Origin of the sequence: Amycolatopsis acididurans (assembly GCF_012328925.1) — a bacterium.
In the GTDB taxonomy this organism is placed as follows: domain Bacteria; phylum Actinomycetota; class Actinomycetes; order Mycobacteriales; family Pseudonocardiaceae; genus Amycolatopsis_E; species Amycolatopsis_E acididurans.
The window spans coordinates 1-46429 of record NZ_JAAXLS010000052.1; the positions used below are offsets into that span (position 1 = coordinate 1).

The window sequence follows — 46429 nt, forward strand, 5'->3', positions numbered from 1 at the left end:
TTCGGAGTGTTTCGGTGGTTATGGCGGTGGGGAAACGCCCGGTCCCATTCCGAACCCGGAAGCTAAGCCTGCCAGCGCCGATGGTACTGCACCCGCCAGGGTGTGGGAGAGTAGGACACCGCCGAACATAACTTAAAAGCCCCGGGGCTTCGGTCGAGAATCTTGAATTCTCCCGAAGCCCCGGGGTTTTTCTATTTCGAAATGTCGACGCGGCAGGTGCGTCCAACCGCCCGCTTCCTATTGCCGCTTGTTCGCCAGCAGCGCCTCGACGTCCGAGCGCAACGCTTCGAGCCGGTCCCGCGCCGCCGACCGGGACTCGGCCAGAGCCTCGGACGGCGGCTGCCTCACCTGGAGATACGTCTTCAGCTTCGGCTCGGTGCCGGACGGACGGATCACGACGCGTACACCGTCACCGGTGATCCGCAGCGCGTCCGTCCGCGGCAACAGGTCCTCTGTGGACACATCGCTGTCCGCCAGGCGGGCCGGGGGAGCGGCGCGCAGCGCGGACATCAGCTCCGCGCGCACGCTCAGATCCGTGACACGCAACGACAACTGGTCGGTCACGTGCACGCCGAACCGCACCGACAGCTCGTCCAGCACATCCAGCGGCGACCGGCCGGCCTCCTTCAGCGACGCCACGAAATCACACGCCAGCACGGCCGCGGCGATCCCGTCCTTGTCCCGCACGAAATCCGGATTCACGCACAGGCCCAGTGCTTCCTCGTACACGTAGACCAAACCCTCGCCGGCCCGCATGAGCCACTTGAAGCCCGTCAACGTCTCGGCATACCGCGCACCCCGCGCGGCCGCGACCTCACCGAGCATCGACGACGACACGATCGTCGTCGCGACCAGCGGGTCCGGCTGATCGGTCGTGGTCAGGACGTAGTCGCCGAGCAACACCCCCGTCTCGTCGCCACGCAGCATCCGCCACGAACCGTCCCGCTCTCGTATGCCCAGCGCGCAGCGGTCGGCGTCAGGATCGAGTGCGATCGCGACATCGGCGTCCACCCGAGACGCGAGCGCCAGGAGCAGATCCGTCGCCCCGGGCTCCTCCGGATTCGGAAACGACACGGTTGGGAAGTCCGGGTCCGGCTCGGACTGCTCCGTCACCAGGTGCACGTCGGTGAACCCGGCGCGCGCCAACGCCTTCACGAGCACGCCGGCGCCGACCCCATGCAATGCCGTCGCGGCGACGCGCAGCGAACGAGCCGTGCCCCTGGGCACGGAGCCGACCCGCTCCAGGTATGCGTCGACGATCTCGTCACCCAGCACGGGAACGCCGAGTGTGCGCGAGATCTGCACCGCGCCGGGCGCCTCCGCGATCGCCGCCTCGATCTCGCCGTCGGCGGGCGGCACGATCTGGGCGCCGCTGTCGTCGTAGAGCTTGTAGCCGTTGTCGGCGGGCGGGTTGTGCGAGGCCGTGATCTGGATTCCCGCGCTCGCGTTGAGATGTCCGACCGCGAACGCCAGTACCGGGGTCGGCAGCGGGCGTGGCAGCAGCCGCGCGTCGAACCCGGCGGCGAACAGCACTTCGGCGGCGGCGTGGGCGAAACGCTCGGAACCGTGCCGGGCGTCGCGGCCGACCACCACGATTCGCGAGGTGGCGCCATGCTGGTTGAGCCACGCCGCGACCCCGGCGGTGGTCCTGACCACGACGGCAACGTTCATCCCGTTCGGGCCGGCGCGGACCGGCCCTCGCAGCCCGGCCGTGCCGAACTCCAGTGTGCCGGTCATCCGGTCCGCGAGGTCGGCGACCGCACCCGGCTCGCCCACCATCGCCGCCGCGAGCACCGACTGCAACTCCTCGCGCGTGTCGGAGTCCACGTCGTCGGCGACCCACCGGAAAGCGCGGTCCCGCAAGGCGGGGGTCAACCGATCCTCGTCACTCACTCGCACAGCCTACGGGGTCAGGCGCGCGCGACCAGCTCCCGCAGCAGCGTGCCCATCCGCGTCGCGGAAGCACGCCCGGCCTCGAGAACCTCCTCGTGGCTCAGCGGCTCGCCGGTCATCCCGGCGGCGAGGTTCGTCACGAGCGAAAGCCCGAACACCTCGACCCCGGCGGCACGCGCGGCGATCGCCTCCAGCACCGTCGACATACCGACCAGGTCCGCGCCGAGCGTACGAAGCATCCGGATTTCCGCGGGAGTTTCGAAGTGCGGGCCCGGCAGACCCGCGTACACGCCATCTTCGAGGCCCGGATCGATTTCGCGAGCCAGATCGCGAAGCCGGTGTGAGTACAGGTCGACGAGGTCGACGAAATTGGCGCCGGTGATCGGGGAGGTGGCGGTCATGTTCAGGTGATCGCTGACCAGCACCGGCTGACCGACCTGGAAACCTTCGCGCAGCCCGCCCGCGGCGTTGGTGAGAAGCACCGACTTCACGCCCGCTGCCGCCGCGGTGCGCACGTTGTGGACGACCCGCGCGACGCCCTTGCCCTCGTACAGATGCGTCCGGCCGAGCAGCACGAGCGTGCGCTTGCCGTCGACGTCGACCGACCGCGCCGTGCCGCCGTGCCCGACGGCGGTGGGCTGCTCGAAACCGGGGAGTTCGCCGAGCGGGATCTCCGCGTCGGCCGTGCCGAACACGTCGGCGGCGGGTCGCCAGCCGGAGCCGAGCACGACCGCGATGTCGTGTTTGGCGAATCCGGTGCGCTCGGCGATGGTGGCCGCCGCCGCGCCGGCCAGGTCTTGTTCACTCATGCGGTGAGACTAGCTTCCGGCCTGCGCACGCTCGCGGAACGCACGGCGAGGAACGCGACGATCCCGAACGGCGACAAGAAGATCGTCAGCACCAGGATCGGGCTCATGATGAGCGGCCGGATGCCACGGGCCTGGCCGTCGAAATACATCCACCGCCCGAGGAAGAGATCGAACGCGATCAGGTGTGCCCAGATCGTCGCCGCGCCGTAGGGCTGTGCGAGAAAAGCCTGCAGCTCCGCGAGATCCGGCGTGGACACCACGCGCCACAACTCGCCGAAATGCGCCAGCGCGATCGGGAAGTACACGAGCAGGGGCAGCAGCGGGACCCACGGCGAGGCCAGCACGCGACGCGTCCAGCGCCACGCAGGCAGGAAGATCATCAGCGCCCAGAACGGCGCCGCGATGAGAAAAGTCCAGTTGAACGCGACGGTCATGGCAACCCTCCCCAGATGGATAGTATTTCTATCCGCTACGGGAAGCTAGGCTATCCATGTTGAGAGATTCACAGGAATCCGTCAGCCGGTGACGCTGAAGGTCGGCGCGATCCGCTCGTAGAGCTCGGTCTTCGCCTTGTTCTCCTGCTCGGTCGGTACGGTCACGCTGATCGCCCACAGGCTGTTGTTGACGCGGAAGATCTGGGCGAACGTGGAGCGGCTGATCTGGTTCGCGCCGTTGTTGCCGCCGCGATCGAACGTGCGGTAGACCATCGCGACGCCGTCGCGCCCGTTGGTCAGTTTCGCCGTGCTGACCGGGGTGTACGCCCCTGCGCCCCGGTTGTTCGCCATCGCCTTGGTGTACTGGTCGATCGAGTACGCGGGGAAGTAGCCGGAAATGTGGTCGACGGCGAACATCTGCGACCCGTCCGGCGAGACCCATTGGACCAAAGTGGACGGTGGAAGGTTGTCGCCGGTCCCGGAGCCGGTGAAGCGCGTCCAGTCCGCGGGCACCTCGACGGAGAACGTCGACCCCGGGACGCCCTTGACGTTGGACGCGTCGCCGGTGCGGCGCTCGAACTTCGTCGGCGCCGGTTCGGTGGGCGCGCCCGAGCCGATCTGCTTCGGCGGCGTGATCGGTTCCGCGCCGATCACCCTGGCCGCGACGAAACCGCCGGTGGCCGCGACCACGAACAACAGCACCGCCACGCCGATGAGTACCGCCGTCGCGGTGGTGCTCCGCCGCTTCGGGGCGGCAGTCGCGGGTGTCGCGGCCGGCGGCGGCGACTGCCCGACGTCGAACGGGAGCGGGCCGGGATCGGACGCGAGCTGCTGGCTCGTCTCGCCGGGCTGCTCGGCAGGCACCGGCGGCGTCGCCGGTGCGATCTCCCGTGTGTCGGTCGCGTCCAGGCGCCGACCGCTGGCCTGCTGGAACATCTCCGGCCCGAACAGCACGCGCGGGGCCTTCGTCAGCAGCGGGTACAGCCGCTGCCGGACCTCGTGCAGCGACATCCGGTCGCGCGGCTCCTTCGCCATCAGCCCGCTGATGACCGACGCGAGCGGACCGGAAGTCGGCTGCGGCACCTCGCCCTTGACCACCTTGCCGATGGTCTCCAGCGGATCGCCGTCCGCGTCGTAGGGCGGGTGCCCCTCGGTCGCCGTGAACAGGGTCGCGCCCAGGCCCCACAGGTCCGCGCCCGGCGTGACCGCCTTGCCGGACGCGATCTCCGGCGCGATGTAGGCGGGTGAGCCCAGCGTCATCCCGGTGCGGGTCATCGTCGCTTCGGAGACGTTGCGCGCGATGCCGAAGTCGGTCAGCTTGATCCGGCCGTCCTCCGCGACGAGCACGTTGCCGGGCTTGACGTCACGGTGCGTGATACCCGCGGTGTGCGCGGCCTCCAACGCGGCGGCGACGGCGTCACCCACCGCGGCGGCCTGCTCTACCGTGAGTGGTCCGTGCTCGCGGATCAGTTCGGCGAGGCTGTGCGAGGGCAGCAGTTCCATCACGACGAACGGTTCGCCGTCCTGACGGGCGACGTCGTGCAGCACGATCACGTTCGGGTGAGACAGCACCGCGATGGCCCTGGCCTCGCGTAACGTGCGTTCCCGCAGCTCATCGGCCTGTCCGGCGGTCACACCGGGAGGCAGGCGGATTTCCTTGACGGCTACCGGGCGTTGCAGGAACTCGTCGTAAGCCGACCAGACGGTACCCATCGAACCGGAGCCCAGCACGGAGCGCAGCCGATAGCGTCCGGCTACGACTCGGGATTGCTCGCTGGCGGTCGACACCCCGACATTGTGGCGGATGCCGGTGGAGTGAACCGCGAGCAGGCTCACACCTTCCGGTGTTGCCCGCCGCCTACCATCGTGAGGTATGACTCAGGCTGGGACAACGGCGCCCGAGGAGCTCGTACTCGCTGCCGAGTTCGAAGCACCGCGGCGCGCCGACTGGCAGAAGCTCGTGGCAGGCGTCCTGCAGAAGAGCGGCAAGCTGCCGGAGGACTTCTCCGGCGCGCCGGAGAGCCTGCTGGCGACGAGGACCTACGACGGCATCGAGATCCAGCCGCTCTACACCGCCGACGACGACACGGTGCCCGCCGGCTTCCCCGGGCTCGCGCCGTTCGTGCGCGGCACCCGGCCGGAGGGGGCGGTCGGCACCGGCTGGGACGTGCGCGTGCAGCACGCCCATTCCGACCCGGCGGTCACCAACAAGGCCGTCCTCGCCGATCTGGAGAACGGCGCGTCGTCGCTGTGGCTTCGCGTCGGCGGTGCCGCGCTTCCGCTCGCCTCGCTCGCCGACGCGCTCAACGAGGTCTACCTCGATCTCGCCCCGGTCGTGCTCGACCCGGGCGCCGACTACGAGGCCGCCACGAGCGCGCTGCTCGACGTGCTCGGCGAGAAGAACATCCCGGACAGCGAAGTCACCGGCAATCTCGGCGCCGACCCGGTCACCCTGCGGGCGCGTACCGGCACCGCACACGACATCGCCCCGGCCGCGGCGCTGGCCGCCCGGCTCGCCGCGAAGCACCCGAAGCTGCGTGCGATCGTCGCCGACGGTCTGCCGTATCACGAGGCCGGCGGCTCGGACGCCCAGGAACTGGGTGCCGCGATCGCCGCCGGGGTCGCCTACCTGCGCGCGCTGACCGACGCCGGGCTGAGTGTCGAGGAAGCCGCGGCCCGGCTGGAGTTCCGGTTCGCCGCCACCGCCGACCAATTCCTCACCATCGCGAAGCTGCGTGCCGCGCGGCGGCTGTGGGCCCGCGTGACCGAGGTGTCCGGCGCCGCCCCGCAGGGCATGAAACAGCACGCCGTCACCTCTTCGGCGATGCTCACCCAGCGCGACCCGTGGGTGAACATGCTGCGCACCACCGTCGCCTGCTTCGCCGCCGGTGTCGGTGGCGCCGACGCGGTCACCGTGCTGCCGTTCGACGCGGCGATCGGGATCCCGGACGCGTTCGCGCGCCGCATCGCCCGTAACACGCAGGCGATCCTGCTCGAAGAGACCAAGCTTTCCGGCGTGATCGACCCGGCGGGCGGCTCCTGGTACGTCGAGAACCTCACCGACGCGCTGGCCAACGCCGCGTGGCGGGAGTTCACCGAGATCGAGCGGCAGGGCGGGATCGAGGCCGCGCTCGACTCCGGGTTCATCCGCGACCGTCTCGCCGAGACGTGGGAGAAGCGCTCGAAGCGGCTGGCCACCCGCAAGGACCCGATCACCGGCGTCAGCGAGTTCCCGAACCTGGCGGAGAAGCGCGTCGAACGCGAGCCCGCGCCTTCCATTGTGGACGGAGGCGGGCTGCCTCGGGTGCGCTACGCCCAGCCGTTCGAGGAACTGCGCGACCGCTCCGACGCGCACCTTGCCGCGCACGGCGAACGGCCGACGATCTTCCTCGCCACCCTCGGCCCGCTCGCCTCGCACACCGCGCGCGCGATGTTCGCGTCGAACCTGTTCCAGGCCGGTGGCATCGAACCGGTCAATCCCGGTGAAGTGAGCGATCCCGTCGCGGCGTTCCGGGAGAGCGGGGCGAGCGTCGCCTGCCTCTGCGGCAGCGACTCCGTCTACGCCGAGCAGGCCGACGACGTCGCCGCGGGGCTGCGCGAGGCCGGCGCCAAGGCGGTGCTGCTGGCGGGCAAGCCCGCGGACTCATACCGTGGCATCAGCGGTTTCGCCTTCACCGGCTGCGACGCGCTCGCCGTGCTGACCGACGTACTGGAAACGCTGGGAGTGAAGTGATGGCCATCCCCGACTTCTCCGACGTCGAACTCGGCATTCCCGATCCCGGCAGCCAGGCGGACTGGGCCGAGGCGCTGCACGCGAGCACCGGCAAGGGTGCGGACGCGCTGGCCTGGGAGACACCCGAGGGCATCGACGTCAAACCGGTGTACGCCGCCGAGGATCTGTCCGATGTGGACTTCCTGAACACCTACCCCGGTATCGCCCCGTTCCTGCGCGGGCCGTATCCCACGATGTACGTGAACCAGCCGTGGACGGTCCGCCAGTACGCCGGGTTCTCCACCGCCGAGGAGTCCAACGCCTTCTACCGGCGCAACCTCGCCGCCGGGCAGAAGGGCCTGTCCGTCGCGTTCGACCTCGCCACCCACCGCGGCTACGACTCCGACCACCCGCGCGTGGCCGGTGACGTCGGCATGGCGGGTGTGGCGATCGACTCGATCTACGACATGCGGCAGCTCTTCGACGGCATCCCGCTCGACAAGATGAGCGTGTCGATGACCATGAACGGCGCGGTGCTGCCGGTGATGGCGCTCTACATCGTCGCCGCGGAAGAGCAGGGCGTGGCGCCCGAGAAGCTCGCCGGGACCATCCAGAACGACATCCTCAAGGAGTTCATGGTCCGCAACACCTACATCTATCCGCCGCAGCCGTCGATGCGGATCATCTCCGACATCTTCGCCTACACCTCGCAGAAGATGCCGAGGTTCAACTCGATCTCGATCTCCGGCTATCACATGCAGGAGGCGGGTGCGACCGCCGACCTGGAGCTGGCGTACACCCTCGCGGACGGTGTCGAGTACATCCGCGCCGGTCGCGACGCGGGCCTGGACATCGACAAGTTCGCACCGCGACTGTCGTTCTTCTGGGCGATCGGCATGAACTTCTTCATGGAGGTCGCGAAGATGCGCGCGGCCCGGCTGCTGTGGGCCAAGCTCGTCAAGCAGTTCGAGCCGAAGTCGGCCAAGTCGCTGAGCCTGCGCACGCACTGCCAGACCTCCGGCTGGTCGCTGACCGCGCAGGACGTCTACAACAACGTCGTCCGCACCTGCGTCGAGGCGATGGCCGCGACCCAGGGGCACACCCAGTCCCTGCACACCAACGCCCTGGACGAGGCGCTCGCGCTGCCCACCGACTTCTCCGCGCGCATCGCCCGCAACACCCAGCTGCTGCTGCAGCAGGAGTCGGGTACGACGCGCGTCATCGACCCGTGGGGCGGCAGCGCGTTCGTCGAAAAGCTGACCTACGACCTCGCGCGCAAGGCGTGGGGCCACATCAGTGAGGTCGAGTCCGCGGGCGGCATGGCGCGAGCGATCGACGCCGGCATCCCGAAGCTGCGCATCGAGGAAGCGGCCGCGCGCACCCAGGCGCGCATCGACTCCGGCCGCCAGCCGGTGATCGGCGTGAACAAGTACCAGGTCACCGATGAAGAGCAGATCGACGTGCTCAAGGTCGACAACGCGGGCGTGCGCACGCAGCAGCTGGAGAAGCTGCGGCGGCTGCGCGAGGAGCGCGACAGCACCGCCGTCGAGGACGCGCTGCGCAGGCTCACCGCGGGCGCGGAGGGCGAGGGCAACCTGCTCGAACTCGCGGTCGACGCGGCACGCGCGAAGGCCACCGTCGGGGAGATCTCCGACGCGCTGGAGAAGATCTGGGGGCGGCATGCCGGCCAGATTCGTACGATCTCCGGCGTGTACCGGGACGAGGTCGGGAAATCCCAGAACGTGGACAAGGCACGCGAGCGGGTCGAGAAGTTCGCCGAGGAGGAGGGGCGCCGTCCCCGGATCCTGGTCGCCAAAATGGGGCAGGACGGGCACGACCGCGGCCAGAAGGTGATCGCGACCGCGTTCGCCGACCTCGGCTTCGACGTCGACGTCGGCCCGCTGTTCTCCACGCCCGCCGAGGTCGCGCGCCAGGCGATCGAGGCCGACGTGCACGTCGTCGGGGTTTCCTCGCTGGCCGCGGGGCACCTGTCGCTGGTCCCCGCGCTGCGCGAGGAACTGGAGAAGCTCGACCGGTCCGACATCAAGATCGTGGTCGGCGGCGTCATCCCGCCACAGGACTACGACGAGCTGCGGGCCTCCGGTGCCGCGGCGATCTTCGGGCCCGGCACGGTGATCGCGGACGCGGCGCTGGGGCTGCTCGACCAGCTGGAGCAGGCCTGAGTGGCTCGCGCGATTGACGTCAAGGCCTACGCGAAGGGCGTGCTCGCCGGCGATCGCGGCACGCTGTCACGCGCGATCACGCTGGTCGAGTCCAACCGGGCCGATCACCGCAGGCAGGCGCAGGAACTGCTGGTCGAGCTGCTGCCGCACTCCGGCGGCGCACGGCGGGTCGGTATCACCGGCGTGCCGGGCGTGGGCAAGTCGACGTTCATCGACCAGCTCGGCACCGACCTGACCGAGTCCGGGCACCGGGTCGCGGTGCTGGCCGTCGACCCGTCGTCCACCCGCACCGGCGGCAGCATCCTCGGCGACAAGACCCGGATGGCGCGGCTGTCGGTCGATCCGGCCGCGTTCATCCGCCCGTCGCCGACCTCCGGCACGCTCGGCGGCGTCGCGCGGGCCACCCGCGAGACGATCGTGCTGATGGAGGCGGCCGGGTACGACGTGGTGCTGGTCGAGACCGTCGGCGTCGGGCAGTCCGAGGTGACCGTCGCGAACATGGTCGACTGTTTCCTCTTCCTGACCCTGGCCCGCACCGGCGACCAGCTGCAGGGCATCAAGAAGGGCGTGCTGGAGCTGGCCGACGTCATCGCGGTGAACAAGGCCGACGGCGAGCACGAGCGCGACGCCAAACGGGCCGCGCGCGAGCTGGCCGGGGCGCTGCGGATGATCTACGGGCCGGACGCGTCGTGGACCCCGCCGGTGCTGACCTGCAGCGGGCTCAACGACATCGGCCTGGACACGGTGTGGCAGCAGATCGAGCGGCACCGTGCACAGATGGTGGAATCCGGCGAGCTCGAGGCCAAGCGCAAACAGCAGCAGGTCGACTGGACGTGGTCGATGGTGCGCGATCAGCTGCTGGGCAGGCTGGCCGAGCATCCCGGTGTGCGCGCGGTCGTGCCGGAGGTCGAGCAGGCGGTCCGCGACGGCGAGCTGACCGCCACTTTGGCGGCGCAACGTATTCTGGATGCTTTCGGAGCGTGACTTCGGGTATCTCTCCAGGCACACTGTGCGGTGGTTGTCGAGGGAGGCGAGTCGTGACGAAGGTTCGTGCCGTGCTGGCGGGGCTCATGCTGGGGATGCTGGTGGTGGTCGCCGCCCCCACGGCGGTCGCCGTGGCCGCGCCCGCCGCCGTCGTTTCGGTGCGGACGGGACCGGTCGCCGAGCAGACGACCGCACCGCCGGGGCCGCGCATCGACCCGGCCGACAACGCCAAGGCCAACGCCCAGAAGACGAAGAGCAAAATCGTCGTCGGCGTGATCGCCGCGCTGCTCGCCGTCATCGTCGTCTGGGGTCGCAGCATCCGTAAGAAACGGCGGAAAGCTTCGTAATAACGCCTCCGACCAGGCGAAAGGTAAATTCGCGGACATCCGCGTACTGCGAGGCCGAAGTACCCTCTGCCGTTCAACGCAGATCCACTACCGGCCGTCCCCAGAGCCCCGTTCGAACCGTCCACTTGCGCGCTGCATGGTGCAGGATTGCGTCAAATGGGTTACGCGCATTTTGCAGACGGAGGTTCGGTGTGACCGTGCTCGACTCACGGCGGGAGATTCCCGGCGACCGGGACAGGCGTAGTGCCTCGATCGGGGTGTCGGACGCGCTGATTACCGCGGATGGCGTCAGCATGGCTCCTGTGACCGACCTCGGTGCGGGCAGAGGACCGTTCTGGCTGGACGAGGCTCTGAGCCGCGGCGGGGCCGACGTGGTCGCGTGGCGCCGGCACATCCACATGAACCCGGAGCTGTCCCGGCACGAGTTCGCGACGACCGAGCTGATCTGCTCGGTACTGCGCTCGCTCGGGCTCGAGCCCTCGGTGCTGCCCGGCGGTACCGGCGTGATCTGCGACGTCGGCAGCGGACCGCACTGTGTGGCGCTGCGGGCCGACATCGACGCGCTGCCGCTGACGGAGGCGACCGGCCTGCCGTATTCCTCCACTGTGGAGGGCGCCGCGCACGCCTGCGGTCATGACGCGCACACGGCGATCCTGCTCGGTGCGGCCATGGCGCTGGCCGCCGCGCCCGAGCTGCCGGGCCGGGTCCGGTTGATCTTCCAGCCCGCCGAGGAGGTCATGCCCGGCGGTGCGCTCGACGTCATCACGGCAGGCGGGCTCGAAGGCGTGGACAGGATCTTCGGCCTGCACTGCGACCCCCGGGTGCCGGTCGGCCGGATCGGCACCCGGATCGGGCCGCTGACCTCCGCCGCGGACCTGATCGAACTGCGGCTGACCTCGCCGGGTGGGCACACCTCGCGGCCGCACCTGACCGCCGACCTGGTGCACGCGCTCGGCATGGTGATCACGTCGTTGCCGTCGCTGCTGTCGCGCCGCGTCGACCCGCGGTCCGGCACCGTGCTGGTGTGGGGCGCCGTGCACGCCGGTCAGGCGGCCAACGCGGTGCCGCAGGACGGGGTGCTGCGCGGCACGCTGCGCACCGCCGATCACGAGGTCTGGAAGGAACTGGAGCCGCTCGTCGCGTCGTCGGTGCAGTCCCTGCTCGCGCCCACCGGCGTCGGCGTCGATCTGCAGTACCGGCGTGGCGTCCCCCCGCTGCTCGGCGACGAGGACAGCACGGCGCTGCTGCGCGCCGGGGTCGGCGCCGCGCTCGGCGAGGACGCGCTGACCGGCACCGAGCAGTCGTCCGGTGGCGAGGACTTCGCCTGGTACCTCGAGCACGTCCACGGCTCGTTCGCGCGGCTGGGTGTCTGGTCGGGCGAGGGTGAGATGCGTGACCTGCACCGGCCCACGTTCGAACTCGACGAACGGGCGCTCGCGGTCGGCATCCGCGTGATGGTGCACACGGCGCTGGCCGCACTGGCCGCCTGAGATCTTCCGCACCGGCCCGCGGGTCCTCCGGGACTCGCGGGCCTTGTCGCGCACGAGTTATCCACATGTGCGCGAGTTATCCACAGCTACGTGGCGATGCCCCGGCAGGGCCGTGTCCGCAGATCGTCCACATAGTCCTGCGGGGCTCCCGCCGCCTCCGCGGCGTCGGCGAGCACGCCGAGGTAGCGCGCGGAGGGCAGCCCGCCCTCGTAGGCGTCCAGCACGTACAGCCAGGCCAGGACCGAGCCCTCCATCGTCTGCACACGCAGGCGGATCTTGTTGTGCAGCCCGAGCTCACCGCCTTCCCAGCGGTCGAGCTGCGTCTCGTCGAGCGAGGTCACGTCGTAGAGCACGACGAAGACCCGTGATCCCGGGTCTTCGACGATCGTGGCCAGGGCACCCTCCCAGCCGATGTCCTCGCCGCCGAACGTCAACCGCCAGCCTTCCAGCCAGCCGGTGCCCGCCATCGGCGAGTGCGGGGCACGCTCCATCATCTGAGCGGGCTCCATGTTGGACCCGTAAGCGGCATACAACGGCACGGCCACAGCCTAGCGACCCGCGGCTCCCCCGACCGGATGTACTCCAGGTGTGCCCTCCTAAGGTGGACATGAGCGGCGCGACGAGGAGGAATGACGTGACCAGGATCGTGATCATGGGCGGGGGCCCCGCCGGCTACGAGGCGGCTTTGGTGGCCGCCCAGCACGGCGCGAACGTCACGGTCGTCGAACGGGACGGGCTCGGGGGCGCATGCGTGCTCTACGACTGCGTCCCGTCCAAGACGTTCATCGCGTCCTCCGGTGCGCGCGCGAGCATGCACGGCCTGGCCGAGCTGGGCATCGTCACCGACATGGCCGAGACGAGCATCGACCTGCGCACCGTGCAAGGCCGGGTCAAGGGCCTCGCGCTGGCCCAGTCCGCCGACATCCGCGCGCGGGTGCAGCGCGAAGGTGTGCGGGTGATCACCGGTGAGGCGCGGTTCGCCGACGAGGAGCCGGGCCTGGCCACCCACAAGGTCCGCGTCACGCCGCGTTCGGGTGAGCCGGAGCTGCTCGACGCCGACGTCGTGTTGATCGCCACCGGTGCCACCCCCCGCGTGCTGCCGGGCGCGGTGCCCGACGGCGAGCGCATCCTCGACTGGCGCCAGCTCTACGACCTGCGTGAGCTGCCCGAACATCTCGCGGTCATCGGATCCGGTGTGACCGGCGCCGAGTTCGCCTCCGCGTACACCGAAATGGGCGTCAAGGTCACCGTCGTGTCCAGCCGCGACCGCGTCCTCCCACACGAGGACGCCGACGCGGCCGCCGTGCTGGAGGAGGTCTTTTCCCAGCGCGGCACCGCCGTGGCCAAGCACGCGCGCGCCGACAAGGTGGAACGCACCGAGAAGGGCGTGGCGGTGCACCTCACCGACGGTCGCGTGATCGAGGCCAGTCACGCGCTGATGACCGTCGGCTCGATCCCCAACACCCAGGACATCGGCCTCGAGCGCGTCGGCATCGAGCCGGGGCCCGGCGGTTTCATCACCGTCGACCGCGTGTCCCGCACCAGCGTTCCCGGCGTGTACGCGGCGGGCGACTGCACCGGAGTGCTGATGCTCGCCTCGGTCGCGAGCATGCAGGGCCGCATCGCGATGTGGCACGCGCTGGGCGAGGGCGTCGCGCCGATCAAGCTCAAGACGGTCGCGGCGAACGTGTTCACCCACCCCGAGATCGCGACCGTGGGCATTTCGCAGCAGGCGATCGACTCCGGCGAGGTACCGGCCCGCACGATCATGCTGCCGCTGGCGACCAACGCCCGCGCCAAGATGGAAGGCCTGCGGCGCGGTTTCGTGAAGCTGTTCTGCCGGCCCGCGACGGGCGTGGTCGTCGGTGGCGTGGTCGTCGCGCCGACCGCGAGCGAACTGATCCTGCCGATCGCGCTCGCCGTGCAGAACCAGCTGACGGTCGAACACCTCGCGCTGACGTTCTCGGTGTACCCGTCGCTGTCCGGGTCGATCACCGAGGCGGGCCGCCAGCTGATGCGTCACGACGACCTGGACTGACCGTCCATTGTGGAACTGAGCCCCGAACCGGGCCGTTTTTGTCAGACCCTGGTGCGACACTCGTGAGCGCCATCACAGGCACCACGAGAACAGGAGCTGACATGACTATTCGTGACACCGCATGGCCCGAGGGCACGCCCTGCTGGGCCGACGTCATGGCCGCAGACCCGAAGCGCGCGGCGGAGTTCTACCGCGCGTTGCTCGGCTGGGAGATCGAGGACCAGGGCGAGGACTACGGGCACTACCTGATCGCGTCGGTGGAGGGAAGAGCCGCGGCGGCGATAGGCCCGAAACCACCAGGAACGGACGTTCCGTCGGTGTGGACGACCTACCTCGCGGTCGCGGACGCCGACAAGACCGCCGCCAAGATCACCGAAGCGGGCGGGCAGCTGGCGATGCCGCCCGGCGATGTGGGGGAGGCGGGCCGGATGGCGATCGGCGTCGACCCGACGGGCGCCGCTTTCGGTATCTGGCAGACCAAGCAGAGCCAGGGCGCCGGAATCGCCAACGTGCCGAGCACCATGGTCTGGAACGAATGCATGACCCACGACTTCGAGGGCGCGAAGGCCTTCTACGCCGAGGTTTTCGGTTACCGGCTGGACGACATCTCCGCGGAGGGGTTCAGCTACGTCACCCTGAACGTCGGTGACCAGACGGTAGGCGGTCTCGGTGCCTGGCCCGCCGGGGTGCCGGCGGACGTTCCGGCCCAGTGGATCACCTACTTCGGCGTCTCCGACACCGACGCGGCTGTGGCGAAGGTGGTCGAGCTGGGCGGCACGGTCACGGGCGAGGCCAAGGACTCGCCGTACGGGCGGCTGGCACAGGTGACCGACAACCAGGGGGTGCCGTTCTCGGTGATCTCCGTGCCTGGGTGATCTCCGCGCCTGGTGATTCCGGGATTTCGGTCATCACCGGGTGACCGCCTTCCGCGGGGCACCCACACAACGACAGCCGAACAAGGAAAAGCGGACCCGCGCATTCTCAGGCGCGGGCCCGCCTCCAGCGAACGAGAAATCCGGTGATGTCTATTCGACCCAGCCGAAAGTCTTCGTGACGGCCTTCTTCCAGTTGCGGTACTGGGCCTCGCGGGTGCCCTCGTCCATAGTGGGCGTCCATTCCTTGTCCTGCGCCCAGTTGTTCCGGATGTCGTCCTCGCTCGCCCAGAACCCGACGGCGAGCCCCGCCGCGTAGGCGGCACCGAGCGCGGTGGTCTCGTTGACCACCGGCCGGATCACGGGCACACCGAGGATGTCGGCCTGGAACTGCATCAGGAGTTCGTTGACGACCATGCCGCCGTCGACCTTGAGCGATTTCAGCGGCACCCCGGAGTCGGCGTTCATGGCCTCGATGACCTCCCGCGACTGGAACGCGGTCGCCTCCAGCACCGCCCGCGCCAGATGCCCCTTGTTCACGTACCGGGTGAGCCCGACGATCGCGCCGCGCGCGTCGGAACGCCAGTAAGGAGCGAAAAGGCCCGAAAAAGCCGGAACGAAATACGCGCCACCGTTGTCTTCAACGGTCTTCGCGTGCTGCTCGATTTCGGCGGCCGTGGCGATCATGCCGAGGTTGTCGCGCAGCCACTGCACCAGCGATCCGGTCACCGCGATGGAACCTTCCAGCGCGTAAACCGTGTCGTTCGAGCCGATCTTGTAGCAGACCGTGGTCAGCAACCCGTTCTGCGACATGACCTTCTCGGTGCCCGTGTTGAGCAGCACGAAGTTACCCGTGCCGTAGGTGTTCTTGGCCTCGCCGGGGGACAGGCACGCCTGGCCGAACGTGGCCGCCTGCTGATCGCCGAGGATCCCGGCGATCGGTACGCCGGCGAGCACGCCACGCTCGCGCACCCGCGCGTACTCCTCCGAGGAGGAGCGGATCTCGGGCAGCATCGACATCGGAATTCCCATTTCCGCGGCGATGTCGGCGTTCCAGGACAACGTGTCCAGGTCCATCAGCAGGGTGCGGGAGGCGTTCGTCGGGTCGGTGACGTGCAGGCCGCCGTCCGGGCCGCCGGTCATGTTCCACAGCACCCAGGTGTCCATGTTGCCGAACAGCAGGTCACCCGCTTCGGCGCGCTCCCGCACACCGTCCACATTGTCCAGAATCCACTTGATCTTGGGGCCGGAGAAGTAGGTGGCCAGCGGCAGGCCGGTCGTGGCGCGGTAACGCTCCTGCCCGCTGCCGCCCGCGGCCGTGCTGCCCGAAGTGCCGAGGCGGCCCAGCTCGTGGACGATCTTGTCGGTGCGGGTGTCCTGCCAGACGATCGCGTTGTACACCGGCTTGCCGGTCCTGCGGTCCCACACCAGCGCGGTCTCACGCTGGTTCGTGATGCCGACGGCGGCGATGTCACTCGCGCGGAGATCGGCCTTGGCGAGGGCGCCCGCCGTGACCGCGCGGGTGTTTTCCCAGATCTCCTCGCCGTTGTGCTCGACCCAGCCCGCCTGCGGGAAGATCTGCTCGTGCTCGCGTTGATCGGACGCGACGACCCGGCCGGAATGGTCGAAGATCATCGCGCGGGTCGACGTGGTGCCCTGGTCGATTGCGGCGACATAGGAAGTCATGGTTTCTCCCTTATCAGGTCAGGTTGTGGACGGCCAGGTAGAGCGCCGCGGCCAGTGCGCCACCGGCGAGCGGTCCGACGACGGGAACCCACGAGTACCCCCAGTCGGGATTCGCCTTGCCCTTGATCGGCAACAGGAACGCGTAAGCCAGCCGCGGACCGAGGTCGCGCGCCGGGTTGATCGCGTAACCGGTGGGGCCACCGAGCGAAATACCGATGACCAGCACGACGAAGGAGACACCCGCGTAGCCCAGCGCGGAGTTGCCGAACTCCGGCACCCCAGCGGTGGGTGCCTTGGCGGTCGGGCTCAACAGGATCCAGCCGACGAGCACGAAAGTGCCGATGATCTCGGTGACGAGGTTCCACGCCTTGTTCCGGATCTGCGGTGCGGTGGAGAAGATGCCCAGGGTGTTTTCCGGCTCCGGGTGGTCGTCGAACTGGAGTTTGTACACCGCCCAGCAGAGTACGGCGCCGACGATCGCCCCGGCCAGTTCTCCCGCCATGTACACCGGCACCTTCGACCACGGCGTCTGGCCGGAGATCGCGAGTCCCAGCGTGACCGCCGGGTTCAGGTGTGCCCCCGTGGGCGAGGCGATGCTGGCGCCTGCGAACACGCCGAAGGCCCAGCCGAACGTGATGAACAGGAAACCCGCGTTATGCCCGGCGTTCTTGCGTAACACGACATTCGCGACCACGCCGTTTCCCAGCAAGATGAGCACGGCCGTGCCCATCAACTCCCAGACAAAGATCGCAAGTGAGCTCATGCCACCTCTTCCCCAACGTCTGTCAAGGACCGGCATGAAGCCCCAGGCGTCTTCGCCAGTCCGCGATCCACACGCACGCTACTTCGTGGTACGGACCAATCCAAGAGTTTGCCGCTGCAACCGATCGGGTGTCAGGGAACACCCTCGTCAACCCGACCGAAGCGGGCGTGCCGTGCCATGCTGGGGGCGTCACCTGCACCCGTGAGGAGGGAAGCCGGAGTGAGTGAGGCGGAGCTGGGGCCGGCCACGCGTGAGCAAGCCTGGCGGAGGCTCGGCGAGGAAACGTTCGATCTCGTGGTGATCGGCGGGGGCGTCGTCGGGGCAGGCACCGCGCTGGACGCGGCCACCCGCGGGCTGCGGGTCGCGCTGGTCGAGGCGCGCGATCTCGCGTCCGGCACCTCCAGCCGGTCGAGCAAGCTCTTCCACGGCGGCCTTCGTTATCTGGAGCAGCTCGAGTTCGGCCTGGTTCGCGAGGCCCTGCGCGAGCGGGAGCTGATGCTCACCCGGCTCGCGCCGCATCTGGTCAAACCGGTGAGTTTCCTCTACCCGCTGACGCACCGAGGCTGGGAGCGTCCGTACACGGCCGCCGGGTTGTTCCTCTACGACACGATGGGCGGGGCTCGGTCCGTGCCTGGTCAGAAGCATCTGACCAGGGCGGGCGCGTTGCGCATGGTGCCCGCGCTCAAGCGGAACGCGCTGGTCGGCGGAATCCGCTACTACGACGCCCAGTCCGACGACGCCCGCCACACGATGACGGTCGCCCGCACGGCCGCGCATTACGGCGCGGTGGTCCGCACGTCGACGCAGGTCGTCGGGTTCCTGCGGGAGGCCGACCGGGTCTCCGGGGTGCGCGTGCGCGACGTGGAGGACGGGCGCGAAGCCGAGATCCAGGCGAACGTGGTCGTCAACTGCACGGGGGTGTGGACCGACGAGCTGCAGCACCTGTCCGGCAGCAGGGGACGGTTCCGGGTGCGGGCCAGCAAGGGCGTGCACATCGTCGTGCCGCGGGACCGGATCGTGGCGGAGTCGGGGCTCATCCTGCGGACCGAGAAGTCGGTCCTGTTCGTCATTCCGTGGCGCAATCACTGGATCGTGGGCACCACGGACACGGACTGGAATCTCGATCTGGCGCACCCGGCGGCGACCAAGCACGACATCGACTACATCCTCGAACACGTCAACTCGGTGCTCGCGACGCCGCTCACGCACGACGACATCGAAGGCGTCTACGCCGGGCTGCGGCCCTTGCTCGCGGGGGAGAGCGAGGAGACCTCGAAGCTGTCGCGGGAGCACGCCGTCGCGCGCGTGGCGCCGGGTCTGGTCGCGATCGCGGGCGGGAAGTACACGACCTACCGGGTGATGGCGGCCGACGCGGTGAACGCGGCGGCCGTCGATCTGCCGGGGCGGCCGCAACCGTCGATCACCGACAAGGTGCCGCTGCTGGGCGCCGACGGCTACCACGCGCTGGTCAACCAGGCCGATCACCTGGCCTCGCAGCACGGCTTGCATCCCTACCGGGTGCGGCACCTGCTCGACCGCTACGGCTCGCTGGTGCACGAGGTGCTGGACGAGGCCAAAGGCAGGCCGGAGCTGCTGCGGCCGCTCGACCACGCGCCGGACTACCTGGCGGTGGAGGCCGTGTACGCCGCGAGTCACGAAGGCGCGCTGCACCTGGAGGACGTACTCGCCCGCCGGACGCGGATCTCGATCGAGTATCCGCATCGGGGAGTGGACTGCGCGCGGCAGGTCGCCCGCCTGATGGGCGAGGTGCTGGGCTGGTCGGAGGCGACGATCGCGCACGAGGTCGAGGTCTACAACGCCCGGGTCACCGCCGAACGGGACTCGCAGACACAGCCCAACGACGAGGCCGCGGACGCCCGCCGCGGCAACGCCCCGGAGGCGCGTGCCCGGCTGAGCGAGCCGGTCGGCTGAGCCCGCTGATTGGGCGAGCTGCGGTGCCTTGGAGCACCGTGGGGGTGTGGTGAGGCGCGGGCCTGGCTGAGCGAGCCGGTCGGCTGAGCCCGCTGATTGGGCGAGCTGCGGTGCCTTGGAGCACCGTGGGGGTGTGGTGAGGCGCGGGCCTGGCTGCGCGAGCCGGTCGGCGGCGCGGGCCCGGCTGAGGCGCTGCCGGTTGCGTGAGCAAGCCGGTCGGGCGAGTCGACGTGGCTGCGGACTGCCACGGAGCATGGTGCGTGGTGAGGCGCGGGCCGGGCTGAGTGCGCCGCCCAGCCGAGTGAGCCGGTCGGCTGAAGCGCCGTCGGTCGGTCGGGCGAGCCGACGCGGCGGCTGCCGTGCCGCCATGGGGAGGGTGCGTGGTGTGAGGCGCGAGCGCGGCCGGCCGAGGTCTGACGGCCTGAGGACCGATAGCGGCGCGAGGTAAGCCGGATGGTCGCCGCAGGCCGGAGGCCTCGCCGGCTGCCGTGCTCGGTTTGGACGGCGAGCGGCCGCGGTGCGGGAAGCGGACCCAGGATGCCCGCCAGGCTACGCCGGCGAAAGGGCGAAACCTACCGCGCCGAGGGCGTGGCCGTTTCGCTCTGGAGGGCTTCCGCGGCGTGTTCGTGGATTACCACCGTGTCGCCGGCGAGCAGGGCCTTCACCGTGATGCGATTGCCGATCGGGTGTGACATCGGGGCGATCAGCAGCACCTGTTGCGGCCCGTCCGGGTGCGGCTCGCACGTGCGCGCCAGGTCCTCGTACTCATCGCGGTACGTGACCGGCTTCGCGTCGTCCGACAGGAACAGCGTCTTCACCCCGCGCGGCATCACGATGTCCGCCTCGGCGGCCTTCGCGCCGTTCGACGCCAGCAGCAGCGGGCAGTCCGGGTCCGAGGACAGCACGTGGTCCGGCGCGACCTCGTCGAAAGCGCACCCATCGACATGAACGACTTCGGCGCCGCGCAACTGTGCCGCGATCTGCAGCAGAATTGTTTCCGGCGCGTTTCCGCCCGTGATGGCCACCGTTTGGCCGGGAGAAATGCCCTCCGATTTCAGCGTCGCATGCAGACGACGCAATGTGTCAAAGGTCTCCTGGTAGCTCATCGACTGGCCACGGTAGGCGAATGCGATTTTGTCGCCGCCCTCACAAAGCACGTCGAGGATGCGGGTCAGGAAGAGACTTGACTCGCCCACGTTTCCCCCGTTCGGCACTGAATCGGTTTCCAATCCAGATCATCACAACTTCTTCGAGGGGGAAAGGAATTGTGTCAGCTAGCACAGCGTGACCAGAACAGCACCGCGAACCCGGTCACTATTCCGCCGTGCGCACCCACTCGACCAGCACTCCGCCGGGCTGGAACGGGTCCGGGCCCTCGCCGGCCCGCGTGAAACCGCAACGCTGCGCCACCGTCGCCGACGCGTGGTTGTCCGGATGGTGCCGGTAGCCGACTTCGGTCAGGCCGAGCGCGCCGAACCCGAAACGCAGCACCGTGCTCAGCGCCGTCACGGCCACCCCGCGCCCGCGTGCCGCCGGGTGCACCCACAGCGCCGCCTCGCCGGTGCCCGCCGCCAAGTCCAGGTCCTTCAGACCGACCTCGCCCAGCAGCGCACCCGTCGTCGGCTCGGCGATGGCCCACGAACAACGCTCGTCCTCGGCCCATTCGAGTGCGCGCTGCTCGACGTAGCCCGTCGCCTCGTCGAGACTGCGCACCGAATAGTTCCGGATGTGGCGCGCGTGCTCGGCGTCGGCGAACGCCTCGATCAGCGCCGGCCGGTCGTCCATCCGGTCGTCGGCGCGCAGCTGGCGCAGGTAGTACTCACCCGCGTTGATTTCCACCGGCTCCATGCGCTTACTTCGTCCTCGACCCCATCGCCAGCGCGACGACCACCGGCAGCACGAACACCAGCCACGTCTTGGCCACCGTCAAGAACAACAACAACGCGATGATCGCCGCGATCGGCACGACCCCGGGGCCGAACCGGCGCACCGGCACCTGCGGCCGGTCCTTCGGCGCCGGCGGTGCCTTGCGCAGCACGCTCGGATGCGGTTCGGGCAGGTCCTTGAACAGCGGCCGCAGCTCGGCCGTCGTCCGCGCGGCACTCGCTTGCGCCGACCGCTTGCCGAACTCGTCGATGTCCAGCCGCCCGGTCCGGACGTGTTCGGACAGCACCTCGATCGCCTCGTTGCGCTCAGCGTCGCTGAGCCGCATGTCCTCGCTCACCGGCTACCGGTCACGAAGTTCGCGTCGCGGATGACGATGCCGTTGATCACGACGGTCCTTGTCCCAGTCCGGGCCCCAGAACCCGCGGCCCACCGCGCCGACGATGAACGGCACCGCGATGAACCACCAGATCCCGGTGGTGAGGCCGACGACGATGGCGCCGACGAACAGCAGCGGCAGGATGCCCGCCGTGACGCGCTGGCCGACCGGCCGATCCGACCACGCGATCGGCTCGCCCGGCTTCGGCCGCGGCTTCTCCACCGCCGCGGCCGCGGGAGCCACGCCGGGGCGCGGTGCGGGCAGGTCGGTGAAGATCTCTGTCAGCTCGCGCCGCGTCTTCGCCGCCGTCACCCTCGCCGAGCGTTCCCCGTATTCGTCGACGTCGAGCCGCCCCGCGCTCAGGTGCTCGCCGAGCGCGTTCAGGGCCGTCTCGCGGTCGGCGTCACCGATCCGGACGTCCGGAGACTCATTCACATCTGCAGATATTAGTCCTTGATTTCAAGGAGAACGGAGCCCTGAGTCACGGCCGCGCCCACTTCGATGGCCAAGCCCGTCACGGTGCCCGCCTTGTGCGCCGTGACCGGGTTCTCCATCTTCATCGCCTCCAGCACGACGATCAGTTCACCGGCGTCGACCTGCTGGCCCTCTTCGATCGCGACCTTGACGATGGTGCCCTGCATCGGGGCGGTCACCGCGTCGCCGCTGACCGCGCTCTTCGCGCCGCCGGCACGCTTGCGCGGCTTCGCCTTCGCCGCGGCCGCACCGCCGTTGCCGCCGCCGAGGGCAAGAGCGCCGGGCAGCGACACCTCGACGCGGCGCCCGCCGACCTCGACCACCACGGTCTGCCGGGGCTCGGCCTCCTCGTCGGCCTCCGCGCCGTCGGTGAACGGCTCGATCTGGTTGTCGAACTCGGTCTCGATCCAGCGCGTGTGTACGCTGAAGGACTCGCCGTCGCCGATGAACGCCGGGTCACGCACGATCACCCGGTGGAACGGCAGCACCGTGGCCATGCCCTCGGCGACCATCTCGTCCAGCGCGCGGCGGCTGCGCTCCAGCGCGTTCTCCCGGTCGGAACCGGTGACGATCAGCTTCGCGAGCATCGAGTCGAACTGGCCGCCGATGACGCTGCCGGTCTGCACGCCCGAGTCGACGCGGACACCGGGGCCTTCCGGGAACACCAGCCTGGTGACGGTGCCGGGCGCGGGCAGGAAGTTGCGGCCGGCGTCCTCACCGTTGATGCGGAACTCGATCGAGTGGCCGCGCGGCTGCGGGTCCTCGGTGATCCGCAGCTTCTCGCCGCGGGCGATGCGGAACATCTCGCGCACCAGGTCGATGCCGGTGGTTTCCTCCGACACCGGGTGCTCGACCTGCAGCCGGGTGTTCACCTCGAGGAACGAGATCGTGCCGTCGGTGCCGACGAGGTACTCGACGGTGCCGGCACCCGAGTAACCGGCTTCCTTGCAGATCGCCTTCGCGGACTCGTGGATCGTGCGGCGCTGCTCGTCGGACAGGAACGGCGCGGGCGCCTCCTCGACCAGCTTCTGGTGACGCCGCTGCAGCGAGCAGTCGCGGGTGCCGACGACGATGGCGTTGCCGTGCTTGTCGGCCAGCACCTGCGCCTCGACGTGGCGGGGCTTGTCCAGGTAGCGCTCCACGAAGCACTCGCCGCGGCCGAACGCGGCGACGGCCTCGCGGGTGGCCGACTCGAACAGTTCGGGGATCTCCTCGATCGTGCGCGCGACCTTGAGGCCGCGGCCGCCGCCACCGAAGGCGGCCTTGATCGCGACCGGAAGACCGTGTTCCTTGGCGAACTCGACGATCTCGTCGGCGTTCTTCGCGGGCTCCTTGGTGCCGGGCACCAGCGGCGCGCCCGCCCGCGTGGCGATGTGCCGGGCGGTGACCTTGTCGCCGAGGTCCCGGATGGCCTGGGGGCTGGGGCCGATCCAGGTCAGCCCGGCGTCGATGACGGCCTGGGCGAAGTCCGCGTTCTCGGACAGGAAGCCGTAGCCGGGGTGCACCGAGTCGGCGCCGGAGCGCTTCGCGACGTCGATGAGCTTGTCGATGACGAGGTAACTCTCCGCCGCCGTGGTGCCGCCGAGCGCGAACGCCTCGTCCGCGAGCCGCACGTGCGGGGCGTCGCGGTCGGGTTCGGCGTAGACGGCGACGCTGGTGAGACCGGCGTCCTTGGCCGCTCTGATGACGCGCACCGCGATCTCGCCGCGGTTGGCGATGAGGATCTTGGTGACCGGTCCGCCGCTGGCCTGCTCGGGCACGCCCCTACCTCCATGTGGTGTTCGCCGGTGCCCCCTGAAGTGGTCGTAACGTGGCTCTTCAGCGGGCCTTCCCGCAGTTTACGGTTCGGCTGTCGCCGTGCGGTGAGAGGCGGCTCACGCTTACTCTGACGGGGGACCAGGCTGGGGAAGAAGGGGTGGCAGGAGGTGCGAGCTCCTCGATCCGTGGTGGTCACGGCCGTGCTCGCGGTGCTGGTGACGGTCGGGGCGCTGATCGGGGTGGCCTCGCTGCGGTCCCGCGACGAGGGAGGACCGGCCCTGCAGATGGCCGCGCCCGCCGTGCCCGTGACGACCGCCGAGGAGTGCGGTTCCGGACCGTGCCGGGTGCTTGCCAGCCAGACCGTCGACGGCGGCACGGTCGAGCTGCTGGCCGACGACCAGGGCGCCAACGGCCAGTTCCGCGCGGGCGGGGTCGTCGTGCAGACCACGATCACGCGGCTCGGCGCCCGACTCGACGCCGGCTCCCTGTCGTGCGTGACCGCTTCGGTCTCCGCCTGCCTTGTCACCGGCCCGCTCAGCGGCGGCCGCGTCGGGCAGTTGATGATCGACAGGGCGGGCACCTGGCGGTCGGTGGACAAGCCCTACTTCTCCGACGCCGGGGTGCTGACGCTGAACAGCGTGTCGGGTTCGGGCGCGCCGGAAGTGGTGGTCGTGCAGAACTCGCCCGTGCAGGCGCGGGTGTACGCGCTGGACGGCAGCAGTGTCGGGTGCACGCGCCACTACACCTATCTGTCGCAGTTGCGGGGCTGGCCCAACGTCCGGCTGGAGGCCTCCGACCTGCGTGCCTGTTAGGACCAGAGGTCGACGACGCTGACGCCGATCCTGGCCAGCAGGCGGCGGGTCAACGGCAGGCTGATCCCGATGACGCTGGACGGATCGCCGTCGATGCCCTCGACGAACCAGCCGCCGCGCCCGTCGAGGGTGAACGCCCCGGCGACGGCGAGCGGTTCACCCGTCGCGACATACGCTTCCAGCTCGTCGGTGCTCGGCTCGGCGAAGCGCACCGTGGTGGTCTGGCTGTCGGTGGCGCGCCGCGTGACGACCCCGTTCTCGAGTCGCAGCACCGCGTGGCCGGTGAGCAGCTCGCCCGAGCCGCCCGCCATCTGCGCCCAGCGCTTGCGCGCCACCTCGGGCTCCCCGGGTTTGCCGACCATCTCCCCGCCGATGGACAACATCGAGTCGCAGCCGACCACGACGGCGTCGGCGTGGGTCGCGGCCACGGTCTCCACCACCGCCTCCGCCTTCGCCACCGCGAGCGCGGTGACCAGTTCGGCCGGCGAGGGGTCGGTCAGTGCTGCGGCCACGGCGTCCTCATCGACGCCGGAGACCACGACACCGGGTTCGATACCGGCCGCGCGGAGCACGCCGAGCCGGGCGGGGGAAGCGGAGGCGAGTACGAAACGCACCGGCCGAACATATCCTCAGGCCGCGGCCGGTTCGGCCCCGGTGCCCACCCGCGGCGCGCTGTCCTGCGGCGCCGGACGCTTCATCGCGAGCGCGGCGAGTGCGCCGAGTAGCAGCACCGCGGCGGGCAGGATGAGTGTTTCCTTGGCCGCGTCGGTCAGCGCGACCGGCACGTTGCCGTGTTCGGCGGCCATCTGCGTGGTGATCCTGGCCTGCAGCAGCACGCCGATCGCGGCACTGCCGAGCACACCACCGACCTGCCGCGACGTGTTGAAGATCCCGGAGGCCGTGCCCGCCAGCGACCGCTCCACGGAACTCATCGCGACGTTGCTCATCGGCGCGAACACGAAACCGGTACCGACACCGCACAGCAGCAGCGCCGGTACCAGCGCCCACGGGTCGGTGTCGGCCCGCGCCTGCACCGAGATCACGAACAGGCCCGCCGCCAGCGCCACGAAACCGGTCACCACCAGGTACTTCGCGTTGACCTTGTCCGAAAGGCGGCCGATGAACGGCGCGATCATCCCGGACAGCAACGACATCGGCGCGGTCAGCAGGCCGGCCTTGGACGGCGACATGCCCAGCACGTCCTGCACGTACACGACGATCGGCACGAACATCCCGGTCATCGCGAAGCCGATCGCGGCCGCCGTGATCGTGCCGGTGGAGAAGTTGCGGTTGTTGAACACGCGCAGCGGCAGAAGCGGTTCGCGGGTGTTGAACCGCTGCCAGATCACGAACGCCACGAGCAGCAGCACCCCGGCGCCGATGATCTCGAAGACGTTGACCGGGCCGAACACCTCGCCCCACGAGTAGTGCTGTCCGTTCTGGATGCCGAACACCAGGCAGAACAGTCCGGCGGCGGACAGCGCGATGCCGAGCAGATCGAAGGAGTGCGCGTGCCTGGGCTGCCAGTCCGGCACCAGCGCGAGCGTCAGCCCGATGCCGATCACGCCGATCGGCACGTTGACGAAGAAGATCCACTCCCAGCCGAGGCCGTCGACGAGTACGCCGCCGAGCAGCGGGCCCGCGATCGTCGCGAGCCCGGCCACGCCACCCCAGAGGCCCATCGCGGGGCCGCGTTTGGCGGGCGGGAACAGGTGGGTGATGAACGCGAGCGTCTGCGGGGTCATCAGCGCCGCGCCCAGGCCCTGGACCGCGCGGGCGGCGATGAGCATCTCGGCCGTGCCGGACAGACCGCACCACAGCGAGGAAAGCGTGAACACCGCGAGCCCGGCGAGGAACACGCGCTTCGGGCCGAAGCGGTCACCGAGGCGGCTGGTGAACAGCATCGGGACGGCGTAGGTGAGCAGGTAGACCGACAGCACCCAGACCACGGAGTTGAGGTCGGTGTGCAGGCCGCGCACCATGGCGGGGATCGCGATGGACACGATCGTGGTGTCCAGGAGAATCATGAAGAACCCGATGCACAACGCGATCAGCGCCGCCCACGGGTTAGCTTGCCTTGTCATCAGGGTTTTCCTCGTCGGCTAAGAGAGACAGGGTGGGGACCACTTCGGCCTTCTGGCCGGGCCAGGGAATCCGGCCCGTTTCGAGGTCGTCGATGAGCTTCTTCGTCCAGTCCAATTCGGACTGCCGCTGGTGGGTGATGTAGTCGAAGTCGATCCAGTACATCCGCGGCAGCTGTTTCTCGATCAGCTGCTCCGCGATCGTGCGTTCCGCCGCGACCTGCCCGTGCAGCTGGATGACCCGCCTGCGCAACTGGTTCAGGAAGTCCTCGCGGTCCAGCTCGTTGCCCGCGGACAGGGCCACCGGGTACGGCGTGTAGTCCGGCGCCAGCGTCGTGAGCATCTGCCTGGTCTGGGCGGAGAACGTGTCGCGGCCGAGGTCGGTTATCGCGTAGACCGTGCGTTCGGGCCGCCTGCCCTGACGCTGGGTGTCGACGACCTCGATGAATCCTTGGGACAGCAGCCGTTCCACGGTGTGATAGAGCGAGCCGGGCCGCAGCTTGACGCGACGGTCGACGTGACGCTCCCGCATGAGCTGCGTCATCTCGTACGGGTGCATCGGCCGTTCGTAGAGCAGTTCGAGGACGGCCATCGCAAGCGTGGTGAGCGGTTTCGCCGCCGACATGATCGATCGCTTCCCTTCGAGCGCCCATCTCGTTTATTCCACTTGGACTATACGGCGCGGGATAGGGGGTTGTCGAACAGCGTGTGCCGGCCTGCCTGGCGCGGCGAGCCTGCCGTCTCTACTCGGCCCGCAGTTGCTCGCTCACCGACGTGATGTGACTGGCGATCAGCTCGTGCAGGCTCTCGTAATCACCCGCTTCGAGCAGGTCACAGATGCGGGCGTGCTCCTCGATGATGATGCGCGGGCGTTCGGCGTTGGCGTTGCGCAGTACCGTGTGGACGATCCGCAACTGCCGGTCCCGCAGGCTGGAGTAGAACTCGTCGAACAGGGTGTTGCCCGCCGCGTTGACCAGTGTCGCGTGGAAATCGCGGTCCAGTGCGGTGAAGGCCGGTTCCGGCGGGGCGAGCGTGCGCTGCTTGTCCAGCACCATCCGCATCCGGCCGGCGACCTCGCGTTGGGTGCCCGCCGCGATGACCTTGGCCGCGGCGTGGCGTTCGAGGAAGATCCTCGCCTCCGCGATGTCCGCCGCCTCGCTCGCCGAAACCGGCACGACGAGCGCGCCCCGCTTCGGGTACAGCCGCAGAAAGCCCTCGCCGGACAGCCGCAGGAAAGCCTCGCGGACGGGGGTGCGCGACAGACTCACCGCGTCGGCGACCTCGCCCTCGCTGATCAGCCGTCCGCCCTCGAAGCGCCCGTCCAGAATGCGTTCCTTGGTCCACTGGTAGACGCGATCGCTGGCTCCCGCCTGTGAGCCGTCCCTCGTTGACATGCGCGCATACTAGCGACGATCCTGTTAGATACAAGATAGATGCAAGGGGAGGTGTTCGTGCGCAGGGCGTGGCTGATGTGGGGCCTTGGTGCGTTGTGCTACCTGACCGCGCTGTTCCACCGGATGAGCCTGTCGGTAGCCGGTCTCACCGCGCAGGAACGCTTCACGATCGACGCGACCGGGCTCGCCGCGTTCTCCGTCGTGCAACTCGTGCTCTACGCGGCTCTCCAGGTGCCGGTCGGCGCGGCCGCAGACCGGTTCGGGCCCCGGCGCCTGCTGCTCGTCGGAATGGCCTCGATGGCCGCCGGCTCCACGATCTTCGCACTGACCTCGGCGTATCCGCTCGCGATGCTCGGCCGCGCGCTGATCGGCGCCGGTGACGCGTTCCTGTTCGTCAACGTGCTTCGCTTGGCGCACAACTGGTTTCCCGGCCGCCGGTACGCACTGGTCGCCGCGCTCACCGGAATGATCGGCGGCCTCGGCCAGCTCATCGCGACCACGCCGCTCGCCGCGCTGCTCAACGGCGTCGGCTGGACGGGCGCGTTCCTCATCGCCGGTGTGGTCACGGCCGTGCTGCTCGTGATCGTCGGGGTGATCCTGCGCGACGGTCCCACCGGGCATGCGGCACCGATCACGACGGGCGAGCCGCTGCGCGAAAGCCTGCGTCACGCCTGGCGCAACCGCGGCACCCGGCACGCGATGTGGACCCACTTCACGCTGATGGGCACGTTCGTGTCGTTCACGGCGGTGCTCGGCCAGCCCTACCTGGTCAGCGCGCAGGGCCGCACGCCCGGCGCGGCGAGTGGGCTGCTCAGCGTCGTGGTGATCGGGTTCGTGCTGGTCAGCACCGTGGCCGGGCAGATCGGCTCGCGACGGCCAGGCGCGCGGGCGAACCTCGTCGCGTCGGCCGCCGTCGTCGGGGCGCTGTGCTGGATCGTGCTGGTGGTCGTGCCCGGTCCGCTGCCGACGCTCGTGCTCGGCCCGGTCCTGTTCCTCATCGGCGCGGCCGGCGGCGTGAGCATGCTGGCGTTCGATCTGGCCCGTACCTCCAACCACGGGCACCAGGCGGGGGTCGCCAGCGGCGTGGCGAACATGGGCGGTTTCTGCTTCGCGGTCGTCGCCGAACTCGGGGTCGGCATCCTGCTGGACGCGTTCGCCGGGCGGGGCGTCGCCGCGTCCACCGCACACCGGCTGGCGTTCGGCATCGTGCTGGTGATGGCGCTCGTCGGCACGTTCCGTCTGGTCAGGCTGCATTCCCACGCCGGGGTCCGGCCCGCGCGGACCGAGGCGCTGGAACCGGCCTAGAGTTCCGCGGCGCGGCGGAGGAACACGTCGCGTTCCCGTTCGTTGCGGGTCAGCGCCGCGGCGGTCTCGAACTCGGCCCGCGCCTCGGCGGCGCGGCCAAGGCGCGCCAGCAGATCACCGCGGACGGCGGGCAGTTGCGGGTACCTCGCCAGCGCACCACCCGCCGCCAGTCTGTCCACAATGGACAATCCGTGTTCCGGGCCCTTCGCCATGCCGACCGCGACCGCGTGGTTGAGATCGACGACCGGCGACGGCGAGACATAGGCGAGCACCTGGTACAGGTTCGCGATCCGCTCCCAGTCGGTGTCCGCCGCGGTGCGGGCGCGGGCGTGACAGGCGGCGATCCCGGCCTGCAGCGTGTAGGCGTGCAGTGCGCCGCCGAGCCGCTCGGCCCGCTCCAGTGACGCGAGCCCGCGCCGGATGAGCTGGTGATCCCACCGCGTGCGGTCCTGGTCGAGCAGCAGCACCGGTGCGCCGCCGGGGCCGGATCGTGCGGGCATCCGGGACGCCTGCAGTTCCATCAACGCGCTGAGCCCGTGCACCTCGGGCCGGTCCGGCAACAGGTGCGCGAGCACGCGGCCGAGGCGCAGCGCCTCCGCGCACAGGTCCGGCCGCGTCCAGTCGCCGCCGCTGGTGGCCGAGTAGCCCTCGTTGAAGATGAGATAGACGACTTCCAGCACCGAGGCGAGCCGTTCGGTGAGCTGACTCGCGGGTGGCAACTCCAGCGCGATGCGCTTGTCGGTCAACGTTCGCTTCGTGCGCACGATGCGCTGCCCGATGGTCGTTTCCTTCGCCAGCAGCGCACGCGCGATCTCGGCGGTGGTGAGCCCGCCGACCGCGCGCAGGGTGAGTGCGACGCGGCCTTCGGCGGGCAGTCCGGGATGGCAGACGGTGAAGACGAGCCGGAGCAGATCGTCGCCGACCGGATCGTCCAGCGCCGCGTCCCAGTCGGCGTCCTCGACCTGGCGCAGCTGCCTGCCCATCGTGGCCAGCTTGTCCTGATACCGATCGCGACGGCGCAGCAGGTCGATGGCGCGGTGCTTCGCGGTCGCCATCAGCCACGACGCGGGATGCTGCGGGATGCCCTGCACCGGCCACTGCTCCAGTGCGATGACCAGCGCGTCCTGGGCGAGCTCCTCGGCGATGCCGACGTCGCCGACGATCTTGGCGAGTGCGGCCACCAGCTTGGCGCATTCGATGCGGTAGACCGCTTCGACCGCCTTCGCGGTGGCCTGGCTCGGATCGGCGGCGCTCACGTCCGCCGATCCAAGCACACCCTAGGACTGTGGAGCGAAATCCTCCGGGCCCATCACCTTCAGCACCTGGGACTCGCCCTCCCAGCCGGGCCACATGTCGACGTGGATCTGCATGAACCGGCGCGTCCATTCGACCGCCTCCTCACGCGAGGCCACCTCGTAGAGCGCGTAGCTGATCATTTCCTTCGACTCGGCGAACGGGCCGTCGGTGACGCTGAGCTCGCCGTCGAGGACCTCGACGCGGGCGCCCGCGGCGCTGGGTGCGAGCCCGGCGTTGTCGAGCATCGCGCCCGCCTTCGTCGCCTCCTCGCCGAGCGCCATGATGGCGGCCATCAGCTCGGGCGGTGGGGGAGTGCCGGGATTGGTGCCCTTGAGCAGAACGATGTAGCGCATCGGAGTTCTCCTAGTGGCGGTAGAGGTGGACGGCGACGGCGGCGATCCAGGCCCAGGCAAGGGTCACCGCGGCGACGAACGCCAGCGTGGCCCATGGTGCGCTCGATCCCGAGGAGACACACAGGAAACCGGCGAGGAAGGCGATTCCGGTCGCGCGGCTGTACCAGGCCCAGCCGCTACGCCCTCGCCCGGCGAACCAGCGGCCGACGAGCAGGCACGCGGTGATCAGGCACAGGAAACCGACGGCACCGGCGGCCAGATGCGCCACGCCGTGCCAGCTGAGTTGTGCGGTCGCGCCGTCCGGGAAGCCCCGTGCGGGGTCGGCGCGGAAGATGCCGGCCAGTATCAGGCTCGCGCCGAACGCGCCGGCCAGCCGTGGCGCCCATCGTGTGCCGGTGGCGCGTCCGAGCCCGACGGCGAAGGCGATGGTCATCGCGCCGGTCAGTACGAAGTTGGCGATCTGGATCCAGCCGAGCGAGCCGTTGGCCAGCAGGCTCCAGGAGTGGCGGGTGAAGTCGAAGCCTTCGCGGGTGGCGGCCTGTGCGATCGAGACGATCTCGTACACGGCACCGGCGAGCACGCCGTAGCCGAGCAACGACCTGGTGACGCGGTTTTCCAGGGGCGGGCAGGTCCTGGTGGCGAGTTGAGTCATCGCCGTGTCCTCTCCGTGCGGGTGCGGCCGGTCCTTCCGGCCGATCACCTACACCTCGAAGAGGCCCACGCGATTTCGACACGACTCCCAGAATTTTTTTCGCGGCTCGGGCTCAGCGGGGCAAGGCCGACGCCCGCCAGGCGCCTTCGCCCGGGTGCAGCGGCATGCGCAGCTGGTGCGCCCGGTCCGCCCACGCCGACCTGCGGCGTGGGCGTTCGGGCTCGGCCGGGGCCGACGCGGCGGCCGCGAGCACCGCGGTCAACGCGGCCAGTTCCTCGTCGTCCGGGTTGCCGCGCACGATCCGCAGGAACGGGCGCTTCTCGTCACTCATGAAGTCCTCACAGCGGGATGTTGCCGTGCTTCTTGGGCGGCAGGGACTCGCGCTTCTCCCGCAGCATGGCCAGGCCGCGCACGACGTGGCCACGCGTGTGCGCGGGCGCGATGACCGAGTCGACGTATCCGCGCTCGGCGGCCTCGTACGGGTTGAGCAGCGTGTCCTCGTACTCCTGGATCAGCTCGGCCCGCAGCGCCTCGACGTCCTTGCCCTCGTCGGCGGCCTTCGCGAGCGTCTTGCGGTGCACGATGTTCGCCGCGCCCTGCGCGCCCATCACCGCGACCTGCGCGGTCGGCCACGCCAGGTTGAGGTCCGCGCCGAGGTGCTTGGAGCCCATCACGTCGTACGCGCCGCCGTAGGCCTTGCGCGTGATGACGGTGACCAGCGGGACGGTCGCCTCGGCGTAGGCGTAGATCAGCTTCGCGCCGCGGCGGATGATGCCGTTCCACTCCTGGTCGGTGCCCGGCAGGAAGCCGGGGACGTCCACGAAGGTCAGCACCGGCACGTTGAACGCGTCGCAGGTGCGCACGAACCGCGCCGCCTTCTCCGAGGCGTCGATGTCGAGGCAGCCCGCGAACTGGGTCGGCTGGTTGGCCACGACGCCGACCGAGTGCCCGTCGACCCGGCCGAACCCGACGATCACGTTGGGCGCGAACAGCTCCTGCACCTCGAGGAACTCGCCGTCGTCGAGCACGCGGTTGATCACCTCGTGCATGTCGTACGGCTGGTTCGGCGAGTCCGGGATGATCGTCTCCAGCTCGCGGTCGGTGTCGCTGACGCTGTCGGCGATCGAGCCCTCGGTGGGTTCGGGCGAGTCGAACACCGGCGCGTCGGACAGGTTGTTCGACGGCAGGTACGACACCAGCTCCTTGACGTAGGCGATCGCGTCTTCCTCGTCGGAGCCGAGGTAGTGCGCGTTGCCGGACTTGGTGTTGTGCGTGCGGGCGCCGCCGAGCTCCTCGAACGTGACCTCCTCGCCGGTCACCGTCTTCACCACGTCGGGACCGGTGATGAACATGTGGGAGGTCTGGTCGACCATCACGACGAAGTCGGTGAGCGCGGGGGAGTACACGTGCCCGCCCGCGTTCGCGCCCATGATCAGCGAGATCTGCGGGACCACGCCGGAGGCCTTGACGTTGCGGGTGAAGATCTCGCCGTAGAGGCCGAGCGAGACCACGCCCTCCTGGATGCGCGCGCCACCGCCCTCGTTGATGCCGATGATCGGGCGGCCGGTCTTGATGGCCAGGTCCATCACCTTGACGATCTTCTCGCCGTAGACCTCGCCGAGCGAACCGCCGAACACGGTCACGTCCTGGCTGAACACGCACACCGGACGGCCGTCGATGGTGCCGTAGCCGGTCACCACGCCGTCGCCGTACGGGCGGTTCTTCTCCTGGCCGAAGTTGGTCGAGCGGTGCCGCGCCAGTTCGTCCAGCTCGACGAACGAACCCGGGTCGAGCAGCAGGTCGATCCGCTCGCGCGCGGTCTTCTTGCCCTTGGCGTGCTGGCGCTCCACCGCGCGGGCGGAACCGGCGTGCACCGCCTCGTCGTAGCGGCGGTACAGGTCGGCCAGCTTCCCGGCCGTGGTGTGAATGTCCGGCTCGTCCGCTGGTGGCGTCCCGATAGGCTCCGTCGCACTGCTCATAAGTCCGGAGCCTATCTACTGTGCGAGCGCCTCGCGTGTGGCGTGGACTACGTCACCGGACCCGGTCACGGTAGTACGCGGCCAGTTGACCGGCCCGCTCGTCGTCGGCAGGCTGGGCCTGACCGTGTGCCGCGGCGAAGAGCCGGTCGAGGTGGATGTGCCAGCGGGCCAGCAGCTCCGGCACCCGGTCGGCGTCGGGCACGGTCTGCGTCAGCTCGACCCGCGACCCCAGTTCGTCGTAGTGCAGCTCCCAGCGCACCACTCCGTCCTCGGTGGCGTATTCGAGCACGCGCGGTTCCTCGGATCGGGTGAGGTTGTCACCGGACAGCCCCGCGAAGCCCTCGTCGGTGAGCAGCCGCCACACCTGCGCGCACGGCTTCCACACCAGGTCGCGCGCGAACCGGATCTCGTAACCGGCGCCGGTCTTGGTGACCTCGCCTTCGGCCAGGCCGAAGCGTTCGACGTAGCGCCCGATCGCCGTCATCGGCTCGGTGAACGGCTCGGCGGTGCGACCGTCGAGCAGCGCGGCCAGCGAGCCGAGGCAGTGGTCCCAGCCCGCCGCGTTGCGGCCCGCGGCGAGCCTGCCGATCGAACCGCCGCCCAGCGCCTGGCTGAAGTACAGCAGGCAGCCGTCGCCGTCGGGCACCAGCTCGAACCGCAGGACGTCGTGGTTCCAGCGGAACGCGAACACCTTCGGCGGGTCGAGTTCGAGGATCTCGCCGTGACCGATGGCGTCGATGGGCGCCTCCTCGGGGAAGACGAACCGGATCGGCGCGCCGATCTTCAGCTCGGTTTCCAGCATCGCCGGGAACCAGTGCTTCAGCTCGGCGGGCTCCGACACGGCCCGCCACACCTTCTTGACGGGATGCGCGAAGCGTCGTTCGAACCGCAGGACCGGCGCACCGCCGACGGTTTCCAGATTCGCGTCCACTGATTCAGTCCCCTTCGTCGGGCATGGAGTCCAGGTGCCGTTCGAGGGCGTCCAGGCTCGCGTTCCACATCGCCCGGTACGGCGCGAGCCACGCGTCCAGCTCGGCCAGCGGTTCCAGCCGCAGCCGGTACCACCGGCGCTGCGCGTCCTGCCGGACCTCGACCAGACCCGCCTCGCGCAGCACCTTCAGGTGTTTGGACACCGCGGGCTGCGCCAGCGACAGTCGCTCGACCAGATCGTTGACCGGCCGCTCGCCGGTGCGCAGCAGATCGAGGATCTCGCGGCGCCGGGGTTCGGCCAGCACCTCGAACGTTGATGCCATGTCAGGAATATACCCGTGGAGGAATATGCGCTGTCAAGGGCGCTGGAAGACCCCCGGCGTCACGCCGTAGCAGCGCTTGAACCAGCGCGTGAGGTGGGCCTGGTCGGCGAACCCGGCCGCGAGCGCCGCGTCGGCGGGTGGCGCGCCCGTCGCGAGCAGCCGCCGCGCTTCGCGCAGCCGGACCTGTCGCTGGTAGTCGCTGGGCGCCATGCCGTAGGCGGTGACGAACCCGCGATGCAACGCGTACCGGCTGCAGCCGGCCGCCTCGGCGAGGTCGTCGGCACGAAGATCCCGCGCGTACTCGGCGTCGAGCAACTCGCGGACGCGGCGCACCCCGACGGGCAGCGCACGCGACCGGACCGGCCGGGTCGCGCCCCGCCCGACCAGCGCGCGCACGGTCGCGCCGAGCGCCTCGTCCTGCGCGAGCCCGCTGTCGGCGAACGCCGCGTGCAGCCGCCGCAGCGCGCCGGCGAGCACGGCGTCGGTCAGTACCGGCTCGACGAACAAGGGCAGCCCGACCGGGCGCTGTGCCGCGTCGCCGAGCACGTCCCGGATCAACTCCGGTCCGATGTGGACGATGCGGTAGGTGAAGCCGTCCGCGATCGCCGGATGGCCGTCGTGCGGTTCGTCGGGATTGAACGCCATCACCATCCCGGCGGCGCTGGTGCGCGCCGCGCCCCGGCAGGTGAACGCCTGTGCGCCGGCCTCGGTGACGCCGAACGAGTACGTGTCGTGGCTGTGCCGGTGGTAGACGTGCCGTTCGAAATGGGCGTGCATGGCTTCCAGCGGACGGTCGGGAGCCCGCCAGTAGTTCGCCCAGTCGCCCTCGGCCACATTCCGATCCTAGGCTGAGCGCATGCGCTTCGGACTCTTCGTGCCACAGGGATGGCGCCTGGACCTCGCCGGAATCGACCCCGCCGACCACTGGGCCACCATGCTCGACCTCGCCCGGTTCGCCGAGGCGGGACCGTTCGAGTCGATCTGGGTCTACGACCACTTCCACACCGTGCCCGTGCCGACCGACGAGGCGACACACGAGGCGTGGAGCCTGATGGCCGCGTTCGGTGCCGCGACCCGGCGCGTGCGGCTCGGGCAGATGTGCACCTGCATGGGCTACCGCAACCCGGCGTATCTCGCGAAGGTCGCCGCCACGATCGACGTGATCTCGGGTGGCCGCGTGGAGATGGGCATCGGCGCGGGCTGGTACGAGCACGAATGGCGGGCCTACGGCTACGGCTTCCCCTCCGCCGGCGAGCGGCTGGGCCAGCTGGAGGAGGGCGTGCGGATCATGCGCGACCTGTGGACCACCGGCACGGCGACGCTGCAGGGCAGGCACTACCAGGTCGATGGCGCCATCTGCCGGCCGCTTCCGTTGCAGGACGGCGGGATTCCACTGTGGATCGCGGGTGGCGGGGAGAAGAAGACGCTGCGCATCGCGGCCCGGTTCGCCGCCTACACCAACTTCGCCGGCAATCCCGGCGAGTTCGAGCACAAGTCGGAGGTGCTGGCCGCGCACTGCCGCGATCTCGGCACCGACTTCGACGCGATCGTGCGCTCGGCCAACTACAACGTGGTGATCGGCGAGACCGAGAAGGACGTGCGGGACCGGCTTTCCTGGATGCGCTCGCATCACGCGAAGTACGTGCCCGGCGACCGGGTGGACGCGATGATCGCGGCCGCCGAGCGCGGACCGCTCGTCGGCACGCCGGAGCGGATCGTCGAGCGGCTGACCGAACTGCGCGACCTCGGCATGACCTACGCGATCACGAACTTCGCGGAGGCGGCCTATGACCGTTCCGGGATCGAGCTGTTCACGAACAAGGTCGTTCCCGCGCTGAGCTGACGCCGCACGAGCGTTCAAGACGGCGGCCGGCTCGCCGGGCACGCTGGCCGCATGAGTGCGAAGACGAAGATCGCCGTAGTGGTCAGGGACGACCTGGCCGCCTGGCAGCGGCTGAACGTGACCGCGTTCGTGGTCAGCGGCGTCGCCGCCCGCGTCCCGGAGACGATCGGCGAGGACTACGAGGACGGCTCCGGGAAGCGGTACCTGCCGATGTTCGGCCAGCCCGTGCTGGTGTACGCCGCGGATGCCGAAGCGCTCACGGCCGCGCACGCGAAGGCCGTGGAGCGGGACCTGGCGATCGCGGTCTACACCGACGAGCTGTTCGCCACCAACAACGACGTGGACAACCGGGCCGCCGTGCGCGCGGCGCCGACGGAGAAGCTCGCGCTCGCCGGGTTCGCCGTGCACGGCGGCCGGAACGCGGTCGACAAGGCGCTCAAGGGGCTGAGCCTGCATCCTTGAGGAATGACTCTGTCGAAAACCCGGCTCAGACGACTGCAGAACCTGCTGGCCCGGCACGTCGAAAGCGGTGCGCTGCCCGGCCTCGTCACGATGGTCGGCCACCGCGACGAGGTGCACGTGGACGTGCTCGGGGCGCAGTCCTTCGACGGCGCGCCGATGCGCCGCGACACGCTGTTCCGGATCAGCTCGATGAGCAAACCGGTTACCGCCGCCGGGGCGATGACCCTGGTCGAAGAAGGCCGGCTGCGGCTCGACGATCCGGTGGACGAGCTGCTGCCCGAGCTGGCGAACCGCCAGGTGCTCGCGCGTCCCGACGGGCCGCTCACGGACACCGTGCCCGCGGCCCGAGCGATCACGGTGCGGGATCTGCTGACCTTCCGGCTCGGCTTCGGCCACCTGTACGGGGTTCCGGCCGACACTCCGATCCTGCGCGCGGCCAACGACCGGAAGATCGGCATGGGGCCGCCGGATCCGCAGGGATACCCGGAGCCCGACGAGTGGCTGCGCCGCCTCGGTGAGCTGCCGCTGATGGTGCAGCCGGGCGAGAAATGGCTCTACCACACCGGTGCCGACATTCTCGGCGTGCTGCTCGCGCGGGTCAGCGGGCAGTCGCTGGAGGCGTTCCTGCGCGAGCGGCTGTTCACGCCACTGGGGATGAACGACACCCATTTCAGCGTTCCGGCGGACAAACTCGACCGGTTCGCGGCGAGCTACGGGCCCGGCGGCGAGCTGTGGGACGAGGCCGCGACCGGCCAGTGGAGCCGTCCGGTGCCGTTCGAGTCCGGTGGCGCCGGTCTGGTGTCCACAGTGGACAACTTCGGCGCGTTCGCGAACATGATGCTGCGCAAGGGGAAGTACCGTGGAGAGCGAATCCTGTCGCGTCCCGCCGTGGAACTGATGACGATGGATCACCTCACCGCCGGCCAGAAAGCGGTTTCCGGATTCTTTCCGGGTTACTTCGACACGCGCGGCTGGGGCTTCGGCGTGGCGGTGGCGACGGCGCGGACCGAGCTGTACACCACCCCGGGCCGGTACGGCTGGGACGGCGGGCTCGGCACGACCTGGCAGGCCGATCCGGCCGAGGACCTGACCGCGGTGATGATGACGCAGCTCGCCGGTTTTCCGGAGATCTCCCCGGTGTACCGGGATTTCTGGACGGGCGTGTATCAGTCGATCGACGACTGAAGCTTGCCCGCCAGCTCCGCGCGTCGGGCGAGCACCTCGTCCCGCTGTTCGGACATCTCCCGCAGAATGCGCTTGCGCGTGCGCTTGGGAAGGCGGTCGATGTAGAGCTGCCCGGACAGGTGGTCGGTCTCGTGCTGCAGGCAGCGCGCGAAGTAGCCGGTGCCCTCGACCGTGATCCGGTTGCCGTCCTTGTCCTGCCCGTGCACGACGGCGCGATCCGGCCGCGCCAGTTCGGTGTACGGGCCGGGCACGGACAGGCAGCCTTCGGGAACCTCGACCAGTTTCCGTTCCGCCGAGGGCAGTTCCTCCAGCACCGGGTTCGCGATGTGGCCCACGTGCCGCTCGCCGTGCTCGTCGGCGCAGTCGTAGACGAACAGCCGCAGATCGACGTCGACCTGGTTGGCGGCGAGCCCCACGCCCTCCGCGACGTACATCGTGGTGAACATGTCGTCGATGAGCTTCGACAGCTCCTCGGTGCCGAACTCCGTGACGTCCCGGCACGGGCGGGCGAGCACCTCCTCGCCCACGACCGTGATGCGGCGGACGGATCCGCGCTGCGCCTCAGGCGGCAACGGCATGGTGTTCTCCCTGGTCAGCTTGACGAGCGCTTTGCAAAGTAGCACACTTTGCAAAGTGACGTCCGAGGATCAGGCCACGCTGCCCGAGCATCCGGTGCGGGTCGCGCTGCTCGATCTGCTCGCGAGCGAGGGCACGGTCACGTCCACCCGCGCGGCCGCGCGGCTCGGCTACAGCTCGGGCCTGTGCTCGTTCCACCTCCGCAGGCTGGCCCAGGCCGGGTTGATCGAGGAGGCGCCGAGTACCGACGGCCGCGCGCGCCCGTGGCGGCTGCGCTGGGACCTGCCGGAACAACCCGATCCCGATCTGGACGACTACCGGCGCTGGCTGGCCCGCCGTCCGCACGCCCCGGCCCGATGGCGGCGGGACGAGGCGGTCACCGCGGTGGTGAACCTGACGCCGCGCGAAATGCGGGAACTGGCAACGGAAATCGAGGCGCTGGTCGCCCGTTACGAATCGCGCGGCAAACGCCGGGGCATGAAGCCGGTCGCGGTCGTCGCCAGGATGTTCCCGTTGCTGGAGGCCGAAAATGATTGAGCTGGTTCAGGGCGACATCACCGAGCAGGACCTCGACGTGGTGGTCAACGCCGCGAACTCGTCGCTGCTCGGCGGCGGCGGGGTGGACGGCGCCATCCACCGCAGGGGCGGTCCGGAGATCCTGGCCGAATGCCGGTCACTGCGTGCTGATCGCTATCCCGACGGCCTGCCGGCCGGTGAAGCCGTCGCCACGACCGCGGGCCGGCTGCCCGCGCGATGGGTCGTGCACACCGTCGGCCCGGTGTTCTCCGCAAAAGAGGATCGCACCGCCATCCTGGCCTCGTGCTACCGGAATTCGTTGCGCGTGGCGGCGGAACTGGGTGCCGAAAGCGTCGCGTTCCCGGCGATCTCCGCCGGTGTGTACCGGTGGCCGATGGAGTCCGCCGCGCGGATCGCGCTCGGCACCGTGCTCGACCACGATCCGTTCAGGACGGTGCGGTTCGTGTTGTTCGGTGCGCAGGCCTACGACGTGTTCACCGCCGTGTGGGCGGAAATCAGGAGCGAGGCCGGGCTCTGACGTGCAGCCGCTCGCCCTGCGGTCCGAACAGGCTCAGGAACTCCACGGGGCGCTCGTCGGCGTTGCCGAACCAGTGCGGGGTACGGGTGTCGAACTCCGCCGCCTCGCCCGCCTTCAGCACGAAGTCGTGCTCGCCCAGCACCAGGCGTAGCTTGCCGTTGAGCACGTAGAGCCATTCGTAGCCCTCGTGCACCTGCGGATCCGGCACGGCGTCCAGCGGCGTCCGGCCGGCGGGCATGATCTGCTTGTACGCCTGCAGCCCGCCCGGATTGCGGGTGAGCGGGATGAACGTCATGCCGTGCCTGCTGAACGGCTGCGGGTGCACGCGCGGGTCGCCGGTGGGCGGGGCGCCGACCAGTTCGTCCAGCGGCACCCGGTAGGCCTTCGCCAGCGGCAGCAGTAACTCCAGGCTGGGTTTGCGCTGCCCCGACTCCAGGCGCGACAGCGTGCTCACCGAGATGCCCGTCGTCTCCGCGAGCGCCGTGAGCGTCACGTTGTGCTTCTTGCGCAGCGCGCGCAGGCGGGGACCGACCGCGGCGAGAACGTCCTCCATGCCCTTATTGCAATTTTGGCAAAACGGTTTGTCAAATCGGCAGGCTCGGGCGCACGGTGGCCGTGGAGGTGGTCTTCGATGAAGGACGTAGTGGTGATCGGCGGCGGGGCCGCCGGGCTGAGCGGGGCGCTGATATTGGGCCGGTCCCGCAGATCGGTGCTGGTGATCGACTCGCGGCGGCCGCGCAACGCGCCCGCCGAGCACATGCACGGATACCTGTCGCGGGACGGGATGCCGCCGGGTGACCTGCTCGAAGTCGGCCGCGAGGAGGTGCGCTCCTACGGCGGCGAGGTGATCACCGGCGAGGTGACCGGCGCACGCAAGGACGGCGACGGGTTCACCGTGACGCTGGCCGGCGGCGGCGAGGCCCGGGCACGGCGGCTGCTGGTCACGACCGGGCTGACCGACGAGATCCCGGACATCCCCGGGCTGGCCGAGCGATGGGGGCGCGACGTGGTGCACTGCCCGTACTGCCACGGCTGGGAAGTGCGCGACCAGCCCGTCGGCGTCCTGTCGACCGGACCGATGGCGCTGCACCAGGTCAAGCTCTTCCGGCAACTGACCCCGGACCTGACACTCTTCACGCACACCGCTCCGCGTCCCGGCGACGACGAGCTGAAGCAGCTTGCGGCGCGTGGCGTCGCGGTGGTCGACGGTCAGGTCACGGCACTGGAGGTCACCGGCGACGAGCTGACCGGGATCCGCCTCGCCGACGGGACGGTCGTGCCGCGCCGCGCGCTGGCGGTCGCACCGCGGATGGTGGCGCACGCCGGTTTTCTCGCCGGGCTCGGGCTGAAGACGGTCGAGCATCCCTCCGGCATGGGCGAGTACGTGCCCGCCGACGAAACCGGGCAGACCTCGGTGCCGGGCGTGTACGTGGCGGGCAACGTCACCGACATCTCGGCTCAGGTGATCGCCGCGGCCGCCGCGGGCACGAAGGCGGGCGCGATGATCAACATGGCCCTGGTCGACGAGGACACAGGTGGCTGAGCAGATGCGATCCCCGCCCTACGGCAGCCGATCGAACCAGTCGCGCACCGCGGCCACGCCACCGGCGCCGAGCGCGACCATCGCCGCGATCCGGGCGTGTGCCGGCGGAAGCCCACGAGCGCTGATGGCGCCCACCTTCTCGGCCAGGCCCGTCGCCTCGTGCCGTGGCGCGTCCGGATCGACCCTGGCGCGTGAGGCGACGACGACGGGAATGTCCCAAGTGGACAGCTCATCGATCGTGGTGAACAGCTCCACCGGGACGTTGCCTGCGCCGGTGCCCTGCAGCACGAGGCCTCGCGCGCCCGCGTCGGTGGCGGCGGTCAGCAGGGAGGCCGGCATGCCCGGATAGGTCTTGATCAGCGCGACGTCGGACTCGGGTTCCGCGGGCACGTAAGGAAACCGGCGGAGCGAGCTGCGGCCGAGCCGCAACGGCCCGTGCGGCACGGAGGAGAACGCGGGCCGGTGCGACGCGTCCACCAGGGTGGCCCAGCGTGCGGCGTGCAGTTCGCCGTGGCAGCAGACGAGCGCGCCGAGACCACGTGCCGCGGGATCGGCCGCCGCGGCGATCGCGTCGCGCAGGTTGGCGGGCCCGTCGGTGCCGGGCTGGTCGAGGCAGCGAAGGGCGCCGGTGAACACGATGCCGCCGCGCATCGCGGCCGGACCCGCCATCAGATCGGTGAGAAAGGCCGTGTCCGTCAGCGTGTCCAGACCGTGCGTCACGACGACGCCGGCGAAATCCTCGTCCAGCAGCGCGGCCCGCACGCGGCGCGCGAGGGTGAACATCGTGCCCGCGGAGGTGTCCCAGCTCGGCTCCGCCATGATGTCCTCGGTGGACACCGCGACGCCGCGAACGTCGACGGCCCTCAGCAGCTCCGCGGCGGTCGCGACTCCGCGCCGGTGGTAGGCCATCGTGTCCCCGGTCGCCACGAGGAGCACGCGTCTCATCGTTGCTCCAGCCGCTCGATCCGCGCCACGAGCGGTGCGAGTTCCTGGCGCACGACGGCGGTGATCATGCTCGCCGGATCGGTCTTGGCCCGCAGGTGCGCGTATCCGGACAGCGCCGCGACCACGGTGCGGCGTGCGGAGCGTTGATCGAGGCCGAGCCCGCGCAGCACCCGCCCGGCGGTGCCGTCCGGTTCGCCGAGCAGCCCGAGCAGCAGGTGTTCGCATCCGACGTAGTTGTGTCCCAGCGAAATCGCCTCGGTCACGGTCAGTTCGAGCGCGTTCGCGGCAGGCCCGCTGAACCGCGCGGCGGGTTCCCCGGCCGTGGCGGCGGGCTCGTGCGCCAGCGCCTGCCGCACCTGTTCCGGTTCGACTTCCAGTGCGCGCAACACGTGCAGCGCGAGATTGCCCTCCTCGGCGAGGATTCCGTACAGGAGGTGCTCGCTGCCGACGCTCAGGGCCTTGGCCGCGCGCGCCTGCCCGATCGCCCGCTTGATCGTGTTGCGCGCCCGCTCGGTGAAGTGGGACAGGCTCGCCGTCGGGTCTTCGGTGGCCAGATCGCCCACCGTCGCCGAGCGGATCGCCGTGACGCGCTTGACCGACTGTTCGAGCGCGTGCTGGCAGATCGCCGAGACGGGTACGCCCGCGTCCTTGACCGCCTCGGCCAGTTCGTCGGGGAGATACACGTTGACCTTTGGCATAACCCCCTTTGTAACCCCTTATGGGGTCATGGTCAACGGGAGCGCCTCAAACGGTGGCGACCAGGAAATCCTCGCCGCTTGATGGACGCAGCCCGTCGGAGCGGCCGGCGAAGTAGCGCTCGGCCAGCGCGGTACCCGCCACGTGCCGGACCTCGCCGAACCCGGCCTCGCGGGCCATCGCCAGCATTTCCTGCGGCGTGTAGAAGCTGACGAACGGTGTGCCGGAGGACTTGGCGCCGCTCGTGCTCGTGCGCAGGCCCGCCCGATCGGCGGTGTCGAGCAGTTCGACCGGGAGGATGAACGTCATCGCGAGTGTCGTACCGGGAGCGAGTCCGGCGACCTCGCGCAACGTGGCCGCGGTGGCCTCCTTCGACAGGTAGACGCTCACGCCGGTCGAGACGACGACCGCGGGGCGCGCCCGGTCGAAGCCTGCCGCACCAAGCCGGTCCAGCCAGGACTGTCCCGCCTCGAAATCGACCGGCACCAGATCCGGGACGGGGTAGCCGAGTTCGGTGAGCCGCCGCCGTTTCCAGGCCTGGGTGGCGGGCTGGTCGATCTCGAAGACCCGCAGCCGCGCCGCGAGTTCCGGCTCGCGCTGGGCGAAGGTGTCCAGTCCGGCGCCGAGGATCACGTACTGCCCGACGCCGCGCCCGGCCTGCTCGGCGACAAGGTCCTCGATGAACCGGGCGCGGGACACCATGCCCGCGCGGAACCCCTTGGTCGCTTCGGGATCCATGTCCGGGCGCTCGCGCCAGCCGTCCTCGGGTGCGACGAGCCGCAGCCCGATGTCGTCCTCGAGCACGTGGGGCGGCGCATCGACTTCGAGGTGCATCGCCCGCCAGAGCGCGGTCCGTACCGCCGTGCTGTCCGGTGCTTCTGCCATGGTCACCGACCGTACCGAGATTTTTCGGCCGGATGTGTCGAAACCGCGACGCGGGCTCCGTCCCAGGGGCACGATCGACAACGACGAAGGAGAGAAGATCATGAAGGTTCTGCTGCTGAAGCACTACCGCGGCGGCCCGGCGCCCGTCGTCGACTCCGGGTCGATGGACCAGTGGACGCCGGAGGAGGTCGACGCGCACATGCAATACATGTACGAGTTCGCGGCCCGGCTGGAGGAAACGGGGGAGTTCGTCGACACCCAGGCGCTCTCGCCCGAGGGCACGTTCGTGCGCTACGACGGGGAGGGGCGCCCGCCGGTGACCGACGGGCCGTTCGCCGAGACCAAGGACCTCATCGCCGGCTGGTACATCCTCGACGTGGAGTCGTGGGACCGCGCGGTCGAGCTGGCCGGGGAGCTGTCCGCTGCGCCCGGGCCCGGCGGGAAGCCGATTCACGAGTGGCTCGAGGTCCGGCCCTTCTACGGCGAGCTGCCCACGGCCACCGAATGAACGAGGCGCTACTGCGGGAGCTCGTGCCCGCGGTGATCGGCGTCCTCGTCCGGCGCGGGGCGGATTTCGCGTCGGCCGAGGACGCCGTGCAGGAGGCGCTGCTCCGGGCGCTCGAATCGTGGGCCGACGACCCGCCCCGCGATCCCAAGGCGTGGCTGGTCACGGTCGCGTGGCGCAGGTTCCTCGACCTGGCCCGCTCCGACACGTCGCGCCGGGGCCGGGAACTCGCGGTGGACGCCGAGCCGCCCGCCGGGCCGGTGCCCGCGACCGACGACACGCTGCGGCTGTACTTCCTGTGCGCGCATCCCACGCTGCCCTCCGCCGCGGCCGTCGCGTTGACGCTGCGCGCGGTCGGCGGCCTGACCACGCGGCAGATCGCGGCGGCCTACCTCGTTCCCGAGGCGACGATGGCGCAGCGGATCAGCCGGGCCAAGCGGAAGATCGCGGGGCTGCCGCTCGACCAGCCGGGCGATCTCGGCACGGTGCTGAGGGTGCTCTACCTCGTGTTCAACGAGGGGTACTCCGGAGACGTCGACCTGGCGGCGGAGGCGATCCGGCTCACCCGTGCGCTCGTCGCGCTGACCGGCGAGCCCGAGGTCTCGGGGCTGCTCGCGCTGATGTTGCTGCACCATGCGCGCCGCACGTCCCGCACCGGACCCGGCGGTCGGCTGGTGCCGCTCGCGGAGCAGGACCGGTCGCGGTGGGACACCCGGCTGATCGCCGAGGGAGTGGGGATCCTGCAGGCCGCGCTGGCCCGCGACCGGCTGGGCGAGTACCAGGCGCAGGCCGCGATCGCCGCACTGCACGCGGACGCGCCGAGCACGGCCGAGACGGACTGGACGCAGATCGTGGAGTGGTACGACGAACTGCTGCGGCTGACCGGCAGCCCCGTGGTGCGGCTCAACCGCGCGGTGGCGGTCGGGGAGGCCGACGGCCCGCAGGCGGGGCTGGCCGCGCTGGCCGAGGTGAGCCCGGACCTGCCCCGGTACGCCGCGGTGGCCGCGTACCTGCACGAACGCACCGGCGACCTCGAACGCGCCGCGGAGCTCTACGCCGAAGCCGCCCGCGCCGCGACCAGCGTCCCGGAACGCGACCACCTCACCCGCGAGGCCGCGCGGGTGAGGCAGTCCCTGGCCCGGTAGCGGGGTGGCCATGGCCGAATTCAGGTTCGAGCAGGACCTGGTGCGAGCGTTGTTGCTGCCGACGCCCGCCCCGGTGCGCGTCGGCGAGCCTTCGGCCCTGTTCGAGCACACCTGGACGACGGCCCCGCGCTACAGGTAGGGACGGGTGATCATCTCGAGTCCGTGACCGGCCGGGTCCTTGAAGTACACGCCGCGCCCACCGTGCTCGGTGTTCGTCTCGTTGGGGCGAGTCAGCTGAGGGTCGGCCCAGTGCTCGATCCCCTGCTCGCGGAGCCTGCGGTAGACGCGGTCGAACAGGTCGTCGTCGACCAGGAACGCGTAGTGCTGCATCTGGATCTCCACCGGCGGTTCGGCGAACTGCAGCAGCACTCCGTCGGGCAGCTGGACGTTGGTGAACGGTCCCCACGAAGGGGCTTCCGGCAGCTCGAAGAGCGTGCGGAAGAACCGCGCGGACTCGTTGCGGTCCTTGGCGGCGATGATGGTGTGGTTGAACGTGATGGTCATGAGGCTGTCTCGCTTTCGTTCGTGATGCGTGGCTGACAAGGCGGAATCAACGCGCTGTCAGGGAGGGCCACGCGACGAACGTCGTGGGCGCGATCGTTGCGCCCAGGATGCGGTCAGCTCTCCACCGGGTCGCCTTTCCGTGCAAGGCGTCCAGCCGTCCCGGTGATCATGGCGCGAGCTTATGCGCCGGGCTTGTTGTAGGTTCTCAAGATTGTTTTCGTTTGATCTTGACGCGAGCTGGGCGGACGTCGGGTTTCTCACGGGTGTTGCGCTGGCTGGTTCTCATCGGTTTTTCGTGTCCTTCAGGTAGGTGGCCGTTTCTC

The 46429-nt window shown here is 69.9% G+C and carries 49 protein-coding genes and 1 rRNA gene; 20 read left to right on the forward strand and 30 right to left on the reverse strand.

The window, feature by feature from the left end; genetic code table 11:
* Positions 1–10: 10 nt before the first annotated feature.
* Positions 11–127 (forward strand): 5S ribosomal RNA (gene rrf / locus HFP15_RS35875).
* A gap of 110 nt (positions 128–237) precedes the next feature.
* Here the strand turns inward: rrf and HFP15_RS35880 are convergent.
* The 4 genes from HFP15_RS35880 to HFP15_RS35895 form a co-directional block, all read right to left on the reverse strand.
* Positions 238–1893 (reverse strand): phospho-sugar mutase, encoded by a 1656-nt coding sequence (locus tag HFP15_RS35880; RefSeq protein ID WP_312871910.1) that lies wholly within the window; start codon positions 1891–1893, stop codon positions 238–240.
* A gap of 17 nt (positions 1894–1910) precedes the next feature.
* A complete protein-coding gene (locus HFP15_RS35885; protein WP_168521889.1) occupies positions 1911–2702 on the reverse strand; it encodes a purine-nucleoside phosphorylase in 792 nt (263 codons plus the stop codon).
* Positions 2699–3136 (reverse strand): ABA4-like family protein, encoded by a 438-nt coding sequence (locus HFP15_RS35890; RefSeq protein ID WP_168521891.1) that lies wholly within the window; start codon positions 3134–3136, stop codon positions 2699–2701. The genes HFP15_RS35885 and HFP15_RS35890 overlap by 4 nt, the downstream gene beginning before the upstream one ends.
* A gap of 81 nt (positions 3137–3217) precedes the next feature.
* Positions 3218–4924, reverse strand: a complete 1707-nt coding sequence (locus tag HFP15_RS35895) for a serine/threonine-protein kinase (protein WP_168521893.1) — start codon at positions 4922–4924, stop codon at positions 3218–3220.
* An 85-nt stretch (positions 4925–5009) separates the two neighbouring features.
* On the opposite strand from HFP15_RS35895, the gene mutA reads away from it, so the two are divergent.
* The 5 genes from mutA to HFP15_RS35920 all read left to right on the forward strand — a co-directional run bounded on the left by mutA (position 5010) and on the right by HFP15_RS35920 (position 11852).
* Positions 5010–6869 carry a methylmalonyl-CoA mutase small subunit gene (mutA, locus tag HFP15_RS35900; protein WP_168521895.1) on the forward strand — a complete coding sequence of 620 codons (1860 nt, stop codon included), beginning with the start codon at positions 5010–5012 and terminating at the stop codon, positions 6867–6869.
* Complete coding sequence (gene scpA / locus HFP15_RS35905) at positions 6869–9031, forward strand: methylmalonyl-CoA mutase (RefSeq protein ID WP_168521897.1); 2163 nt, start codon at positions 6869–6871, stop codon at positions 9029–9031. Before mutA ends, scpA begins: the two co-directional genes overlap by 1 nt.
* The gene (gene meaB / locus HFP15_RS35910; protein WP_168521898.1) at positions 9032–10015 is read left to right on the forward strand and encodes a methylmalonyl Co-A mutase-associated GTPase MeaB; all 984 of its coding nucleotides are present in this window, start codon (positions 9032–9034) and stop codon (positions 10013–10015) included. It abuts the gene before it with no gap.
* A gap of 53 nt (positions 10016–10068) precedes the next feature.
* Positions 10069–10362, forward strand: a complete 294-nt coding sequence (locus HFP15_RS35915; protein ID WP_168521900.1) for a hypothetical protein — start codon at positions 10069–10071, stop codon at positions 10360–10362.
* Between the two features lie 191 nt (positions 10363–10553).
* A complete protein-coding gene (locus HFP15_RS35920; protein ID WP_168521902.1) occupies positions 10554–11852 on the forward strand; it encodes an amidohydrolase in 1299 nt (432 codons plus the stop codon).
* An 86-nt stretch (positions 11853–11938) separates the two neighbouring features.
* On the opposite strand, the gene HFP15_RS35925 is transcribed toward HFP15_RS35920, so the two are convergent.
* Positions 11939–12391 carry a gamma-glutamylcyclotransferase family protein gene (locus tag HFP15_RS35925; protein WP_312871911.1) on the reverse strand — a complete coding sequence of 151 codons (453 nt, stop codon included), beginning with the start codon at positions 12389–12391 and terminating at the stop codon, positions 11939–11941.
* Between the two features lie 95 nt (positions 12392–12486).
* Between HFP15_RS35925 and HFP15_RS35930 the strand changes: the two genes are divergently transcribed.
* Both HFP15_RS35930 and HFP15_RS35935 read left to right on the forward strand, forming a co-directional pair.
* Complete coding sequence (locus HFP15_RS35930; protein WP_168521904.1) at positions 12487–13890, forward strand: NAD(P)H-quinone dehydrogenase; 1404 nt, start codon at positions 12487–12489, stop codon at positions 13888–13890.
* A gap of 101 nt (positions 13891–13991) precedes the next feature.
* Positions 13992–14765: a VOC family protein gene (locus HFP15_RS35935; protein WP_168521906.1), complete on the forward strand. Its 774-nt coding sequence runs from the start codon at positions 13992–13994 to the stop codon at positions 14763–14765.
* 150 nt (positions 14766–14915) lie between these two features.
* On the opposite strand, the gene glpK is transcribed toward HFP15_RS35935, so the two are convergent.
* Positions 14916–16448, reverse strand: a complete 1533-nt coding sequence (gene glpK / locus HFP15_RS35940) for a glycerol kinase GlpK (protein WP_168521908.1) — start codon at positions 16446–16448, stop codon at positions 14916–14918.
* 13 nt (positions 16449–16461) lie between these two features.
* A complete protein-coding gene (locus tag HFP15_RS35945) occupies positions 16462–17211 on the reverse strand; it encodes an MIP/aquaporin family protein (protein ID WP_168521910.1) in 750 nt (249 codons plus the stop codon).
* A 177-nt stretch (positions 17212–17388) separates the two neighbouring features.
* Here HFP15_RS35945 and HFP15_RS35950 point away from each other — a divergent pair, with 177 nt between their 5' ends.
* Positions 17389–19143, forward strand: a complete 1755-nt coding sequence (locus HFP15_RS35950) for a glycerol-3-phosphate dehydrogenase/oxidase (RefSeq protein WP_168521912.1) — start codon at positions 17389–17391, stop codon at positions 19141–19143.
* Positions 19144–19715: 572 nt separating this feature from the next.
* Here the strand turns inward: HFP15_RS35950 and HFP15_RS35955 are convergent.
* The 5 genes from HFP15_RS35955 to HFP15_RS35975 form a co-directional block, all read right to left on the reverse strand.
* A complete protein-coding gene (locus tag HFP15_RS35955) occupies positions 19716–20339 on the reverse strand; it encodes an AMP-binding protein (protein WP_168521914.1) in 624 nt (207 codons plus the stop codon).
* Between the two features lie 118 nt (positions 20340–20457).
* On the reverse strand, positions 20458–20991 hold the full coding sequence (locus HFP15_RS35960) for a GNAT family N-acetyltransferase (RefSeq protein ID WP_210718314.1): 534 nt from the start codon (positions 20989–20991) through the stop codon (positions 20458–20460).
* A gap of 4 nt (positions 20992–20995) precedes the next feature.
* Positions 20996–21367, reverse strand: a complete 372-nt coding sequence (locus HFP15_RS35965) for a DUF1707 SHOCT-like domain-containing protein (RefSeq protein WP_376768920.1) — start codon at positions 21365–21367, stop codon at positions 20996–20998.
* Between the two features lie 3 nt (positions 21368–21370).
* On the reverse strand, positions 21371–21841 hold the full coding sequence (locus HFP15_RS35970; RefSeq protein WP_168521916.1) for a DUF1707 SHOCT-like domain-containing protein: 471 nt from the start codon (positions 21839–21841) through the stop codon (positions 21371–21373).
* Positions 21842–21852: 11 nt separating this feature from the next.
* Positions 21853–23640 carry an acetyl/propionyl/methylcrotonyl-CoA carboxylase subunit alpha gene (locus tag HFP15_RS35975; protein ID WP_168521917.1) on the reverse strand — a complete coding sequence of 596 codons (1788 nt, stop codon included), beginning with the start codon at positions 23638–23640 and terminating at the stop codon, positions 21853–21855.
* Positions 23641–23805: 165 nt separating this feature from the next.
* Between HFP15_RS35975 and HFP15_RS35980 the strand changes: the two genes are divergently transcribed.
* Entirely contained in the window at positions 23806–24450 is a 645-nt protein-coding gene (locus HFP15_RS35980; protein ID WP_312871912.1) for a hypothetical protein, read from the forward strand.
* On the opposite strand, the gene HFP15_RS35985 is transcribed toward HFP15_RS35980, so the two are convergent.
* The 4 genes from HFP15_RS35985 to HFP15_RS36000 form a co-directional block, all read right to left on the reverse strand.
* Complete coding sequence (locus HFP15_RS35985) at positions 24447–25064, reverse strand: Maf family protein (RefSeq protein ID WP_168521919.1); 618 nt, start codon at positions 25062–25064, stop codon at positions 24447–24449. The two genes, HFP15_RS35980 and HFP15_RS35985, sit on opposite strands and share 4 nt — an antisense overlap.
* Positions 25065–25079: 15 nt before the next feature.
* The gene (locus tag HFP15_RS35990; RefSeq protein ID WP_168521921.1) at positions 25080–26534 is read right to left on the reverse strand and encodes a DHA2 family efflux MFS transporter permease subunit; all 1455 of its coding nucleotides are present in this window, start codon (positions 26532–26534) and stop codon (positions 25080–25082) included.
* Complete coding sequence (locus tag HFP15_RS35995) at positions 26518–27156, reverse strand: PadR family transcriptional regulator (protein WP_168521923.1); 639 nt, start codon at positions 27154–27156, stop codon at positions 26518–26520. The genes HFP15_RS35990 and HFP15_RS35995 overlap by 17 nt, the downstream gene beginning before the upstream one ends.
* Before the next feature lie 118 nt (positions 27157–27274).
* Positions 27275–27925: a GntR family transcriptional regulator gene (locus tag HFP15_RS36000; protein ID WP_168521925.1), complete on the reverse strand. Its 651-nt coding sequence runs from the start codon at positions 27923–27925 to the stop codon at positions 27275–27277.
* Between the two features lie 57 nt (positions 27926–27982).
* Between HFP15_RS36000 and HFP15_RS36005 the strand changes: the two genes are divergently transcribed.
* Positions 27983–29230: an MFS transporter gene (locus tag HFP15_RS36005; protein WP_312871913.1), complete on the forward strand. Its 1248-nt coding sequence runs from the start codon at positions 27983–27985 to the stop codon at positions 29228–29230.
* Here the strand turns inward: HFP15_RS36005 and HFP15_RS36010 are convergent.
* The 8 genes from HFP15_RS36010 to HFP15_RS36045 all read right to left on the reverse strand — a co-directional run bounded on the left by HFP15_RS36010 (position 29227) and on the right by HFP15_RS36045 (position 35597).
* Positions 29227–30504 (reverse strand): RNA polymerase sigma factor, encoded by a 1278-nt coding sequence (locus HFP15_RS36010; protein ID WP_312871914.1) that lies wholly within the window; start codon positions 30502–30504, stop codon positions 29227–29229. The two genes, HFP15_RS36005 and HFP15_RS36010, sit on opposite strands and share 4 nt — an antisense overlap.
* Positions 30505–30507: 3 nt before the next feature.
* Positions 30508–30879 (reverse strand): YciI family protein, encoded by a 372-nt coding sequence (locus HFP15_RS36015; RefSeq protein WP_168521927.1) that lies wholly within the window; start codon positions 30877–30879, stop codon positions 30508–30510.
* 10 nt (positions 30880–30889) lie between these two features.
* Positions 30890–31531 (reverse strand): DUF998 domain-containing protein, encoded by a 642-nt coding sequence (locus HFP15_RS36020; protein ID WP_168521929.1) that lies wholly within the window; start codon positions 31529–31531, stop codon positions 30890–30892.
* 112 nt (positions 31532–31643) lie between these two features.
* Positions 31644–31862 (reverse strand): acyl-CoA carboxylase subunit epsilon, encoded by a 219-nt coding sequence (locus tag HFP15_RS36025; RefSeq protein ID WP_168521931.1) that lies wholly within the window; start codon positions 31860–31862, stop codon positions 31644–31646.
* A gap of 7 nt (positions 31863–31869) precedes the next feature.
* On the reverse strand, positions 31870–33510 hold the full coding sequence (locus tag HFP15_RS36030; protein WP_168521933.1) for an acyl-CoA carboxylase subunit beta: 1641 nt from the start codon (positions 33508–33510) through the stop codon (positions 31870–31872).
* A gap of 52 nt (positions 33511–33562) precedes the next feature.
* Complete coding sequence (locus HFP15_RS36035) at positions 33563–34441, reverse strand: SRPBCC family protein (protein ID WP_312871915.1); 879 nt, start codon at positions 34439–34441, stop codon at positions 33563–33565.
* A gap of 4 nt (positions 34442–34445) precedes the next feature.
* Entirely contained in the window at positions 34446–34763 is a 318-nt protein-coding gene (locus HFP15_RS36040; protein ID WP_168521935.1) for an ArsR/SmtB family transcription factor, read from the reverse strand.
* Positions 34764–34796: 33 nt separating this feature from the next.
* Positions 34797–35597, reverse strand: a complete 801-nt coding sequence (locus HFP15_RS36045; protein ID WP_312871916.1) for an AraC family transcriptional regulator — start codon at positions 35595–35597, stop codon at positions 34797–34799.
* 22 nt (positions 35598–35619) lie between these two features.
* Here HFP15_RS36045 and HFP15_RS36050 point away from each other — a divergent pair, with 22 nt between their 5' ends.
* Genes HFP15_RS36050 through HFP15_RS36060 form a run of 3 tightly spaced genes read left to right on the forward strand, consistent with a single transcriptional unit; the run spans position 35620 to position 38253 of the window.
* Positions 35620–36606: an LLM class F420-dependent oxidoreductase gene (locus HFP15_RS36050; RefSeq protein ID WP_168521937.1), complete on the forward strand. Its 987-nt coding sequence runs from the start codon at positions 35620–35622 to the stop codon at positions 36604–36606.
* Between the two features lie 51 nt (positions 36607–36657).
* Positions 36658–37068 (forward strand): DUF2000 domain-containing protein, encoded by a 411-nt coding sequence (locus HFP15_RS36055; RefSeq protein WP_168521939.1) that lies wholly within the window; start codon positions 36658–36660, stop codon positions 37066–37068.
* A 3-nt stretch (positions 37069–37071) separates the two neighbouring features.
* Positions 37072–38253 (forward strand): serine hydrolase domain-containing protein, encoded by a 1182-nt coding sequence (locus HFP15_RS36060; protein WP_168521941.1) that lies wholly within the window; start codon positions 37072–37074, stop codon positions 38251–38253.
* Here HFP15_RS36060 and def read toward each other — a convergent pair.
* On the reverse strand, positions 38235–38831 hold the full coding sequence (gene def / locus HFP15_RS36065; protein ID WP_168521943.1) for a peptide deformylase: 597 nt from the start codon (positions 38829–38831) through the stop codon (positions 38235–38237). The two genes, HFP15_RS36060 and def, sit on opposite strands and share 19 nt — an antisense overlap.
* Before the next feature lie 55 nt (positions 38832–38886).
* Between def and HFP15_RS36070 the strand changes: the two genes are divergently transcribed.
* Positions 38887–39366, forward strand: a complete 480-nt coding sequence (locus HFP15_RS36070) for an ArsR/SmtB family transcription factor (protein WP_312871917.1) — start codon at positions 38887–38889, stop codon at positions 39364–39366.
* The gene (locus tag HFP15_RS36075; protein ID WP_168521947.1) at positions 39359–39883 is read left to right on the forward strand and encodes an O-acetyl-ADP-ribose deacetylase; all 525 of its coding nucleotides are present in this window, start codon (positions 39359–39361) and stop codon (positions 39881–39883) included. Before HFP15_RS36070 ends, HFP15_RS36075 begins: the two co-directional genes overlap by 8 nt.
* On the opposite strand, the gene HFP15_RS36080 is transcribed toward HFP15_RS36075, so the two are convergent.
* On the reverse strand, positions 39861–40436 hold the full coding sequence (locus tag HFP15_RS36080; protein ID WP_168521949.1) for a helix-turn-helix domain-containing protein: 576 nt from the start codon (positions 40434–40436) through the stop codon (positions 39861–39863). The two genes, HFP15_RS36075 and HFP15_RS36080, sit on opposite strands and share 23 nt — an antisense overlap.
* Positions 40437–40514: 78 nt before the next feature.
* Here HFP15_RS36080 and HFP15_RS36085 point away from each other — a divergent pair, with 78 nt between their 5' ends.
* Positions 40515–41426, forward strand: coding sequence for an NAD(P)/FAD-dependent oxidoreductase (locus HFP15_RS36085; RefSeq protein ID WP_168521951.1), 912 nt, complete (start codon positions 40515–40517; stop codon positions 41424–41426).
* Positions 41427–41444: 18 nt separating this feature from the next.
* Here the strand turns inward: HFP15_RS36085 and HFP15_RS36090 are convergent, their stop codons facing one another.
* Genes HFP15_RS36090 through HFP15_RS36100 form a run of 3 tightly spaced genes read right to left on the reverse strand, consistent with a single transcriptional unit; the run spans position 41445 to position 43952 of the window.
* The gene (locus HFP15_RS36090; RefSeq protein WP_168521953.1) at positions 41445–42371 is read right to left on the reverse strand and encodes an asparaginase; all 927 of its coding nucleotides are present in this window, start codon (positions 42369–42371) and stop codon (positions 41445–41447) included.
* On the reverse strand, positions 42368–43069 hold the full coding sequence (locus HFP15_RS36095; RefSeq protein WP_168521955.1) for a Clp protease N-terminal domain-containing protein: 702 nt from the start codon (positions 43067–43069) through the stop codon (positions 42368–42370). Before HFP15_RS36095 ends, HFP15_RS36090 begins: the two co-directional genes overlap by 4 nt.
* Before the next feature lie 46 nt (positions 43070–43115).
* Positions 43116–43952 carry a class I SAM-dependent methyltransferase gene (locus HFP15_RS36100; RefSeq protein WP_168521957.1) on the reverse strand — a complete coding sequence of 279 codons (837 nt, stop codon included), beginning with the start codon at positions 43950–43952 and terminating at the stop codon, positions 43116–43118.
* 97 nt (positions 43953–44049) lie between these two features.
* On the opposite strand from HFP15_RS36100, the gene HFP15_RS36105 reads away from it, so the two are divergent.
* Genes HFP15_RS36105 through HFP15_RS43675 form a run of 3 tightly spaced genes read left to right on the forward strand, consistent with a single transcriptional unit; the run spans position 44050 to position 45741 of the window.
* Entirely contained in the window at positions 44050–44460 is a 411-nt protein-coding gene (locus tag HFP15_RS36105; RefSeq protein ID WP_168521980.1) for a YciI family protein, read from the forward strand.
* A complete protein-coding gene (locus tag HFP15_RS36110; protein WP_168521959.1) occupies positions 44457–45602 on the forward strand; it encodes an RNA polymerase sigma factor in 1146 nt (381 codons plus the stop codon). The genes HFP15_RS36105 and HFP15_RS36110 overlap by 4 nt, the downstream gene beginning before the upstream one ends.
* 10 nt (positions 45603–45612) lie before the next feature.
* Positions 45613–45741 carry a hypothetical protein gene (locus HFP15_RS43675; protein WP_281355732.1) on the forward strand — a complete coding sequence of 43 codons (129 nt, stop codon included), beginning with the start codon at positions 45613–45615 and terminating at the stop codon, positions 45739–45741.
* On the opposite strand, the gene HFP15_RS36120 is transcribed toward HFP15_RS43675, so the two are convergent.
* Positions 45732–46106, reverse strand: a complete 375-nt coding sequence (locus tag HFP15_RS36120; protein ID WP_168521960.1) for a VOC family protein — start codon at positions 46104–46106, stop codon at positions 45732–45734. The genes HFP15_RS43675 and HFP15_RS36120 overlap by 10 nt on opposite strands.
* Between the last annotated feature and the right edge of the window lie 323 nt (positions 46107–46429).

What these genes read in the sequence shown, in the direction of transcription:
- HFP15_RS36020 (WP_168521929.1), bottom strand. Translation starts at nt 31,531, where the DNA reads ATGACTCAACTCGCCACCAGGACCTGCCCGCCCCTGGAAAACCGCGTC.
- HFP15_RS35995 (WP_168521923.1), bottom strand. Translation starts at nt 27,156, where the DNA reads ATGTCGGCGGCGAAACCGCTCACCACGCTTGCGATGGCCGTCCTCGAA.
- HFP15_RS36000 (WP_168521925.1), bottom strand. Translation starts at nt 27,925, where the DNA reads ATGTCAACGAGGGACGGCTCACAGGCGGGAGCCAGCGATCGCGTCTAC.
- HFP15_RS35960 (WP_210718314.1), bottom strand. Translation starts at nt 20,991, where the DNA reads ATGGAGCCGGTGGAAATCAACGCGGGTGAGTACTACCTGCGCCAGCTG.
- HFP15_RS36085 (WP_168521951.1), top strand. Translation starts at nt 40,515, where the DNA reads ATGAAGGACGTAGTGGTGATCGGCGGCGGGGCCGCCGGGCTGAGCGGG.
- HFP15_RS36075 (WP_168521947.1), top strand. Translation starts at nt 39,359, where the DNA reads ATGATTGAGCTGGTTCAGGGCGACATCACCGAGCAGGACCTCGACGTG.
- HFP15_RS36040 (WP_168521935.1), bottom strand. Translation starts at nt 34,763, where the DNA reads ATGGCATCAACGTTCGAGGTGCTGGCCGAACCCCGGCGCCGCGAGATC.
- mutA (WP_168521895.1), top strand. Translation starts at nt 5,010, where the DNA reads ATGACTCAGGCTGGGACAACGGCGCCCGAGGAGCTCGTACTCGCTGCC.
- HFP15_RS35950 (WP_168521912.1), top strand. Translation starts at nt 17,389, where the DNA reads ATGCTGGGGGCGTCACCTGCACCCGTGAGGAGGGAAGCCGGAGTGAGT.
- HFP15_RS36015 (WP_168521927.1), bottom strand. Translation starts at nt 30,879, where the DNA reads ATGCGCTACATCGTTCTGCTCAAGGGCACCAATCCCGGCACTCCCCCA.
- HFP15_RS36025 (WP_168521931.1), bottom strand. Translation starts at nt 31,862, where the DNA reads ATGAGTGACGAGAAGCGCCCGTTCCTGCGGATCGTGCGCGGCAACCCG.
- HFP15_RS43675 (WP_281355732.1), top strand. Translation starts at nt 45,613, where the DNA reads ATGGCCGAATTCAGGTTCGAGCAGGACCTGGTGCGAGCGTTGTTGCTG.
- def (WP_168521943.1), bottom strand. Translation starts at nt 38,831, where the DNA reads ATGCCGTTGCCGCCTGAGGCGCAGCGCGGATCCGTCCGCCGCATCACG.
- glpK (WP_168521908.1), bottom strand. Translation starts at nt 16,448, where the DNA reads ATGACTTCCTATGTCGCCGCAATCGACCAGGGCACCACGTCGACCCGC.
- HFP15_RS36050 (WP_168521937.1), top strand. Translation starts at nt 35,620, where the DNA reads ATGCGCTTCGGACTCTTCGTGCCACAGGGATGGCGCCTGGACCTCGCC.
- HFP15_RS36090 (WP_168521953.1), bottom strand. Translation starts at nt 42,371, where the DNA reads ATGAGACGCGTGCTCCTCGTGGCGACCGGGGACACGATGGCCTACCAC.
- HFP15_RS36030 (WP_168521933.1), bottom strand. Translation starts at nt 33,510, where the DNA reads ATGAGCAGTGCGACGGAGCCTATCGGGACGCCACCAGCGGACGAGCCG.
- HFP15_RS35890 (WP_168521891.1), bottom strand. Translation starts at nt 3,136, where the DNA reads ATGACCGTCGCGTTCAACTGGACTTTTCTCATCGCGGCGCCGTTCTGG.
- HFP15_RS36055 (WP_168521939.1), top strand. Translation starts at nt 36,658, where the DNA reads ATGAGTGCGAAGACGAAGATCGCCGTAGTGGTCAGGGACGACCTGGCC.
- HFP15_RS36060 (WP_168521941.1), top strand. Translation starts at nt 37,072, where the DNA reads ATGACTCTGTCGAAAACCCGGCTCAGACGACTGCAGAACCTGCTGGCC.
- HFP15_RS36110 (WP_168521959.1), top strand. Translation starts at nt 44,457, where the DNA reads ATGAACGAGGCGCTACTGCGGGAGCTCGTGCCCGCGGTGATCGGCGTC.
- HFP15_RS35990 (WP_168521921.1), bottom strand. Translation starts at nt 26,534, where the DNA reads ATGACAAGGCAAGCTAACCCGTGGGCGGCGCTGATCGCGTTGTGCATC.
- scpA (WP_168521897.1), top strand. Translation starts at nt 6,869, where the DNA reads ATGGCCATCCCCGACTTCTCCGACGTCGAACTCGGCATTCCCGATCCC.
- HFP15_RS36120 (WP_168521960.1), bottom strand. Translation starts at nt 46,106, where the DNA reads ATGACCATCACGTTCAACCACACCATCATCGCCGCCAAGGACCGCAAC.
- HFP15_RS36080 (WP_168521949.1), bottom strand. Translation starts at nt 40,436, where the DNA reads ATGGAGGACGTTCTCGCCGCGGTCGGTCCCCGCCTGCGCGCGCTGCGC.
- HFP15_RS36100 (WP_168521957.1), bottom strand. Translation starts at nt 43,952, where the DNA reads ATGGCAGAAGCACCGGACAGCACGGCGGTACGGACCGCGCTCTGGCGG.
- HFP15_RS35945 (WP_168521910.1), bottom strand. Translation starts at nt 17,211, where the DNA reads ATGAGCTCACTTGCGATCTTTGTCTGGGAGTTGATGGGCACGGCCGTG.
- HFP15_RS35935 (WP_168521906.1), top strand. Translation starts at nt 13,992, where the DNA reads ATGACTATTCGTGACACCGCATGGCCCGAGGGCACGCCCTGCTGGGCC.
- HFP15_RS36095 (WP_168521955.1), bottom strand. Translation starts at nt 43,069, where the DNA reads ATGCCAAAGGTCAACGTGTATCTCCCCGACGAACTGGCCGAGGCGGTC.
- HFP15_RS35885 (WP_168521889.1), bottom strand. Translation starts at nt 2,702, where the DNA reads ATGAGTGAACAAGACCTGGCCGGCGCGGCGGCGGCCACCATCGCCGAG.